Source organism: Pseudomonas sp. GW460-LB5 (genome assembly GCF_059423245.1).
The window spans coordinates 1-53,982 of the sequence record NZ_JBWKXT010000027.1; the positions used below are offsets into that span (position 1 = coordinate 1).

Consider the following 53,982-nt stretch of genomic DNA (forward strand, 5'->3'; position numbering starts at 1 on the left):
CCGGCAACCTCTAGGGCCTCAACCTGACAGGCCGTACGCTTAACGTACGATTTTTTCCGTTTTCTCTATCGTCCCCTACATGGAGGTGATCTCCTGCTGGTCCTATGCCCTAACGCATATATACGTTAGGGCTTGTCCAGCATCAAGTCGCCTCGCCGGCAGCGGCCAAGCGGGGGCAACTGACGCCCTTTCGGTTCTCAGTCGTCCCCGCCTGGCTGGGCATCAGAGTCGGGCGGCACTTCCACCAGCTCGCCGGCCTCAAGGAAACGTACGTCGCAATCCACACAGAGCAACCGCCCGCTCAGGCCTGGCTTACCCCATACGTTCAACTTGCAGCTCGGGCAGGTGTACTTGCGCTTGTTCTTCGGATCCTCAGCCGGCGTGGCCGGCTGAATCAGACCCGCGACAGTCAGCGCCGGTATGTCGATGGTCGGATCTTCGGGCTGGGGTAAAGGCTCCCCACCTGGCCCGTACAACTGCGTTGCGGACATTGGCACCCGCTGGGTGACGATATCGATCCAGGAAATCATGGCGCCGGTTGCGAGCAATTCGTCGCATGCCACATCGAAGGGACCGCCCTCGATGATGTAGTGCGTCATCTGCTGCCCGCACCGACGCCCGCCAGGTTCGCCCGTGTGCGAAGGCATCAGCCCGATGGCCTCCATTTTGTCGGCCCACTCACGGTTGTGATAGCCGCCGCGAGACTTCTTCCCGTAGCGATCCTGCCACTGATGCGCCTGTTCATGTACCAGCGTGGACAGCGTTTGCTTGATGCTGCGATGCGCGAAGTAGGCGCAGTTCAGCGCGATTTCATCGCTCTTACCCGAGCCATTCCGGCGCAGGAAGCGCGATGGCGAGTAATAGCCGAAAGTGTTGGCCTTGCGCTGCAGGGTGAAGATGCAGCCAGGCAGCTGGCCACCGTACAACCGATCATTGAACCAATCGTACGCTCCTTCGATTTCGTCATAGAGCAGCTGGCTTGGGGTTGCGGACATGCGGCCTCCATTTCTCGCACGCGAGAATCCCCCATGCTGATCACTCGGCGTCAGGGGGGGGTGAACGTTACAGACATTGTAACCTGTATCGTACGATACAGGTTTCATATCAAAAAAAGGGGGCAAGCCCCCTCACCGTCCCACTAAGTAGGCGACGTACACGATGGCGGCGCCAAGCGCCGCACCAATCAGTAGCAGAGCTACCGAGTACCCAACCGCCCGGCGCTCAGCCTGTGCAGTCACCAGGTTGGCCGCACTGCGGTTGATCTCATTCCCAATCCGGGCCGCCGCTTCGCGTCCTGCCTGCACCAGTGCGTTGCGCTGTTCTTCCATCATCGACTCGAAGTTCAGCTGCGTCTGCAGTAGGACTTTGCCTGCTGCATCGCGTACGGCTTCGGAAGTCTTCGCCGCCAGGTCGGCGTCGACCTGTTCCAGGCGCCGCACGATGGCATCAAAGTCTTCCATCATTTGCGCGACCATCGCTTCGCGTGCCGTGGTCGGGTCCTTGGCCATCCTTCACTTCCCCTTGCCGAACAGCGTGGCGTACACCTGGTCAAGGTTGCGCGCAGCCGACTTGGCCAGCCGCTGCGCGGAGATCATGCGCAGGGCGTGATCCTTTTCGCTTTCGTCCTTGGCATCACGCAGCTGTGCCCGGTAGTCCGTGGTGTCTTCCAGTACCTGTGTCACGTTCATTTTCAACGGGCGCAGGCGCTCGAAAATTTCGTTCGCGTACACCACAGCATCGCGCTTGAGGGTGAATTTCTTCTCGACTTCGTGAAACCCGAACAGCGCCGCGAACGTCTGCGGGATATCGTCGGCGTCATCGATCTGGACCTTGTTGAAGACGACCAGGATCTTCTTGGCCGGCACGCCGAGCGCGGCCAGGGTCTTGATGGTGTTGATGGTATCGACCTGCTGCTTTTTCTCCGGTACTGCCGGCACCAGGAAGTAATCGATATCTTCGTGGGAGCCGTCGTACTGGCCCATGAACTTGAAGAAGTCTTCAACGTTGGATGCGCCAACGTCGACCACTACCTTGTCCTCGGTCAGCAGGACCTCGGACAGTTCGCCAAACTGTTTGCCCTTGAGGCGTTCAATTTCGGCGGCGGTGTCCGACGCGCCGGCGTTGATGGTTTCAATGGCAAACCGCAGGCCACCGATACGGGGCCAGAGCAGGTTATCGGAGAGTGTGGTTTTACCGGAGTTGCCGGTGAAATTCACAGTGACGGTTCTCATGTGCGTTTCCTTCTGCTGCGCGCTGCGCTTTCATATCGATCCAAGTCCGAGGCGTTTTGATCGTCCCCGGGATTCATGAGCCTGCTCAACTCAGCCGGCCCCACATGGGGCCGTTCGTCCGCGTCATGGCTCGGTTCTGTATCGTACGATACACCTCCTTCTATTTCCGGCTCGATCTGCCGCGCTGGTTCGTCAATGTGTTGCGGTACCGGTGCTGGGTTGGCTGTCGTAGCCTGCTTACCGCGTTGGGCCTTTCGGTATCGATACAGGTAGCTCTTGAGCGTATCCATGCTCACCTCGATGCCTTGCTCCTTGAGCACATCCAGAATCGCTTGGCGCCGTACACCTGCCCTCAGCTGCTTCTCGATCACTGGCATGACCTGGCGTATTTTCGCTGCCTTTGTCACTGGCTCAACCGCCATCAGTGCCTTCTCAATATCCTTGCCTGCCATTTTGCACCCTACCTGCACCTACATTGCATTTACCCTGCATCCTACTCACCCCCTACCTGTAGTCAAGCTAAACCCTTCCTGCACTCAATCTACAGCCATACAGCACCCTTTCTGCCTACCCTTGTCCTCCGCTCGCTACGGCCTTCGGCCTAGGCACTAAAAACGCCCTTAACAAGAGCATCAATTTCGACCCTTAACAGGGTCAAAATCTCAATACACAACACGCACCTCCCTGGCGGGAGGTGGAAGCCGCGCTGCGCCTGAGCTTGCGGGGTATTGCGTTCATTTATGATGTGATACGCTTGTATTACAAAGTAGCTGTATAGACCTTTGAAATCAAGCATTACGTGTAATACATTTGCATTACAAGGAATCTGCGTTACCTTGGGTCATGTGAGACACCATTTTTCCAGGGGAATTTGAGGGAACAACGTGGGCAAAACAGTACCCATCCGCTTCAACACGGAGCAGCTGGCCAGGGTCGAAGAAGCCGCCGCGCTGGCAGGCTACAAGCACCTGTCGAGCTATATCCGCGACCGGGTTTTAACCCCGGACAAAGGGGGTAGGCAGGTAGATATGGACAGTTGGGCCGAGCAGCAGCGCTTGCTTGGCTTGCTGGAAAACATCACCCAGGAACAAGCCAGGAGCAGAACCATTCAGGCCATCACGGTCTATCTGCTGCAGCAAGGGACGACGAAGGGGACGATCAACAAGCTGCGTGCAGACCTGCAGCAGTTGATCAGCAACGAGGATGCGCTTGCGACCCTGTTACCCGACCTGGCCGAGGACATTGAGCGTCTATCAGGAGAGGACTGATGCACAAACAAGAGGTTGATTCAGCCGCCATGACGGCGGGCTTTGGTTTACCGATCGCTGGCTGGTTGGCCGGCACACAATTGGCCCAGCTGCCGCTGGCTCCTTTCCCGGCAGCATTCAAAGAGACTCTGCACAACGGTTGGCAGGAACCGATGGTGCTGGGCATGACCATCGCTGCGTCCGTCGCGGCTGCAGGGCTCTGCTACTACCTGTACGAGTATTGCGACGACGGGTTCCGAGGTGAACGTTTCCAGCAATGGCTGCGTGGCTCGCGGATCCGTAATTGGCATTTCGTGGAACGGAAAGTAAGTGCCCGCAATGCCAAGACCAACCGTGAACGCCGCAAAAAAGGGCAGGAAAAGGCCGAGCCAATCATGATCGGCAAGCTGCCCATGCCACTGCATCTGGAAGACCGCAACACCATGATCTGTGCATCCATCGGCGCCGGTAAGTCCGTGACGATGGAAGGCATGATCGCCTCGGCACTCCGGCGTAACGACCGCATGGCGGTGGTCGACCCGAACGGTACGTTTTACTCGAAATTCAGTTTCAAAGGCGATTACATCCTCAATCCCTTTGACGCTCGATCCGCAGGCTGGACGATCTTCAACGAGATCCGTGGCGTCCACGATTTCAACCGGATGGCCAAGTCGATTATTCCGCCACAGGTGGACCCCAGCGATGAGCAGTGGTGCGCGTACGCAAGGGACGTGCTGTCCGACACCATGCGCAAGCTGATGGAAACAGGCAACGCCAACCAGGACACGCTGGTGAACCTGCTGGTTCGTGAAGACGGCGACACCATCCGCGCATTCCTGGCCAACACCGACTCCGAAGGCTACTTCCGCGATAACGCGGAAAAGGCCATCGCCAGCATCCAGTTCATGATGAACAAGTACATCCGGCCCCTTCGCTACATGGGCAAAGGCGACTTTTCCATCTATCGCTGGGTAAATGATCCCGATGCCGGCAACCTGTTTATCACTTGGCGGGAAGACATGCGCGACACCATGCGCCCGCTGGTGGCCACCTGGATCGATACCATCTGCGCAACCATCCTCAGCTCCGAACCGATGACAGGTAAGCGCCTCTGGCTGTTCCTCGATGAACTGCAGTCGCTGGGCAAGCTGGAAAGCTTTGTTCCTGCAGCGACCAAGGGGCGGAAACACGGCCTGCGCATGGTCGGCAGCCTGCAGGACTGGTCCCAGCTCAACGCCAGCTATGGCCGCGACGATGCCGAAACCCTGCTTTCGTGCTTCCGTAACTACGTCATCCTGGCAGCGGCAAACGCCAAGAACGCCGATATGGCCAAGGAGATCTTGGGCAACCAAGAGGTCAAGCGCTTCCGTAAGTCGTGGACCGCAGGGCGCATGACGCGGGCCGAGGAAATCAAGCTTGAACCGGTCGTGATGGATTCGGAGATCTCGAACCTCAATGACCTTGAAGCCTACGTCAAGTTTGCCGAGGACTTCCCCATCACCAAGATCAAAACGCCTTACGTCGATTACAAGGAACGGGCGCCGGCAATCGTCATTGGCCAAGCTGCTTGACGGGGTAAACGATGTTCAACGTGACGCTCATCAAGGGTGACAACCAGTACGCGGCGGCGGGGTACTTCTCCAATGCCGATGACTACTACGCCAAGGAGGCCCCAGGCGAGTGGCAAGGTATCGGTGCCGAGCTGCTAGGCCTGGAAGGTGCCATCGACCAGAAGGAGCTGGCCCGCCTTTTCGACGGCAAGCTGCCCAACGGCGAACGGATGGCCAAGACCTTTGACAAGGAAACAGGCACACGGCGTATGGGCCTGGACCTCACGTTCTCCGCGCCGAAGTCTGTTTCCATGCAGGCGCTGATCGCCGGCGACAAGGATGTGATGGCCGCGCATGACCGCGCCGTTACCAAGAGCATGGAGGAAGTCGAGCGCCTGGCTCAAACCCGCTTGAAGGTGAACGGGAAAACCATGCTTGAGCGCTCCGGCAATCTGGTCATCGGGAAGTTTCGTCATGAAATGAGCCGGGCCAAGGATCCGCAGATGCACACGCATGCCGTGGTCATGAACATGACCAGGCGCTCCGATGGCAAATGGCGAGCCTTGCGCAACGACGATATCTACAAGATCCAGCCGCAGGTCGATGCCATGTATAAGGGCATCTTGGCCCAGGAGCTGCGTGCGCTGGGGTATGAGATCCGCGTCTTGGACAACCAGGGCAACTTCGAACTGGCTCACATATCGCGAGATCAGATTGAGGCCTTTTCCAGCCGGTCAAAGGTCATCGAGGACGCGCTGGCCAAGGACGGAAAAACCCGTGCCGACGCCACGCCGCTCGAAAAGCAGATCATTGCGATGGCCACCCGGCCCCGCAAGGACGAACGCGACCGACACCTGGTCAAAGAATACTGGGTCACCAAAGCCCGCGAATTGGGCATTGATTTTGGCGCTCGCAGCCATCTGGATAACCGCGAATATGCGCCGCGAAATGGTGGCCCAGCTGAATACAGCCTGCCGGAAGGCATTACACCTGGCCAGGCCGTCGTTCAGTACGCCATCAACCATTTGACCGAACGTGAGCAGGTCGTGGGAGAAAACGACCTTCGCACCGTCGCCTTGCGCCGTGCTGTCGGCCTCGCGACACCGGATCAGGTCAACGACGAAATCAGGCGCCTGGTCAAACAGGGAACGCTGATCGAGTCACCGCCAACCTATCGCATGCCCAACGGTGATCTCGACTCGCCGGTACTATCGCCTGCAGGGTGGCGTGCGCACCTGCAGGAACTGAAAGGCTGGAGCGAGAAAGAAGCGCGCCAGTATGTCGACAAGGCAATCAAGCGCGGCTCTTTGGAACCCGCTGAAAAGCGCTATACCACCCAAAAGGCGTTGAAGCGCGAGAAAGCCATCCTGGCAATCGAGAGGACGGGGCGTGGCCAGGTCACACCGCTGATGACCAAAGAGCAGGTGGCCAAGGCGCTGGAAGGCTCCACGCTGTCCCCTGGCCAATTCCAGGCCGTTGAAGTGATCGTCAGCACCAACAACCGGTTTGTAGGTATCCAAGGTGATGCCGGTACCGGGAAAACCTATTCCGTGGACCGCGCCGTCAAACTGATCGATTCGGTAAACGCCGCGATGGCCACCAACCATCCCCAGGACATTACTGGCTATCGCGTGGTAGCACTGGCCCCCTACGGTAACCAGGTGACAGCGCTGAAAAATGAGGGCTTGGATGCGCATACGCTGGCCAGCTTCTTCCACACCAAAAACAAGGGCCTGGATGCCAAGACTATCGTCATTCTCGATGAGGCCGGCGTGGTCGGCGCACGGCAGATGGAACGGCTCATGCGCGAGATCGAGCAATCTGGTGCCCGCCTGATCCAGCTGGGCGACACCAAGCAAACCGAGGCTATCGAAGCGGGCAAGCCGTTTGCGCAATTGCAGCAAAGCGGCATGCAGACGGCGCGCATCAAAGAGATCCAGCGGCAGAAGGATCCCGAACTGAAACGGGCTGTGCAGCACGCGGCCGAGGGCCAGCCCACCAAGTCGCTCGACCACCTGAAACACGTTGAGGAATTGCGCACGGCCAGCGACCGCCATCAAGCCATTGTGCGTGACTACATGGCGCTCACTCCCGACCAGCGCAAGGAAGTGCTGATCGTTGCCGGCACCAACAAGGACCGGAAGGAGATCAACACGATGGCCCGCCAGGCCCTCGGGCTGTTCGGGAAGGGCAAGGAATTTGAGACGCTGAACCGGGTGGACTCGACCGATGCGGAGCGTCGGTACGCGCCCAGCTACAAGCAAGGCATGATCATTCAGCCCGAGAAAGACTATAAGCGCGCCGGGCTGGTCAGGGGCGAATTGTACGTGGTCGACCAGGCGCTGCCTGGCAACGTGCTGGTGGTCAAGGACCGCAGCGGTAACCGCTTTGAGTTCAACCCGCGACAGGCCACCAAGCTCAGCGTGTACAAGCTGGAAAAGCCGGAGCTCGCCGTCGGCGATCTCATCCGAATCAACCGGCAAGACCCCAAGCTTGATCTCACCAACGGCGACCGCATGCGCGTTGTCAGCATTGAGGGTGGGGTGGTGCAGTTGGCATCACTCAAGGAGGTCAATGGTCAGCCGGAGCGGACTGTCAGCCTGCCGACCAACAAGCCGCTGCACCTGGAGCACGCCTATTCGGCAACGGTCCACAGCGCTCAGGGCTTGACCAATGATCGAGTCATGATCTCGCTGAACACCAAAAGCCGCACGACTTCGCAGAACCTTTGGTACGTGGCGATCAGTCGTGCAAGGCATGAGGCCAGGGTCTACGCAGACTCCATCAAAGGCTTGCCTGCAGCCATCGCCAAGCGCTACGACAAGACAACGGCGTTGTCACTGCAGCAGGAACGCGAGCGGCAACGGCGCGATTCGATCCAGCCGCGGACTGTTGCGGACGGGCGCGCTCTGGAGCGCAAGCAGCGCACCGGACTGGATGGCCCCAGCAGCGGCAACGCCAGGATCTGATCATTCAACCCCGCGCTCAGCGGGGTTTTTCTGAGGCGTATCTGAGCGTGGTCGGTAGGTCATGATTCCCAGCTTACGCCGCCGCTTGAGTACCGCATTCGGACTTCTGCCGGCGAGCTGGCCAATGGCAACATCGCTCAGCACGCCGAGAAGCGGGTCGAATGCTTCAAGCGGCCTGCCCTGTTGCTCTCGGTGCGAGGGTATTCCGAGTGCCGACCGCCTGGACGTAATGGTCTGCTTCGCAACGCCGGCAAGCTGGGCCACATGCTCATCAGTGAACATCCCCAGTATCGAGTCGAAGGCCTGCAGGTGGCTTTCGATGCCAAGACGACGGCGCCGGCCCGCCACCTGCACATGGCTTACACCAGCAGCTGCCGCGATCCGCGAATCTGACCAATGTCCTAGCAGCGGCTCGAACGGTCGAAGAAGGTCATCGACCTGGTGCTGCGTCATGGCTGAACCTCGGGCAAAAAAAAGGAGCCTACTGGCTCCTTTGATTTTTTTCACTATCACGGCTCTGGCCCAAACATTCCGCCCAATGCGACCCTCGATAAAAAGCTGCGCGCCATCACCTCTGTTGGCCGCTGCCCTAAAGCACCCGGCACACCGTACGGATTGTCCATCCAGGTAACGTTATCCGCAGCGTCGTAGTGCAGATAGTGGTTTTCAACATCAACCGATTCGCCACGCAAAAGCGCTTCGACCATTTCACGGGGGCTTGGCATATCCAGCTCATGCCAAGCTTCGCGGGCGATGCACTCCCTTGCATGGGCTTGGCGCTCGATCTGCCGATTTCTCCGGGCGCTCTCCGCTTCTTCGGCCTCCCAGTTCGCCAATTCGACCGCGTACTCTTTCAGGTACTGCTCTGAGAGTTCAGGCGCATCAGCGAACAACAGGGGGGGCTGCTCGCCATAGCGGCGAGGTAGGCAGGCCTGATAGACCTCAGCATCCGCGAGGACCATGGCCATCAGCAGTGCCTGTTGCCGATGTTCCTCAGCCTCGGTTTCAAAGCCACCGATAGCTTGCAAGCAGCGCATTTGCATCCAGTGGAACCGGGCTTCCAAGGCGTATTGGAAACTGTAATTCATACTGCCTCCTGCGAAAGAAACTGCCCCTCAGATGAGGGGCAGCGGTTTGTCACGGTTCAGCGTTAGAAACCCTTGCCCCCGAACCCTTTGGGTTGATGCGACGGCGTCTTGCGTTCGTGCTGCAGCTGGCGTTCCTGCACGATGCCAACCCCCGAGAACGGGTAGCGAATCGACAGATCCTTGCCCTGGTGCAATAGGCCAGCCTTGGCGCTGCTCAAGGCGGCTCGCTCATGGGCAATATGGATGGTTTTCTGGCCATCACTCACGGCCTGGATCACCTGGTTGTGGTGGAATGCGACGATCTTGCCGTCATAGGTCTTGCCCTGCTCAGCGGCCTTGATAGCCGGCATATCCATCGGCTTGGCCATCGCCATCGCTTCACCGGGTTTACCCGAGGCTGCGCCGGATTGTTCAGCCTTGCGCAGCTCCAGGGCGTCCTTGAACGCGCCTTTGAAGTCAGCGGCGCCTGGCATGTTGTCGAACGGCAGATCCTTGTAATACTGCGTGCCCTCCTTGCCCACCTGCGCGAACACACGGGCGGCTTGCCCGCCCTGCTGCACGGTCATCACCGATTTATCGGACAGCTCCGCCTTGAACCAGGCTGCGCCCGCCTGCTTTGCGTCGGTGAACGTCTCCGGTTCCCTGCCCTTTTGGAACAGCTGGTAAGTGGTGGTCTGATCAGTTTGCTTGTCCATGTGCGTGTCCCTCTCAGTAGCTTGGTTTGAATGCTTGGCCCTTCTCCCACCGGCTCTGCCAGTGGGCTAGGTACTGTTCAGCGAGTTCGGCGTCATTCCAGACAACCAGAGCGTTCTCACTGTTGTTCCTGGCAGCTGCAGCGGTGTAGTTGTAGCTGCCGGTTTCGACGGCCTTGCCATCGATCACCATGAACTTGTCATGGTGGATGGCGTAAGCCTTGACGGTACGGGTTGGGATGGCTGCGCGGGCCAGTAGGGTCAGCGCGTGATTGCCCGCACGGGCTGCGCCACCTTGCAGGTTGCCTTGGTGATCGGCCACCACCGCTACATCGACGCCGCGTTGTTTGGCGGCGATCAGCGCTTTTGTCACTTCGGGGCTGGTCAGCATGTAAGCGGACAGACGGATCGAGCTTTTGGCCGCGCCAATGGTGCGCAGCACCAGGTCTTGCGCTGACCCCTCCGGGGAAAAGCCGACTTCGATACGGCGCGCGCCCTCGATTTCGACAGGAGCGGCAGAAGTCTCCGGCTGTTGAGCCGGAGCCTGATTCGCCATCGACAGAGGGGAAGCCATGGCAATTGCCATGGCCAATGCTACGGCTGAGAACTTAGAAGCCACGTTGCACGCTCCCCCACTTGTCATTGGCCGACTTGGCGCTGCTCTGGTCTTCAACGCACTGCGCCACAAAGTCGCCACGGGCCTCGGCAGTCCGCGACGGGCTGAACTTGCCGTGCTTGGTACGGATGATGCTGAAATACTTGGTGACGTACTTGTTGCAGTCTCCATCACGGGTCATACCAAGGAGGCACAGGGTGGCACCACAGGCATCGGAATCGCTTTTCGAGCCGTAGCTGTAGTCAGTCGGCGGCTGCGGCAGGTCAGACGCATGTGCCACGCCGGCGAAGGCTAGTGCGGCGAAGACAGTCAAGAAGGCTTTGCGCATAAGAACTCCTTTTCTCGCGTGCGAGAAATCAGTTGATGATCTGGACAAATGACGGGGTGGCCTGCTGCTGTTCCGCAACAGGCTGCGCCTCGGCTTGTTCAAAGTGTTGCGGCGCTGGCTGATCGAAACGCTTGAATTCCCGCTTCGGAACATCGGCCTCGGCATCGGTATTGAGGTGGACCTGGATCTGCGGCTTGCTGGCCGTCTCAGTCTTCGCGGTAGCGACAGCCTGGCCATTGTCGTCAGTGAAGGTCAGCCATGGGCCTTCCTGCTGCTCAGAGGCCCTGCGAGCGCGCTGAGGCGCTTTTCGGGCGGGAGCGCTAGCCGCCACCACCGCAATCGGCTCAGCGCCTTCCGCACCCTCTACAGCCGGCACAATGGGATCCTCGGCAGTGGGGTTCAGGGCCCGGTGGACCACTTTCTCGACGTACGACATTTCACCCGGCCGATCTGGGCGGAATCCGCGCAGCTCGTTGCCGCTGTAGTACATGGAAAACGCCTTCAACAATGCCTCTTGCTTGTCGCTGCTGGTGGTAAGCGCCTGCTTGTAATACTCGACCAGCAGATTGCTGATGGCCTGGAGGTTGCGGCATGGCTCGAATACGTCCTCATAGCTCAGGCCACGGGCTCGCATGTTGGTGACCAACAGCTGGCCAAGGCCCATTGCGTAGCGCTTGCCGTCGCGCTCCAACTGCTCGGCAGTGGCGATGGCTTCGCTCAAGGACTGCGGTTGCCGCTGCAGGTGGGTGCCAACCACGCCGATTGCGTAAGGGTTGAAGGTCGACTCGTTGCCGATCAACGCCTTGAGCGTGGACGGGTGAACGGTCGGCGCGCACTTGGCGGCGAGTTCGGAAAACCGGGCCGGCTGCGCATCCTCGGCATGGACCATGGCAGACGCGCAGACACTGGCCAGCAGCGCCAGGGTGAACTTAGGCAGCTTTCGCATATTGAACCTCCGTGATGATGCGTCGGCCATCGAAGCCGTATTCCCACTGGATAACGACATCGATCAGATGCCGGGAGAACTCGATCAGCTGGTTTTTGCTCATATCGGCACCGCCACGCGATGCCATGGATGCCAGCCGGTCGAACATGAGATCCGGCGAGTCGGCGTGGATGGAACTCATCGTGCCGCTGTGGCCGGTGTTCATCAGTTCGAGGAAGGGGAACGCCTCGCCGCCACGCAGCTCGCCCATGATTGCCCGATCAGGGGTCAGGCGAAGAATCGATTCCAGGTGATCAAATGGCGTGACACGGGCCTTGCCCTGACTACCTCGCGAATAGAGCAGGTGCACCACATTTTTGCCGGCTGGGCGCAGTTCGCGGGTATCTTCGATGGTGATGATCCGCTCGTTGCTTTCCACGTGCTGCAACAGCTCGTTGAGGAATGTTGTCTTGCCGGCGTTCGTACCGGCACAAACCATGATGTTCTTGCGCGCTTTGACGATGCCCTTGAAGAACTCTTTCCAACGCTTGGCCCGAAACAGCTCAACCAGGTGATCATCGCTGTACTGGCCATGGTCACGCGGCTGGTTGATGAAGTCGAAGGCACCGGAAGCTTCGTATTGATCGAGGGTGATTTGCTTCCGGCCTGGCTTACGGACAACCACGATACCGCCGATTTCCTGCTCAACAGCCGGGGCCAGGACGATCTGGACGCGGTAGTCACCGCGCTGGTTGTCCGGCACGTTGTCGTCCAGATTGATTGGGATACGCCCCGACAGGAGTGGCGTATAGGCGCTTACTTCCTGGCTGGTGTGGGCAGCAATCAGGCTGGCCAGCGACTTGATCAGGGGGAGCGTTACACCTTGAACCGCAACCGGGCGCATGAACCGGCTACTGCGGTAGCCGGCAAATACGTTGTCTGGTCCATTGATAGCGATCTCCGTCACTTCCGGGTCATCCAGCAGGCCAACCAGCGGACCCAGCTTTTGGCGAAAGGATGCAATCTCAGACATAGCCCGTCCTCAGTTGATGAAGGTGACGCCGCCGCTTTCGGCGCGCTCGGCCTGCTTGGTGAAGACCTTGGAGAAGTCCAGGTCGCGCTGCAGGTAGATCACGACACGCGAGCCGTGCGGCACGGTCACGGTCGGTTGGATATTGGCGTAGCGGCCCAGGATGTTTTGGGCGGAATCGGCAGCAGCCTCCTGCACTTCGCTGCGGTAGCGCGACGATGAATTTTCCTGATCGCCCGAGGAAACGCCGGAGTTGGAAGCACCGGCACCGATGATCGATACCGCCGCCGCGACACCGAAAATCTGAGCCCAGTGATTGTCGACCACACCACCCTGGCCAGCGGTCCCCAGCTGGTCGGTGCCTGCGCTGTTGAGGGGAATTTCCATGGGTGGCAGTCCATCCCTGCGAGGGATGCGCACGAAGTTCCAGATGGTGAACAGACGCTCTTGGCCAGGCATCAAGCTGGCGTTATAGCTACCACACACCGAGGATCCCCACGGGATCATCACGCGCCGGCCTTCGGCGGCATACACGTCCTGCGCAATCGACGCGCAGATCTGGCCGGGCAGCTGGCTTTGTGCGCGTGGCTGCAACGTCGCTTCGATGACCGCACCCTGCAACACCTTGTACTGCAGGTTCTTCATCACGCGGGCCTCGGTGAACGGTACGCTGTCGCTGTAGGTCGAGGCGGCGAACGCATCGTTGGCGTTCATGTGGCCTTGCGAAGCACGACCACCGCCCAGCAGAGAATCGCTGCCGGCCTGCTGGCCGTCGTCGCCCTGCCCTGCACCTTGCTCAAACCCTTCATCCTTGGCGGTGGCGAAAATGGCCGACCGTTGCCGCGCAGCCAGCATTTTCTGGCGCTCCAGTTCGGCTTGCATTTCCAGCTGCTGGCGGCGGCGTTCTTCATCGCTCATGCCGGCATCTTGTTGCTGCTGACGGTCTACGACCGAACGCGGCGTGTCAGCCGGCGCGCCTGGCTCGTTGCTCACAGGTGCCACTTTTGCCGCCTCGCGCCGTGGGGGCGGATCCATCACCTTGCGCGGACTGGCCGCGACCAGTTCTTCCTTCTTCAAGGTGTCCTGGCTTTCTGCTTCGTCATCGCCGTGGGTGACCATGTAGGCGAAGCCGCACGCAACCACAGCGGCAATGGCAATCGCGATACCGCTGCGCTTGTTGTTGCCCGCCTTGCCCTTGAGCATGGAGTTGGATTCGTTCCACTCGCGCAGTTCTTCGTCGCGGGTTTTTTCTTGAGGTTGGGTCGGTTCAGTGGCCATGCTTATGCCCCCCCGCCGTCACGGGCACCACGGGTAACGGTGCGCTTGTAGGGATTGGCCAGGTTCTCGACGCAGATATGAGCGTTGCCGCTGCGCACGACGAACATGCTGGCCAGGCGCTTGACGACCCAATACTCACCTTCCCGGTGAGCATCGACCATGGCCTCGGTGCCATCGGGCAGCACGCGGTAGAACTGCGGCAGATCCGTGCCTTTCTTCATCAGGAACTTGGTGAACTGGCCGTCATCCATTACCGCCTGCAGGCCGATGGCTTCCTTGTCACCCGCATAGCCGTAGTTGATGTTTGGCGATGCCGGCGTGCCCGAGCTGGTGACCGGGGCACTGCCGGCAGGCGTTTCACCTTCGGGGTTATACGAGGTGATGCGTGCGTTCGGGTAGACGAACCGGACCAGGTACGACTGACCCGACTTGGCTTTGGTGCTGTTCAGCTGGAAGTAGTAGGTACGCTTGGAGGTGATCACCGTCATGTTGGTGTCGGCGTTGTCTTCAACCGGTTTGAGGAAAACGCGGTTGCGGAAGGGCATGCTCTGCCAGGCGATGGTGTCGCCCAGGGCCACGACCTTGACCATTTCATCGGCTTCGAATTCGATGGAGGTCTGATAGCCGTAAGTGCCAACCAACTCATAGACTTGGTTCGGATCATAGGGCACTTGCTTGACCCGATTATCACTGGAAAGAGCCTTCGGCAACTTTGCCGCATGCGTGCTGAATGCACAGAGCGACAAACTCAAGGCAATAGCGGTCGGCAAAACAAACTGTTTTTTCATGTTAGTTTCCTTGTCTGTTCAGCGAGTTACTGGCGGCTCAGTTCTTCGCTTTTGCGATATACAGTCGACAGAGTACCGAAGGGGTTTTCCCATCGTTCCCCGAGAGCGCGGGGCACCAAGGTATGGGCTACCTTGACCGTCGAGAGATAACGGCGCTCGGTAGGTTCCTTGTCACCCCACTTGTGCGTAATCGCTTTGAACGCGACTTGATATTCATCGCCAACTTTGTTCATCCGGTATGGCTGGGCTTCAATCCAGTCATTTTCGCCAAGCGTTACATAGGGGTTCTGCAAGTTTTCCGGGCTGATAAGTTCTTCATACTCCCGTGCAACTTGTTGGGTCTGATAGGTGTGGCAAGTATCAGACAGCTGCTGTTTACGCTTGGGGTCAAACGTCTCGCAGGCGCGGATCATGTCGAACATGACGTTTTCGATGATCGCCTGCTCCTGGTCGACGTTATCGTTGGTGATGACTCGCTGTTTCAGCACCTCCCCGTCTACCCCCAGCACCGTCACGACCGGGATGTAGGTCTTCGAGTTGGCCAGGCTGGCCACTGCGAAGCCAAGACCGAGGATTACAGCAGCCTGAACCCCCTGGAAGAACAGCGAGCGGTTGCGCTCCTGGCGAGTTTTGTTGCCTTCGACTTCACGCTTGCGGCGTGCTTTCTCAGTCTTGTTGAAATCTTTGTCCATTATCGACGTACTCCAATCGAACGCAGCGCCATCAGTACCAGCGAGGATCCGCCTACAGTCGCACCGGATGACAAGGCCGCAGCCCAACCGCGCACCTGCAGCATGCAGATGATCATTACACCCTCGACAATCACCAGCTGGCCCCACTGCTGGGCAGTAATAAGGGCCGCATCGGTAATTGTCGCCGTTGCGGCAACTTCCTTGATTGCGTCACCGAATACGGAATAGCCGAACCGAACGACCGCAATTGAAAGGATGTAGATCAATGAGAAGTTGAGCATCTTGCTAAACCAGTTCATTGCCCACTGTCGTACCGCGTCAAAGAATATGAAGCCAACCAGCACCGGCATGATCGACATGATGATCGCGGCGCCAAACTTGGCGATCAGCATGTTGAGGACTGCTGCGATGAACAGGATGCAGTTCAGTACAAACAAACCGGTTCCCATCAGGATCATCGCCGCTTGCCGCCAGCTCACATTCATCAGCGTGCTGGCAACTTTACCGATATCGACATACAGCGCATCGAGCATGGAGTTGGTACTTACGCCACCACTCATGATCTTTGCCGCGATACCCTCGGTCCAACCACCCCAGGCTTGGTACAGGATCGTCCCGCCTTTCGACCAGTTCAGACAGGTGAACACCAAAGCGGTCAACATGGCCCGCTTGACGATATCCCAAGTCTTCACCGCCACATGGCCGTTGTACATCTGCAGGCCCAAGGCGACCCAGTAGCCAACCGCCAGAGTCCAAACCAGCGGTTCGACCATGCTGGCCAGGTTGGGGAAAACTTGACTCACGAACGAAGTGGTAACTTCGTCAGTCGCCCCAACCAGGCCCTGTAACGTCAGCTGCGCCATGGATTCCCGGCCCCGTATACGGTCTTGAAGTGGGAGATCACTTCGGGCGACCGGAAGTCCTCAGCGCTCAAGGCAGCTCCGGTTTGGGCCTTGATCTCCTGCGCGGTTTTGTCGATGCAGCCCTGGACCAGACCGCCGTTGTACGACGGGTTTTGCATGTAGATCTCGGCAAAGCAGGTGCCAGGGAACCAGCCGGCTACATCGTCCTTGGTTGCTTTCAGCAAAGGGTTGCCGGTTTGCACCTCGACTACCGGCGCCGCTTCGTCATCCGGCGCGGAGCTGAAATTGATGTTGGTGACGTTGACATAGATGATCGACGCCACCGCGAAGCCGGCCACGCCCACGCAGATGATGTTGGTCAGGGTGAAGAACTTACGCATTGCGGGACTCCTTGTGCTGGATGACGAATGGGGTGAATTCACAGGCGCACGGCGACTTGTCGATGGCGCCGCTGTTGGTCACGCAGCCCGAGGCGGCGGACACCAGCACCAAGACCAGCAGGAACTTGCCGAGCTTGTAGGTCAGCCAGAGCGGCCCCCATGCTGGGAAGGTGATCACCTTGAGGATCAGCCAGAGCGCTTTCATAGGGTTTCTCCTTTCTCGCACGCGAGAATCAGTTTTCGTCTTTCCAGCGGAAGAATTGTTCGTTCTGTGCCGTCGCTTGGTTTTCCTGGTTGGCCAGGTTCGCCTGCAGGTTCATGTTCAGGGCCTGCAGCTTCGACTGGGCCGAGGTCAACATGCCGTTTTCGGTGGCGATGCGGTTTTGCAGGTCAGCTGCATCCTTGGCGTTGGAAGTCAGATCAACTTGCTGGGACAGCGTGGCCAGGTTGTTCAGGTGGACCTGTACTTCGCTGTACAGCGCATCACCTGCGGACAGCGCAGCTACAACCGAGTTGGAACTGAGCTGGTAGTCCTTGGCACGGTTACTGTCAGGCGCGGTAAACAGCTCCTGCGGCAAGGTGTTGATCAACTGCTCGTAGTAGCTCTGCTTGCTGCCGTAGGCGCCCGAGTTCTGGCGGGACACCACTTCTTGCCAAGATCCTGGAACGATCGATGCCGAGTTGATGGATTCATTCAAGCCAATGGCGCCACGGCCATAGCTACCCTGCAGGTTGTTCAGAATGTTGGTCTGCGCCTCATACTGGTCTTTCAGCGTTTTGTACTGCTCTTGGAGCTGTCGAAGGTTCTGGGCAAGGGCCGCCCAAGTCCCCGCGTCACCAGTGGGTACACCAGTGAATGCGTGGGTTTGACCTGCGATAGCCATCGATACAGCGACCGCCAAACCGAGTTTCTTGATAGTTGTCATCATCGAACCGCCTTCAAGTTGTGGGTGTTTTTGGCCTTGGCTTCCTGCATGAACACAGGCACCCAGACCGCTGGATCGTCAGTGCCAAGGCGCTCGATGATCTGATCCATCAGGGCGACACCAACGTCATTCGAGGACAGGACCGGGATAAAGTCGGACAGGTCCTCATCAGGGTTATCCGACGAGAGATCAAAGCAGGCCCGCACCGATTCCCGGCCACGACGGATCAGGAACTTGTGTTCTTTCGGGTTGAGCTTGCGCAGCCATTCCCGCTCGGCCACCGTCAGGTTTTCATGGTCTTCATCTTTCACCTGGTCGCTGGCCAGGTAGATCTTGGTGACGGTCTGCTTATCGATGGAGTCCGTTTCGCTGCGGAAATACTTGGCATCGGGCGTCACGAAGATAATCAGGCCGTTCTTACGGCGGATCTGCATGATGAAGTTGTCGATCTTCTTGCGCCAAAACTCGTTCTTGACCAGGTTCTGGCCTTCTTCCAGCACCAAAATGAAGGGGCGACCATTCATAGCCTGCTCGATCCGATGCAGCGGGTAGCTCATCACGACGGGCAGCTCAGGACGGGCTTCGCCACCCTTGAGCAGTTCCATCATTTCAAAGCAGTAGTGCCGCGCCTGGCTAAAGTCGATGGAATCCTCGGCATTGTCGAACACACCGGCATTCGCGCCGATAACGCCTTTGGCGCCATGCCAGATGGCCATAACGTCGGCCAGATCCCCCTGGCCGTAGGTCCAGACCACATTGCGCAGACGGCGATCAGCGAACGGCAGACCGTAGTTCTCCTCCACTGCTGCCTTGAAGCGGGTAATGTCTTCGGCACTGGTCGGCGTCGAGGCGTAGCACTCGCGCATCTGCACTTGCCAGTCCACCAGGTACGCACGGTTTTCCGGCGTATCGGGCAGCTTGAGCGGGTTCCAGCGCATGTTGCTGTGCGGGGAGAGCGTGGTGTGGACGCCGCCCATAGCCTTCATGAACACCTTGGCCCCAAAGCGGTTATCGAACCAGAACACCAGCGGCAGAGCCTTGTCTGCCTCGGAAACCAGCAGCGTCAAGAGCGTGGTTTTACCCATGCCGGTATCAGCCGCCATGCCCAAGTGGCCCGCTACCATGCCTTCCATTTCACGGTGGAAATTGAAGTTGTATTGCGTGAAGCTCTCCGTCTCAAAGGCGGTGATCGCAGGCCCCCACAGGTTGCCGTCACGACGGCCCCGGGCGTAGTTGTGCAAGGACGCAAAGCCGGCGAAGTTGCTGGACTTGATCTTGCCGCGTCGACCGATCAGCGCTTCTTTCTGGCCCGGCAGTTGCGACCAGAAGAAGGTTTCCAGGGCGAACCATTCACGTACTGGTTTGACCAGCATTTCAACGAAGCAACCTTCCACCAGACCAACCGCATGATCCAGGCGCTTGCGGTTGATCTCCCGGTTTGCCTCGGTAGTCATCGGCAGCGATGGCACATGCACGAAAATGGTCAGGTGATGCGCGCCATTGACCGCATTGCCGCGGCGCAAGTCGCTGATCCCTTGTTTCAGTTCCTTCTGGTCGTCCTCGGAAATGTTGTGCTTGTCGTCGACGGTCATGCGGCGGGTTTCATCCAGCATCCCCTGCTCGGCCTCGATCCGGTTCTGGAACGTGAACGACTGGGTGATGATGAACTCAACCGGCTGCTGCAGGAACTTGTCGAGCATCCGCGACGGCGTACGGCGAGGCCACTCCCCCATGCTCAGCATCGCGCCGATTTTCGACTCGGTGCTGCCACGGATCTCGCACATATTGGCCAGTACACGGAAATTCAGCCGTGCGTATGGCAGCGATTCGCGGATCAGCAGGTCCGACACCGGCACCTTTCGATCCTCAAGGTTGATCAGGTAGTTGAAGAAGCTGCTCAGTTCGCAGAATTCCTCACCCAGGAAGTCATGTACCAGGTCGGCTGGATAGATCTCATGGTCACCCACGTTCGCCTTGAAATCGTGCCATTGGAGCTGGAAGCGTTTCACCGCGTCGAACGCCGTTTCACGGTCAATCCTGCCCATGCGCGGCTCAGGCAGACGTTGAACACGCAGACGGCGCGTGCCGTAGTCAGCCAGGCTACGCAGCACCAGGTTGGATGCCTTGTAAAGCGAATCAGCCATTGCATCGAGCGATTCGGCTTCGTTCTTGGTCGCCTCGGTTCCGGTCATCATCGCGATGGCGCGGTCCATCAAGCCCGGCATGCCAGCGCGAAAACGCCTTCTCACCAGCGAAATGTAGATATCGTTGATGTAGAACCCACGGCTTTCGTAGCGGGCGCGCAGCCGCTTGTTGAACTGCTGGGAGAACCAGGTTCCACCCATGCCGTCTGGAAAGTCGGTCACCTTGCGGCGTACGAACGTGACGTAAACGGTCAGGTCACTGCTTGCGATGGTGCGGAACACGGTGTTGCGCTGCTGCTCGAAGCGCTTGATCTGCTCGGCTGAAAGCGAGTCGAACAAGAGGCCGTCCACCTTGATGACCTGCACCAGCGCTTCCTCGCTGGTAACAACGGTTTCGTCATCGTAATGAACGTCGTAAGGCACCATGGCGCTCACCAGCATTTCATCATCATCCAAGGCCGCAGCCTCGGGATGCTGAACACCGAGCGAAAGATCCATGTTTCGCGTCAGTTTCTTGAATGCTTTATCAACGAGGCGCATAACTGCGATACCCCCAAAGTTTGCGTAACCGTGATGCTTTCAGATTACTTGCTGCCTGTAGCACGCCGAACAGATATACGTCTTTACTGCATATCCAATACGAAATGACAAACAACACTGGGATAAGCCCCAACGGGTACAGTGATCGAATCAACAGTGCTAACAGCACAGGTGCTATCAGACTTATAAGAATGCTCGACAGTGTGAATGGTCCGACCATTGAAGGTCGGGCCATTGCCAATACGAGCACTTCACCTTCTTCAAGGTCGTCGTACTCGGCCATCGCTTACCTCACTTCAGTGCGGTTTGCGCACCGGTTTTGATGGTATCGACCAGGTTGGGCGAGAAGAACACCAGGAACACACCAGCGACGGCCCAGCCGAATTGCCCCCACGACATACGGCCCGACTTGGCCTGGAAGCCGCAGAATGCGATGGCTGCGATGCCCAGGTAGTAGCCGATATCGAAGATGAGGAAGGACACGACGTCCTTGGCCAGGTTTTTCAGGCCGCTGAAATCCATTGCCGCGTTGGCGATTTCAGGGAGAATTGCGAAGGAAATGAACGACCCCAACACTGCGAATTTGGTGGCCTTGGCCATCCAGTCATCGCGCATCATTGCTTTGTGCGATGGAGTCTTTTGCGAGAGAACTTGTTTCAGAGTTGCGTTGGCTTTGTCCTTGAGCCAAGTGCGCCAGGTTTGTTTGTCGTTAGTACCTACGTTTTGTCCAGAGTTGCGAGCAGAGAGTTGCATACCATTGCCTCTTTGATCATGACGGGGGACCCCCGTACGTTACGGTTATTGCCTTATTAGGATTGTTAGGGCAGGTATCCTTTATGAAGTCGATAGCAGTATCGGCATTCTTGAATAATCTGGTTTTCCCTAACGAGGTTACTACGGTGAAGCGTTGTCCAGTCGATGGACTCTCAATGATTAATTCCCATCTTCGACCGTCGCTTTCCTGGCGTTCATTTAGAAACACCCGGTAATCCGGCTGGGCGACGGCGAAGACCGCCAGATCTTTCTTTTCTAGGCTCTGCATCTCTTCCCCTGGGCAGCTCTTGGCTAAATACAGGGGCGATACTGGAGTCCTACTCGATTTTGTTCTAGATCCCACCTCGCATTTCTTCCCTCTTTCGAGTTTTGATCCATGAAATCCGTGTTTCGTGATTTAAGATAGGCTTTTCATTTCACGAAATCAAGGTTTCATTTCCAGAAATATCGGATCCATCACATTCGGCGACGAACGGCCAAGCCCCTGGCTGATGCCTGGTAAGGGTGTGATTTGATTAACACTTTGATTTGAAAGGGAAATATCCATATTTCTGCATCTGCAATGCTTAGGTCGCCGGCTCCGTGCCGGGTAACAAGGTGTGTCAGTGGCGATACACCACGCGCAGAAGACAGCAGAAAAGGACGTTTGCTCAAATTGCCCGACAAGCGGTCGGAGCCCGCGATTTAGAAGGGATGCGGGCGAGCAGCCGGGAGCCGCCCCTGCTGCCCGCCCTGGCCAACAGGGACGATGCGCAAGGAAACCAGCCCGCACGACACATGATGACGTGGTGCGCAGTGTAGCAAGCCAAGGACAGGGATTCTCGCGTGCGAGAAATTTCCAAGCGGATCCTGTGAGCCAAATCAATTCCCGCATGCGAGAATTTCTAGTAAACCCTTTTTAGGGGTTGACTGTGGGGTTTACTGATGTAAGCATGATTCCACATTCAACCAACCGCTCCATTGGAGACAACAGGAAGGTCACCATGAAACGCACAGCCGTTGCGAACCAAAAGGGTGGCGTGGGCAAAACCACCTTGGAAGCCCACCTGGCCTGCTATGCAGCCGAGCAAGGTAAACGGGTGCTAGTCCTTGACCTGGACGAAAGCGACCTGTCGCAATTCTTCCCCCCCATCGAGGATGGCGACGATACGCCCTACCTCATGGCCAGTCAGCTGTTCACTGATGAACACGCCGGCTTCGTGCCGCGCCAGGTAGCGCCCAACATCTGGCTGATCGAGGCCGACGTAGCGCTGCTGGATGTGGACGATATGGAACTGGACGTTGTGACCAACCTTGCAAAGGCTCTGGACCGCTTCAATGACGAGTTCGACCTTTGCTTGATCGATACGCCGCCCAACCTGCAGCGCCGCATGATCGCCGCCCTGGCTGCATCAGATTCGGTTGTAACGCCCTTCAACATCAGTGCCTTCACCCTCGCGCGCATGCCTAAGCTGATGGCCACCATCGAAACCGTGCAGGATCAATACAACCCTGATCTGCGGTTTCTCGGTTTCCTGCCAAACCTGATCAATAGCCGCTCAACCGAAGAACTGGAAATCCTGCCGAGCCTTCGCGAGGAACACGGCGACGCCATGTTCAACGAACAAATCACCCACCGCCCCTGCATCAACAAATCTCTGGCAGCAGGCAATCCTGTGTGGCGTAAAGCTCGCAGCGGGAGTCAGCGGGATGCGGGTAAGGAAATGAAACGGGCCTGCGCGGCTGTACTCAGCAAGGTCTTTTCGGATGAGGATTAAGCCATGACGGAGAAGAAAAACTCATTTGGGCGGGCACTCGCCACCACCGCCAAGAAACTGTCCGATTTTCAGAAGCGCCCTGCCAATGAGGGCGGGCTCATTGAAAAGATCAGCCCTGGTGAAATCCAGTGCGTGAAGCAGATTCGGAGCCAAGATAACCCTGGTTTTTCTGAGGAATCGCTTCGGGAGCTGGCCGATGACATTCTGGCAAACGGCCAGATCGAACCCTGCGTATTGCGACCACACCCTAACCCTGAGTCTGGTTTCAAATACCTGATGGTTGCCGGCGAACGTCGCTACCGAGCTTGCATCATCGCCGGTGTTTTGGTCGAGGCAACCGTTAAAGATCTAACAGATGCACAGGCCAAGCGCATTCAGCGTTCTGAGAACGTTCATAGCGAAAACCTGACCCAGCTGGAGCTTGCCCTGGCCTTGCAGGAAGACAAGGAGCGGTTGGGCACGTTGGAGAAGGTTGCAGAGGAATGGTCGAAAGGCCTCAACTGGGTAGCTGAACGACTCGCCTACCTGGTCAACGTCACCAAAGATGGCGCAGGCCGTGAAGCAGTCGCCCGTGGCATCACTGCGGATATCTCGACGGTCAACGATATCAGCCGCCTCGACAAACTGGATCCGCAAGCCGCTGCAGATCTACTGGAGCGCGCTGAGGGCAATGAAGATCTGAACCTCCGCCAGGAGGTCCGCACCACATTGCGCAACACCAAAGCCCTCCGCGTTCATAACGGTGGATCCAAGAAAGGATCGGACAAAGGCGCTCCGACGAACTCGACCCAGCAAACCCTGCTCGATGATCAGTTGGGAAAACTGCGCGAGGCCAACACTGTGCTGTCGGCACAGGTTGAAACGCTCACCTCGGAAAACACCTACCTCAAAGCCGAGTTGGAGAAAGCCCGTGCGCAGCTGGCCGAGCACTGGAAAAGCCCTGAATGACCGCCCGGCATCCTGACCAGGACCTGCGGATACCGCGAGAGGAATTCGAGCGGATCCGCACCAAGTCGAAAATGCACTCACGCAGCCTCGACGTAGCCTTCGAGATCCTGGTCGAAGGCAAGGGCCTTGTCGCGGTCGCCAATGCGCACGGTCTTACCAAGCAGCGCGCCTTGGCTATACGCGACAAGATCTATTCCAGCTACCTGACACAGACCCCGGAGGGCTGGCGGTGCGCGCAGATCTGCGCACCAGCCGAAATGATCGATCGCTTCGTGCTGGAGGCCGACGCCGAGCGGCTGCGGTACTGGCAGACCCATTCCATGACCACCAAGGACGTTGACCCATGACAACCTCAACCGACAAAGACCTCGCCCAGCTTCTGCAGCCACTGCAGGAAAGCTTGGCGGGGATCAACCGTTCGCTACGGACGCTTGCCGATATCAGGCTGCTGGAAACCTTTGGCCCTGAGCCACACGACCGGAAGCACTGGACGGCGAAGTTGAAGCAAGCCCATCAAGAGGATGACCAGGCCCTGTTTGACCTTCATCAGGCTGGCGATATGGGCCGCTACCCAGGCGGCTATGACCAGCTGGTGAAGGATCACGGCGAGGACGAAGCCAAGAAGCTGTCCGAACCTGTTATCCGTGCGCTTGAACACCGCAAAGTCACCTCGGCGGAGCTGGATGAACTGGAAGCCGCCCAACCTGTACTGGCGCGGTTGTACCGGGAATTTTCCAAGCTGCAGGGCTGATCAGTCGCACCGGTCCCTGGAGTGACGAATTTGTTCCGCGCCGGTCCCTGGAGTGACGAATTGAAACCCCAACTACAGCGGTAATGGGGAACCTGCACTAATGCGTTGATTTGAATTCGTCACTTCGGGGACCGGGCAGGCGTCTGTCACAAATGGGTATACCTGAAATGTTACGTGTGCGCATTGGGCGGGATACTCAGCCACCTGATATAAAAAACGCCCATACTGATACAGTTAGTTGAATACACCCAAACTGATACGGTGGGTCATCAGGTGGTCCCACCATTCAGATCAGGAGCAACCTATGGTCGAGTTACAAACCTCCACCCTCAAAATTCTCAACCGTCTGTTCTCGATGCTGGTTGTTTACCCAGCGGTTGGGATTTTCCTACTTCTAGCGTTGGGATCAGGTTTCTCATTCACAGGTGCGGCCCGGTGGATCACCGATATGCAATACGAGGCGCAGCAGCTCGGGCAGGCCAGCCAAGAAGGGCACTTGCTCACAAAGCGTTGTTACGAGAGCAAACCAGCCACTGGGGAAATTCCTCAGCTTTCCGCCTGCGCTACCTGGAAAGTTGAAGAGGTAGCTGTCGACGCTGCAGCACAGGAAGCTGGCCAGTCGCTACGGAATCAGTATGTGATGTTCATGATCATTGGCTTCTGCTACTTGCTGGCACGCGACTTCCTACCGCCTGTATTGCGTCGGTTGAAGTGGTTCAACAACCAGATGGAATCGTAATGTTCATCCGGGCTTACCTGCGGGCTTCAACTGACGATCAAGATGCCAGCCGCGCCCGCGACCAACTGGAAACCTTCGTTACGAGCTTCGGCCTGGCCATCGCCGCCAGCTACATGGAGAACGCCAGCGGTTCGCACGCCAACCGGCCCGAACTCATCCGCTTGCTGAATGACGCCAAGCGAGGCGATGTGTTGCTGGTGGAGAGTATTGATCGACTATCGCGCATGGGTGATCAGGATTGGCGGGAACTCAAGGGCGCGATTGATCAGCGAGGCCTGCGTATCGTCGCTATCGATCTGCCTACCAGTCATCAGGGCATGACCTTGCCCACCAACGATGAATTCACCGACCGGATGCTGTCGGCCATCAACTACATGATGATCGATATGATGGCGGCAATTGCCCGCAAGGATTATCAGCAGCGTCGGGAGCGGCAGAGCCAGGGCATCGTCAAAGCGAAAGCAGCTGGTGTGTACAAGGGCAGGCCAGTGGACGAGGAACTGCGAAAGCGGGTGCGTGAGCTACTGGGGGCGAACCTTGGGATCCGCGCCACTGCCAGGCATGCGAACTGTTCAACCACAACCGTGATGCGTATTCGCGATGAGCTATCTGTCGAGCCGGGCGGGAATGGGTGACTAGCGCAGGCGCAGCCGGAGTCTGTCACCCATTCACGGCTGGCCGCCGCCGGCAGGCGACTTTGAGGGCCTAACAGCCAACGCAAATGTAGCGGGGAATTAGAGATCATAAGAACCAGGACTTGCCGACCCTTGTATTTCGCGGCCTCCAGGCCACTACCCCGCTCACATTGTGCACCAACCTCAGATCATGATCCGTGAGCGACCATCGCTCACTATCTATGACCTACCCCTAGCTCATCATCCGTGAGCTAGGTTAGCTCACCCTATGAGCTACCCCCCTCCATGAGCTAACCCTAGCTCATGCGTGAGAGTTATCGCACAAAACTTGAGAGATAACGTGCAAGGATGCACTACCCATAGCTCACCAAATGAGCTAGGGTATGTGTCACCTTGAACGATATCTAACAAATCTGCACGATATCGATCACGCAATGACACCGAAGGAGGCTCAATGGCCAGTGACAATAACGAGATCCGCGCTTATGCGCAGCCGGCTCAGCGCGGAACGTGGGTTCAGACTGAACGGGCCGGGCATGAGCAATGGGCCGCGCTCACCGCACAGGCTCCGCGAGCTGCCCAATTGATGCACATCCTAGTGCAACACATGGACAAGCAAGGTGCGCTGATTATCAGCCAAGCCACGCTGGCCAAGTTGATGAAGACTTCCGTTGCAACCACAAAACGCGCTATCGCCATTCTGACGCAACACAACTGGATCCAGACCATCAGTGTCGGTGGGCAGCGTGGCGGGACCCTTGCCTATGTGGTGAACAGCCGCATTGCATGGGCGGACAAACGCGACAATCTGCAGTACGCCCTGTTCAACGCTCGGGTACTGGTATCGACCGAGGACCAGGCCGATTTGGGCGATGCCAAGCTCAAGCAACTGCCGACATTGGAAGACGGCGATATCCAGCTACCTGCAGGACCAGGTATGGATCCGCCCGCGCAAGAGGCGCTGGAAGGAATGTTGCCGGATATGCCGTCCATTCCTCACGGTAATTGACGCAGAAGTCCCAAGGAGGGCATATGTGGAAAATCACAACCAGTAGTGAGGATCTTGGAATAGGGCAATTCGGCGGCAGCGTGCGGATGAATGATCCGGCGCTTTGGCCGGTAATACCGGACACGCAAATCCCCCTCACCCCGCTCTGCACGCTCACCGAAGCATTGTTGCCCGTACGATTCTTGCCCCCAGGCATGGCCATGACAGTGTTCATTGCCCCTAACCGCAAGGCGAACGGTTTCAATTTATCGACCATGCGCCGGTACACGGTCCATCAGCAGTCAGAGCTGCAAGCCGCACGGGAGAGCGGCTATTCAAGAGTGCTCCTGCACGGTCTCACTGACCAGGAGTTGTCCCCACCGGAGTCGGCTTTCATTCTCGACCGCACATTCATCCGCAAGGAGGAATTTACCGAGGAAGAAGAAGATGCAGATTTGGAGGATGACGATTTCGGCCTAGAGATCAGCAAATTGTCGGGGCGTCCTGCGTTCTTACAGGATCCTATTTACGAGCCAAGTTTCCGTTATACGTGGCTGCTGCAGCTCAATAGCTTTGAGCTTGAGGGCATAGGACCGCGTTACGAGGGCATCTTTGAGAACGGTCTTGGCCACCTCATTCTGGATAAACAGGCCCGTAAAGCACAGCAAGGTGCCGAAGCGGGATATTTTTTCATTCAATTCACCTAACTCGCAGGGAAAGCCTAAATGCCTAAGCCCACAAACATGAGCTTTGAAGAACAAGAGCTACACGCAAAGGCCCAGTGCCACGACTGGAACACCGACTACCCACACGGTGCCTTGGTCAGCTACGAAGAATTGATCGGCCAAGGGGAAACACACCGCGCCGAAACGCGAGGTAAGGCGTGGGTCATGTGTGGACAGGCTGTGATCTTTGTCGACGGCCTTTCAGGGGCTATGTCCCTCGATCATTGCACTGTGATCGAGGCTCTGGAGGCGAAGCCGGTTCAGGTGGCAGGAGAGACTGAATATGTCGGATGAACGCTATGCGCGACTGCAGCAAGCTCTTATCGATTCCGCCAAGCAGCACCTGGTCGAGTTGACCGGCGCGTTAGCGTTGCCTATCGGCGCGGACCGGAACGAGGGGGTTTCGTCGGCGTGGTGGCAATTGACTGGGCTCACTCAACTGGTCCACTTCAACAGCGGTCTGGACGAGGCGACCATTCAGGAGCTGCGGGCCATTGATCAGCTGGCGATCCAGGCCACTACCAAGCCGGTCGACCAGGCGCTGGTGGCCAGTGAAGCAGATGGCGAGATTGCGGCCGCATTGGCTGATCCCACTGCCTCCCACTGGTTTAAGCACAGTCTGCAGCAGGCATTGCCGCGTGATCCAGTGGACGCGGTCAATGACGCTGAATGGCTTTTCGAGCTGTTGAACAAGCGCTGCGTGGCCCGGCTGCAGGACGTAGCGGAGGCGCCGCCGATGAACATGGAGTTCCGCAAAGCAGATGGCAGCACCATGCAGATCGATATTACCCAGGCTTCGCCTGTTATCGAGCTGGGCGGCTTCAAAGCTTGACTGGACCCCAGAAAGACGAAACCCGCAGCACGGCAATGCTTGCGGGTTTCTAGGTTTTTGCGAAGGAGCAAAAAGCCACGCGCTTATTGTACATCGAGCGCAGGAGATTTCACAGCGACACGGAGGAAGCAGCTATGGCTGATCAACGGTATGCGGTAAGCATCGGGTTTGGGGAGAACGTTAACCAGTATTCCGAGGCCTATCAGACCCAGCCGGGATATGCGGTGCAGTGGAAAGGTGTGCTGCAGAAGGCTCACCGCGTAGGCCTGGTCCGCTGCCTGTGCCCGGGAAAGGGCACTCGACGCTTGGCCGTACGGCACAGGTCGGACAGTGATTCGTTCCACCTCTCGCGCTATCCCCATACCGGCGCCGAGCATGCCCTGGATTGCCTGTACTACTCGCCCGACCCCGACAAGTCGGGATTAGGCGGCTACAGCAAAGGCGTGGTCGAAGAAACCAAGGACGGTGACCTCAAGGTCAAGCTCACCCTGTCGCTGCGCAAGAAGGATCCTGCAGACGTTCAGCCGATGGAGGGCACCTCCCCTACCCCTTCGGGTGGCAAGCCAACGAAGCCGGCCATGACATTGGGTGGCCTGTTGCACTTGCTCTGGAGCGAGGCCGGGCTCAATCAGTGGATGCCTGGCATGGCGGGCAAGCGTAGCCTCGGCCTGATTCACAGCCGCCTCCAGCAAGCTGCCGACCGCATGCTCGCTTCGCGTATGCGCATCGGTGATGCACTGGTGATCGCTTCAAGTTCAGCGGATGGCCAGCAGGCCAACGCCAACAGTCAGAAGGTGGCCAGCGCAATCAGGAACAACCGTCGCCTAATCGTCATCGCTCCGCTTGCCGCGTACTCGGAAGAACGCGAGCAGACTATGAGCCGCTACATCACCATCACCGGCTACCACGGAGTACCGCGGCTGTTTACGGATAAGGACACCTGGCAGCGCATCGCCAGGAGTTACGCAGCTGAGTTGCGCGGGTGGCGGGAAGGACGCCGCGTAGTCGCCATCGTCCAGACGGATCAACCCACCGCGCCCGGCAAAGCTCAGGCGCTCAACGTCGCGCTGATGGTCGTCAGTGAGGAATGGATACCCGTTGAATCCGGCTATGAGGCCAAGATCGAGGCGCTGTTGCGCGAGCAAGGACGGCGGTTCATCAAGCCGATGCGCTTCGATGCTGGGCAAGAGCAGGTATTTCCCGATTTCTGGCTGATGGACGTAGGGGCCGGCAGAGAGCTGCCGATGGAAGTCTATGGCCGTCAGGATCCGAAGTACCTGGCACGCAAACAGGCAAAATGTGCTTACTACACCCAGCACTATGGACCTACGGGTTGGTGGTCATGGGATGCCAGCGCGGATCCGCGAGGCATGAATATCCCCGCGTTTCCACCAATTCGACACCCCTAAGCAAGAGTAAAAACTATGGAAAGAACATCAGCGGCAAAGCTCGTTAACGCGGCCAGTTTGGTTGCTATGTTGGCAGTGGGCTGGCAGGCGGTACGGTTCATCATGGGCGACATTGGCAACCCAATTTCTCCGGTGTACGAGTTTGTCACTCAGTCGATGCGCGAAATGTCTGGATTGCCGCCAAAGGCCCCTGCTAGCGAACTGTCTGGGGGGCCGCTTTCATGGCTGATCGGCGGATATCAATCGATCATGGTGTGGGGCCTTGGCTTGGTCTTTTGGCTGTTCTCTGCGTTTATCGTGGGCGAATTGGGCAAAGCCATTGCACGAGTTGTACAGGTCGGATGGCAGCAGTACCGGGTGGAGCAGCGGGAGGCCCAACAAGCCGCCCGGATCGCCGCCGAGCGTCAGGCCGTTAAAGATCGCCGGCGCGAACTGCGCCGAAAGGCGCTGCAGGCGGTGGAACCACGTCGCGGGGCATCCGGCACCCTGCTATTCATCCTCGGTGTATTGGTTGGCTCTTTCTTCCTTTGATCCGTGCGCGTGCTGAAAGGAGGCCGGTAATTGACAGTTGATTGGGAGCTGTACGACTGCAAGCTAGGCCAGCTCAAGGATGTGGAGCTGGCCCGCTTGATCGGCACCACTCCGCACCGGATCCGCCGACGCCGTGAGCAGCTGGGAATCGCGCCTTGGTCAGTCGGCCAGCAGATCGAACCCTATAAGCACCTATTGGGCTACACCACCGACAGCGCCATTGCCGCCCAGTGTGGTGTCAGCAGCAAGAGCGTCAAAGCCTATCGCGAGTCGTTGGGAATCTTGCCTGTGTTTCGCCCTGCCCCACGCAAGCAAGCGCTGCCGTTGAGCCATGAATTGCGGCCCTACAAGCCGCTCTTTGGTTTTGTGAGTGACCAGGAGATAGCTCAGCTGGCGAGTGTCGATCTTTCCGTCGTGCAGGGAATCCGCGAGGCACTGGGTTTTGAGCCTGTGCTGCCAGTGCTAGGCAGCACCACCCCGCAGCAGATCGCTGATTATCACGGCCCTTTGCTGGGCTACGAATCGCTGCTTAGCACTATGACTCCGACCGAGATCAGCCGGCACGCAGGTGTGCCCTACTTAGTGGTTGTACAACGCTGTGAGGCTTTGGGAATACAGCCGTTTAAGCGTGTTTCCGTGGCGTCCCGCTATGACCATTTGCTGGGAAAGGTGCCGGATGCGTTGGTGGCCAGGCTTGCCGGCGTATCGCGAGCGAGCATCGGCGTCCGTCGCCAGCGGCTTGGTATAGCTGCCGCCCCACGGTGATTCTCGCACGCGAGAACTACCGGCATTGCACCTTCCACAGCTGGTCCCAGCTGGTCATGTAACTGGGGCTCAGCAGTGCACGGCGCATGCCCCAGTCAGGGGTCAGTGGCACCGCTGCAGTTCGCAGGCAGTCATGCCCCCATCGCCGGTTGATCTTGTCCATCGTGGCCATGAGCGCATCGGAGCGCTCAGGCTGGCTCGGGCTGAACAAATCTTGCGTGTACTCCCCGCGCTTGCGCAGGTCCAACAGCAGCACCTCGGCTTTGCTGTACGCAAACCCTGGCCGGTAGATCTGCTCTGCAGCCTGCAGGGCGTATTTTGTCAGCTGGCGTACATCATCTGTTGGATAGGCCGGTATGCACGTGGCGGCGTTGGCGTACTTCGGACCATCCCCGTGAAACGAGGTCTGAATGCCGACGCGCATGGCACCGCACAGCGAGCGCTGCAGGCGCAGCTTCTCAGCTGCGCGGTGAATGTAAGTCGCCAACGCTTCCTGCAGGCCCTGGAGCGTGTGGACACGCTGGCCGAACATTTTGCTGGAGCAGATCGATTGCTTGGGCGCCACGGTCTGCTCCAGGTCCATGCAGGATTCACCCTGCAGCTCCCGTATCGTACGTTCCAGTACGACGCTGTATTTGCGGCCCATTGCCCGCGCATCCGCTTGCGACAGCTCCCATGCCGTAGTGATCCCGTCGCGGGCCAGGTTGTCACGCATGCGACTGCCGATGCCCCATACCTCATCGACCGGCATTCGCCGGAGCAGCCATTCGACTGCCTCCGGCTTGCGGAGGTCGACCACCCCCCCTGTCTTATCCCGCCATACCTTCGAGGCGTGCTGCGCTGCCTTCGCCAATGTTTTCGTGTGACCTATGCCGACACCAACCGGAAGCGCTGTCCACTGCAGTACGCGGGCTTGTATAGCACGGCCTACATCGATGATCGGTTCGGGCAGGCCATCGAGCTTCACGAACAGTTCATCGATGGAATATCGCTCCCACTCAGGAACCAGGGAGGCGATGGCCACCCCTACGCGGTGGCTCAATTCCCCGTACAAGGTGTAGTTGCTGCTGAACACCGCCACGCCGTTTTGCTCCAGGAAGTTCCGCACCTTGAAGTAGGGGTCGCCCATCTTCAAGCCGAGGGCTTTGGCCTCGTTCGTACGGGCCACGATGCAACCATCCGAATTCGAAAGAACGACGACAGGGCGCTGCCTCAATTCAGGCCGGAAGATGCGTTCGCAGCTGCAGTAGAACGAGTTGTTCCGGTGCTTGCGAAGCGCTACATCCCTGCCATAGTAAAAACAACCTCTTAGCTTCTGAAGGCACTCAGCTGTGAAGAAGCGGAGGTTGTTTGATGGCAGCCCACCCTTCTAGGTGCGGTGAGTAGCGGAGAGCGGAGTGGGATGGAGCTGGTTTGGGCGACAGAAGACTTGGTGATTGCAGGGCAACCCTATGCGGGGTTTCCCATACTCCTTTGGGACTCAATGGAGAGTTGCGTCCCGGCAAACCTGTTCTTTCGTCACTACCTGCTCCGCGGGGCGATCGGGTCTAAGCGATCCTGGCCTAGTACCGGACGTGCACTGTATGACTTCTTCTGCTTCCTTCAGTCCCATGAGCTTGACTGGCGCGACGTGGATCGTGGCGAGGCCAAGAGCCTTGTGGCTGCCTACCGTAATTACTGCTTGGTAACTTGCAAGCTGGCACGAAACACCACTCGCCAGCGTCTGACTTACGTCTGCAAATTCTACGAATTCGCTCTTAAGGAACGATGGGTGAAGCGTCTGCCTTTCGCCTATGAAGAACGTAACGTGAAACGCGACGTTGGATTGCTTGCGCACGTCGATGCCAGTGGCGGGAAAGTCATGGCCAATGATGTGATGCTACGAACCCACAAGGTACTGCCTGGGTTCCTGAGCATGGCCGAGATCAGATCACTTCTAGCAGTAACAGAGAACCCGCATCATCGCATGATGATGCGCCTAGCACTGCATACGGGTCTTCGTCGCGAAGAAATCGCTGCATTCCCTTTAGCTTATGTCTTCGATCCTGACCAGGCGGGACAAAACGAGCGCAACGTCCGCATTAAGCTGAACCCGTTCGACGGCAGCGGCATGGTAACGAAAGGAAGCAAACAGAGAAGCATTTTTGTCAGCCGACAGTTTATGTCCGAACTTTTTCGATATGTAACCAAGATGCGAGGGGAGCGAGCTTCTCTGAGCAAGGACGCACAACAGACGTTATTTCTCAACAAGGCAGGTGAGCCTTATGGCGAAGAGGGCAAGAGCCTTAATCGGATCATCAGCGAGGCCGGGAAACGGGCTGGCATCAAGGTTAATACGCACATGCTACGGCATACATACGCCACCCATACCCTGCTGAGCCTTCAGCGTAACCGTGCAAGCGGGCTAGACCCACTGGTGTTCGTACAACGGCAACTTGGTCACACTTCGATTCAAACGACCATGGTGTATCTGCATCTCGTTAATGAAATGGCCGATGAGGCGGTCCTGGCCTATGACGATGAGTTGAACGGCCTGGTGGACGGCTAAATGAGCAAACGCAAGGTTTTCATTAAGACAGACCTTACTGCCCCTCAAGTAGAACACAGTCACGATACTGCAGGAAATGTGGTCATTCTGCCTGAAGTTATTCCACCTCCGATCACTATCGTCCATTTCGGACGGAACCCTACAAACTTCCGCAATTTCGACTTCGCTCGATGGTATGGTTTAGGGATCGACTCCATCACATATGCCTGCCACCGCCAGATTGAACGTTTCCTCAACCAGCTGGACGGCGACTACTCGGCCGCCACCGTCACTGCCTACTGCAGAGGGGGTATTCGCTATTTCCTAGACTATTGCCTACTGCGGGCGGTAGCTTTTCGGCGTGACTTGAGCCTGGTCGATGTGAACCGGGATCTGATCGATGGCTTTCTTGGCCACCTTGCCGGTTCAGGTGTGGCGAGCACAGGTCAGCGTTCTCGCTATGCCCAAGTTAAACCTGTACTACTTGCCTTGGGGCGGCGCCGTCTCATTAGTCTGGTTGAGCATGGTGACACTGCCACCTTCCCGCGTAACCCCTTCCCCAACAACAGTCGCAAGGTTAAGGGGGAGACGCCACTGTCTAAACGTGAGCGGCAAGGATTCACAGAGGCACTGCGGCAGGCAATCAAGCCACTTTGGGCCGAAGCTCCATTTGTCACCGCCGAGCTACTGGCGTTCGCCCTATTAGTTGTGGCACTCCACACTGGGCGAAATGCTACACCATTGCTGGAAATGGGCCGCGATTGTTTGCACCCGCACCCTAAGGACGACAACGTATTTTTGGTCCTGTGGAAACGACGTAGCCACAGCACCAGTAGGGTCGTGCTGAGTGCGTCGGACGCCGAGCATACACTTGAGTCCACACCTGTCGTAAGAACTAGCGTAGAGCGACTGATCCGTCGAGTGATGGCACTCACGGAGCCGCTGGATCGAGAAGCCCCGGACAACCTGAGAGGACATGTGTGGCTGTATCGCGCTCGGAGAGGCAGAGGGTACGGTGAAGTTACGGTGTTGAATTCAGCAATGGTAGCTCGCGCTGCAAACCGCCTGGTAGCCAGATACAGTTTATTTGGCCGCGACGGAAAGCCACTGCGCATCAACGTTTCACGGCTGCGAAAAACCTTCGCAGACGGAATATTCGAGCTATCTGAGGGCAATTTGGCTATCACCGCAGCAGCTCTTGGGAATACATTGCGAGTGGCGGATCGAAACTATTTGGCTCCCAGCGAGCATACTTGTCGCCAATGGCGGTTCATGGGCGAGGTTCTGGTTCAGGAGTTGCTCAGCCAAAGTATTGGTGCAACGTATAAAGATACCCCTATGGGGCGATGCGGCGACCCAATAAACGGCCAGTTTGCCCCTAAGCGGGAAGGCGCGACCTGCATGAATTTCATGAACTGCCTGCGCTGTACGCACTACGCGATTACATCGGAAGATCTCCATAAACTGTTTAGCTTCTATTTCCGCGTACTCGCCGAGCGATCGCGTATGAACAAACACCGCTGGGCGAGAGAGTTCGCACACATACCCCGCTTAATCGAGAGCTATATCGTGGCCGAGGGGCTACGGCGAGGCCTTTTCAAGCTTGAGGTTGTGGAGGCCGCCCGGGAGCGTGCCCGCACTCAGCCGCACCCTTTTTGGTCTGTTGATCTGATCGACAGCTTAGAGGTATTCGCTTGAACGACACCATCCAAGCTCCACACCCTTGGGCACTCCTTGCCTCCCAGCCGAGTGATGTTCATGGCCTTACTGATACTGAACGTGACGCCTTAATCATCAGTGCCGCCAAGGTCGACGGGCAGTGGGTCATCCTAAGTCGTTATGGCGATAGCAACTGGAAGCTCGACGGATTTACCAGCAATGTGCCGGCAAACAGGAGACGTATTGACTTCAAGACGGTTCCTCAGGCTTTTCGAGCGGTGCTGAAGGCGATCTTGTACCGGTACTTGAGGCGTGGTCGTCTCGGTTCGGTGCGGCCTAAGGGAGGAATGCTGCGACAGTTTTTCTCTTCCGTTATGCCGTTCCTACGCCATTTGGAGACGTTGAAGCTTGACCACCTTGGAGCGGTAACACCTTTGGTCTGCGCGACTTATATCACCGCTTGCAAGTCATACCGGCAATCAAGTCGATCGGACAGACCGTTGTCGCAGAATGGGTTGTGTAACCGCTTGCAGGCTGTCGAAGCGCTTCATGAGCTTAGTCAGTTCACTGACGACCCGATGCCACAACATCCGTGGCCAGAAACTTCCGCAATGACGATGACGGGCCTTAACGGTAGCGGTGCCCACCGCTTGCAAGCCGGTAAGACGCCGCTGATTCCGGATGATGTGTTCTGCAGCTTATTCGAACATGCCTATGGGCATGTCGAACGTGGCCATCAATTGCTTGACCTGCGAGATGCACTTATTGCCCTGGAAACCGATCAAAGGGAAATTTGCTTCACAACCATCGTTGGGCGCAAAAACCGCCACCTAAACACCACTGGTTGGGTGGGAGGCCTAAGGGCATTCAACAAGGCGCTGAGCGACCTGCGCACAGCTTGTTACATCGTCTTGGCCAGCACTTCTGGTTGTCGACACCACGAGCTAGCCAACCTGCAGATAGGTGCGCACCACCACACACGTGACGATGAGGGTACCGTCTATCATTGGATGCGATCGAGGTCGGACAAGACCGATGTCGGAACTCATAATTGGATGATTCCGGAAGTAGGCGTGCGTACGCTGCGCTTAATGGAGCGTTGGAGTGCACCCTATCAAGCCTTGATCGGAGCCGAAATTCTGCGGCGGCGTCGAAGTGATCCGCACGATCCTCAGATTGCCGAGGCGCAAAGCCAGCGCCATGTGCTTTTCCTCGGCATGAACTCGAAAGAAGGCAACCAGGTTCGCGCCCTATCCACTATGTCCTTAGGAACAAGCCTCAAAGCATTCGCCAAAGATTGCGGGCTGACCTGGAATCTCGCCACCCACCAGTTTCGTCGCAAATTCGCCAACTATGCTGCTCACAGTCGCTTTGGAGATTTGCGCTACCTCAAGGAGCATTATGCGCATTGGTCTATGGACATGACCTTAGGCTACGCCATGGACGATAGCTGGGGGCAGCAGCTGGACCTTGAGCTGTACGACGATGTCCAGGCAGAGCTGGATCAGATCAAGGTCGATGTAGTTGATGAGTGGCTAGGTGACAGCTCCCTAGCCGGCGGTTACGGACGTGCACTTAAACGGTGGCAGCGGGAGCCGCAGAATCTGCTGATCTTCAAAGATCGCTCCTCAATGCTGAAGTCTATTGCTGAGAGCACCGCGATACGGAGTAACGGTCATGCCTGGTGCACGGCGGATAATGACGCATGCATGGGAAACACCATAGAACGCACCCGCTGCGGCAACTGCAATAATGCCGTTATTGGACGTAATCATACGGGCATCTATCAGCGACTTTATGATGATCTAAAAGAGGTGCTGAACTGCCAAGACATTGGCGAGGGAGGCCGTCAGCGTGTTGAGCGCGACCTAAATCGCTGCCGCGAGGTACTGGCCCAGTTGGGCATTGACCCTGAGAACTTGATCCCATGAAACCAAAGGTTAAGGCACCCGTACACAAGCCGGCGGAGATTAGAGAGAGAGATCTGAAGCTAGCTCTGTACCGGATCCAGAAAGGTCGCGCCCACACTGGAGAGACCAAGATAACTATCGCTGCTGTAGCCCGGGAAGCGGGTGTATCGACGGCGTTGATCCATAACCACTACCCAGCAATCGCCGAGTCAATTCGCGAGGCCCAGGGGCGCTCCAGTCGCTCAATGCGTGATGTGAAGCACCAGGACTTGATTGCCGAACGCAAGAAGTCAGCAGCCTACCGCCAAGAAATCGAAACACTGCTGATCAAGGTAGCTGCACTAGCGTCCTTGAACGAAGTGCTATTGGCCGAAAATGTCGTGCTCAAGGCTAAAGCTAGTGACCGTAAAGTAGTCGACCTGTCGACAAACAAACCTCTTGTGTAGTCCGACCTGTCGAAGACCAGCGTTTTGCATTCAATGCGTTAGCAGAAAATTCGCAGAATTAGTTAGGTTCGCTAAACGTCTGTCTTGTAGAAGATTTTCCGCTTGTAACGGTTAAGAAGGCGCCGGATTGCACGACATCCACCAGCCCAAAAATCGGTCGAGGGTCTCTAGAACACATGTTTGGTCAAGTCCCAGGTCACCACGCCAAACACATCGACCGATCCGTATTCATCGGGGGTGATGGTCTTGTAGGCAGGGTTGGCCGACTCCAGAAGCCAACCATCACCTGGCGCCTTGGCCAGCCGCTTAACGAGGGGCTGGTTATCGACATACGCCAGCACGATCTGGCCAGAGCATGGGGTGATTGAGCGATCAACGATCAGCACCCCGCCGTCGAAGATCCCCGCGTCACGCATGCTCTCGCCTTCCACGCGCACGATGAAGACGTGCGCAGCTCGGATGTTCAACAACTCATCCAGGGAGATCGGTGGCTCGTAATAGTCCGCAGCGGGGCTTGGAAACCCGCCTGCAGCTGATCCGGCGAGGACAGCGAGTACCTGGCGGGAGTCTCGGAGTGGCTGGATTGACACGACGTTCATGGGGCACCGATTAATACTGTTTGCATATACAGTAATGCACGCCGTACGGCACGGCTAGAGCCGCCTGGACAAAAGGAGGATCTTTCCGCTTGCCGGATGATCCACAGCTTATCGAGTGCCATTGAGGCGCGTGCGTTATGGCCGTCAAGAAAAGCCAGCTCCCTGCCCGTATCCAGCCGCAATTGGTGGCCTTGCTCACGCGGCCTCCAGTCGGGGAATGGGCCTACGAGATAAAATTCGACGGGTACCGGATGTTCGCCCGCATCGATGCCGGCGTGGGCCTGTTCACGAAAAACGGCTACGACTGGACAGCTCGGATGCCACGACTTGCCCAGGACCTGCGGTCACTACCGATCAGGGGCGCTTGGCTCGATGGCGAGGTAATCGTGCAGGACGTGGAGGACCGGCCAGCGTTTCAGGCCCTGCAGGAAGCGTTCGCCACCGGGCGCACCGACCACCTGGTCTACTTCGCCTTCGACCTCTTGTTCATCGACAACGTGGACCTCCGCTCGCGCCCGGTCGAGGAAAGGCGAATGCTGTTGCGTGTCCTGCTGGAGCAGGTCGACCTGGACCAGGTGCGCTTTTCCGATACCCTCGATGCAGACCCGGCCAGTCTGCTGGCCAGCGCTTGCGCGCTCGGCATCGAGGGCATCGTCGGCAAACGGCGGGGCAGCGCCTACGCCGGCGAGCGCGACGGTTCATGGATTAAACTCAAGTGCGTGCAGCGACAAGAGTTCATCATCTTGGGCTTCACTCGCAGCTCAGCAGGCATCGGATCACTGCTGATCGGCCTGCACAACGACGCCGGCCAGCTGCAGTACGCTGGTCGTGTCAGATCCGGCTTCACAGGCCGCGAGCTGGATAGGCTCAAGGAACGGTTACGCCCATTGGTGCGGACTACGCCGGCAATGGAGGCGCCGCCAAAACTCAGCGGCGCCGTGGTGTGGCTAGAGCCAGTGCTTGTGTGCGAAGTGAAATTCGCTGAATTGACACCTGCAGGCAAGGTGCGCCATGCCGTTTACATTGCGCTACGCGAGGATAAGCCCGCCTTCGCAATCAGCCTGGAAAGCGATACCGACCCTGTGTGACCCACGGCCCATGTGAGCTGGGAGGCGAGCGTGTATGAGGTGCATATCGATGCCGAGTCATGCGTCATCCAATGCGAGATCCTGGATGTGATCGAGGCCGAACCTAACCCAGGCATCTGGACTAGCGACTGGGATGCCCAAGGCTACCGCGAGCTGGAATTCCGAGTGGTATCAGGTGTGGCGTACGACACAGAAGGGCATCCCAGTGATCTCGGGCGCAACGGCTGCGCCGAGCTGGTGGACCGGTACGCGGAGTTCATCGAGGACGAGCTTTGGATGCAGCTGGACGCCGAACGGGGTGGGTAGGGGCAAAAGAAAACCCGCGTTGGCCGAAGCCGCAGCGGGTTTTCTTCGTCAGTCAGGTGTTAGCCGTTCCAACTATCGCGAATCGCCTCTACCAGGAGCTTTGCGAGCACCTGAATAGAGAGATTCTTTAGGAAATTTTTCATCTCCAAAGACCTCGATTAGGGCCTCTGTCTCTATCAATGCTTTTCCGGAACACATGGCAGTGACAAGAGCATGGTCAGATGATCTTTGCGAGACGCGGGCGGGGCTGGTGTTAACCGGGGATCAAATCCGCGCGGGTTCCTACGCCCGCGTCCCTGGCAGTGAATCTTTAGACGGGAAGCACCCCACCCGGCTCACACTTCACAACTGACTGCCGGCGATCTTACCGGCTCCGCTGTCGCTGTGCCATCACAAAACGGGTTGACTTACATTTCAATGGGCGAAAAAAAACCGCCCTAGGAGGGCGGTTTTCTTCGGCATCGCGGTTAGGAGCCGCTTTGCCAGGTCTCGCAAAGATCATCTGACTGGGTTCATCATTGCAAGAGTTGACAGGTATGGCAACTATTTTTTGAGTAATGGACCAGTAAACGCTGGGGGAAACGAGCCAGCTCGCCATGGGCGTGCCCCCTTCGGGGGGCGGCTGTCGTGAACCAAGCCCTGGCCAAAAGCACGCCAGGTCTTGGCCCTTCGGGCTTCCATCCTCACGCCTCCGGCCTTCGGCCTGCGCGCTCCGCTTGCCGGTCGTTCCAGGCAACCACTGCGGCTAGCTCAGCAGCCATCGGCAGGAAGCGGACGCCCCAATGGCCTATCCGCCACCAGGCCTTGCCTGCAAGGGGCTTTCGCGGCATATCCTTGTTCGCTGCGCTCTCTGCGGTATTCCACGACCCCTTGCACGCGGCCTGGCTCTGGATAGTCCGGGCTTACCGCGTCCTACCGAAGGCTGCCGAGCAGATCCACCCAGCGGTGGTGTGCTTGCATTCCCAAAGAGCAAGGCGGCATCCGCTGCGCGGCTGCTGCTTTGAAAAGCGTTTGTTTCCCGCGCCCAAACACTCGGCATTAAAGCAGATTGGCAAGAGCGCCTGCGGTCAAGCGCTCGTTGGCATTTCGCCTGTTATAGGGAGCTATACATTTCGTATAGCCCGGTTACAGCGCCCCAAAGGCCGATGGCCAAAGTCAGTGCCGCATACAAGAGTAAGCGCTTGTGTTTGTCTGTGTACCCGGCGCTGTATCGGTTCTGAGGAAGGGTATTCCAATAGACGTACCCTTGAATCCCCTTTGGCAGAACAACCAGAAATGCGAAGCCCTTGAAGCTCCATTCAGCCTCTGGTAACCAGGGGCTGCCTGCCAGCCAGTAGGCGCAGGCAATCCACAGAATCCATCCCCAGGCGAAAAGCGCCTTGCTTTGATTAGTGGCCATGACCTTTTCCATATCAACCTCGCTTGTCCGAGCGACCTTCCTTCCAGGTCATGCCGTAAAAAATGGCGATTCCCAAAATGGCGCCGATAGGGCCTGCGCGTTCAGCCCATTCGATTGGAAGGGCTGTAGGGAAGGCCAGTTTTAAGCCGATCACAAATATGGTGAGTACGATCCACCCTAAGCCTGCTGCAACGGGTGTGAGCAAAATGCGTTTGACGATCAGATCCGTGTTCATAGCAACTCCATTTTGATGCGGTTAACAGTTGTTCGGCGCCCTGGTCACTAGTGCGCCGGCTCGATGTGCTTGCGGGTTGTGAGATCCAAGCCGACGGCACGCATCACGGCCAGCAAGGTTTTCAAGGTTGGATTGCCCTTGTCCGAGAACGAACGGTAAAGATGTTCGCGGGAAAGCCCGGACTCGTTGGCCAGAGCGGTCATTCCCTTGGCGCGAGCTACGACACCCAGGCATTTTGCGATATAGGCTGCATCGCCCGTTTCGAATGCGTCTTCCATGAATACTGCGATGGACTCCGCATCGGTCAGCGCATCAGCAGGGTCATAGTCGTAAAATTGCTCTTTCATTCATCGTCACTCCACTGGCTTGCCAAGGTTTTAGCGGTTTCGATATCCCGTGCTTGGCTGCTCTTGTCTCCACCACACAACAACAGGACCAGCTGGTTACCGCGTTGCTGGAAATACACGCGGTATCCGGGGCCGTGGTGGATACGCAGTTCGCTGATCCCTTGGCCCACTGGCTGAACGTCTCCAAGCAAACCATGCGCAACGCGGAAGACTCGCGCAGCGATGATGGCTTTGGCCTGCTTGTCTCGCAGCTTGCGTTCCCAGTTCCTGTACGTGGCGGTTTGCTTAATCGTCTTCATGGGTTTAATTGTAGCTTATAAATCACGCTTTGGGCAAGGTTCTCGCATGCGAGAAAGTCAATTTCTAGTAAATATAATATTGACCATAAGTTGACGCAAGGGGTTATTTTTGGGATACTGAATCCGTCGAAGCAATCCCGCCTCGACAGCCCGGATTCAGCGGCGGCAACCGCTCCGGGCAAACTGCGAAGGAGTACGAAGAATGTCTATTTTCAAAGAGTTGGCGCTACCCACTACGCTGGACGATCTGCTAGCTGCCCGCGAAGAAGCGCTGCGCCTGATGGCAGACGCACGCCGCACACTTGAAATGGCCAAGGAGGTTCTAGCACCTCATGGTCGTCATCTGATGCCTCATGCCGCGCAGATCAGGGAGGACCAGGATCGGGTGCGCCGCGAGCTGGATACCTCCCTTTGGCGTCGTGCGTTCGATATGACCGGATTTAAACAGCTCATGGACGCCGAGGCCGTAGCGGAGTTTGAGAAAAGCCTTTGCCCATCCCCGCCTGAATTCACCGCGTCGACCATCAGCGCGACGTTCATTGACTTGCGGATAAACGCCGAATCGATGTTCCAACGGGGTGTTTTCAACGTGTTCCGGTATCTCTCCGACGACTACCGCACCAACGCCAAAGAGCCGTTCCGCATCGGCCCGAAAGTGATCATGGAAGGCATGGTCGAACCTTCGTTCAGAAGTGGACTCTGCATCCGCTACGGTTCGTGGGCCAAGGACAAGCTCAATGACCTTGATCGGGTATTTCAGACGCTCGATGGCAAGCCCTTCCAGTCGCACGCATTGACCTCAGCTATGGACGCTGCCTTTCAGGCTGGAGAAGTGTTCGAGAATGAGAACTACCGGGCCAAGGCGTTCAAGAAAGGCACACTGCACCTGGAGTTCCTGCGCCTGGATCTGCTGGACAAGGTGAATGAGCAGATTGCCGAATATTACGCCGGCAACGTCCTGCCAGACGCCCGCGCAGCGTAGTAAACAAACGTCACTATCAGTCAAATTAGATTTGACTGATGGTTGACTTATTCGGGGTCCTTTGCGATACTAACCACGTCGAAGCAATACCGCCTCGACAGCCTGGGTCCAGCGGCGGCAACCGCTCCGGGCACACTGCGAAGGAGTTTCCATGAGCGCCTATATCCTGAATCGGTTCCACATCTCCGCCATCCTCATGTTCAGCTGCACCGGCAAGCCGGATGCCACCACCTACCAGATCCTCGCCGATAAAGGCCAGCAGCTGCTCGACGAAAACATCCGCTCCGTACGCACGCGCTACCCAGGCGAAACGTTCAAGGCCGAGCTGTTCGGCCTGGATGAAACCGTGCGCAAGCCCACCCCCCTCGAAGTCCTCAAGCTCATCCAGTGCCTGGAATATCAGTCCAATCAAAACCCCGACTACTACGCGACCCAGGCATTCCGCACGTTGCATGAAATTCGCCGCATAGCCCAGTCCAAGCTGCCGGGCTGGGATCAGGCGAGTTGGGATCTGGTCTGATGGCCGCTAGTGCCCAGCAAGTAGCGCCGCCCATGTGGCGCTACTCCCTGCGCTGGTGCCTACCTCACTTGCCATGCCCCGGTGACTTTGAACTGCTGGTGATCGAGGCGCCGGCAGGGCAGAAGCTCCCCGAGGAAATGCGCAAGGCGTGGGAGGCCCGGCCCGAAGGGTACGGCGTCTGTCTCGACTTCCCCGCCTCGCAGGCGGTCAAGCGCTGGAGCGCCGAGGCAAAAGGCAAGGTGAGGCGCAAAAACCTGGAGCGCCGGATCGAAAAGCAGGCCCCGCTGTTCGCGGACGAGCTGATAGCCCGCGAACTGGCCCAGCGCCCCACCTATTTCGAAGGCAAGTAACCCAAAGCCGGTACAAGCGGCGGCAACCGCGCCGGCACAGCGAAGAAGATTCCCCCATGACTACATACCGTGTCGTTTGGTCCGTTGATATCGACGTTGACGGCGATCATCGAGCAGCCGCAGAGGCTTGCGCGCGCCACTACTTCCAGCCGCGAATTGCTGATGGCGATCCCGACATTGCATGCGTGTTTGAGGTGACGGGACCGAACAACAAACCCGCCTTGGTCGATCTGGTGCCGAGCTTGTGCGATCTCATTGGTGACGACACCGAGTAACCGCCACCCCAACAGTGCCCGGATCCAGCGGCGGCAACCGCTCCGGGCACTGGCGAAGGAGTACGCATGAACGCGATCAGCCGCGGCTGCCCATCGGGCGGCGCCCACCCTGTTTTATCACTTGCCCAGGTCGAGGCCCTGCGCGCTGCGCTGTCAGGCCGCCTGCTGGCCGTCTGTTTCGGATCTGGCGTGGATTCCACGGCCATGCTGGTAGCCTTGCACGCGGCAGGGCTGCGCCCGGATATCATCACCTTTGCCGACACCGGCGCGGAGAAACCCGAAACGCTGGCACACATCGAGGCGATGGATTCCGTGCTGCGTGCGTGGGGCTGGCCAACCGTCAGCGTGTGCCGGAAGAAACCGAAGCCCACCACCGGCTACCAGGATTTGTACGGCAACTGCATGGCCAACGAAACGTTGCCCAGCCTGGCCTTTGGCATGAAATCCTGTTCGGTGAAATGGAAACAGGTTCCCCAGGATCAGTTTCTTATGGGCGCACGTTCTGGCCCGAATGCCAGGCCTCCACACCCTGTATGGGAGCATGCCAAGGCGACAGGGCAGCGCATTGTCAAACTGATTGGCTACGACTGCGGCAAAGCTGATCTGCGCCGCTCCAAAGCGCTCAAGCCTGCGGACACGAACTTCGATTATGTCTATCCGTTGCAGCTGGTGCGCTGGACTCGCCGAGATTGTGTGCGGGCAATCACCCAGGTCCTTGGCGCCGACCTGGTGCCGATCAAATCAGCCTGTTTCTTCTGCCCTGCCTCGAAGCACTGGGAATTGTACTGGCTCGCCGCGAACCACCCCGAGCTGCTGGAGCGCGCCCTGTTGCTTGAGCGCAACGCGCTCACCGGAAAGCACAGCCGATTCGACGCGGTGCAGTTCGGCGCATCGTGGGAACACCTGGTGCGAAATGCCGATGGCTTTCCCAGCACGACGACGACCGTAGGGCTTGGGCGCAGCTTCGCTTGGAACCAGTGGGCCAGGGTCAATGACGTTGTAGACGAGCAGTTCAACGTCAGGCGAACCGCTGCCGATCGAGCGCGCTTTGCGGCCTTGTCCGACAGCTTGCGTGATCCAGACAATGCCCTGGACTCGCGTACGCCAGGGATTCCCGTGGTTGATATCACCGACTCCGAGCAGTTAGAACTATGGTAAATTGTTAGTCAAAATAGATTTGACCATAAGTTGACATTACCAAAGACCTTTGCGATACTGGGAACCGTCGAAGCAATCCTGCTTCGACAGCCTGGAACCAGCGGCGGCAACCGCTCCGGGCACTTGCGAAGGAGTTACAAACATGGCTATCGAATCTCACCTGTTCTATTTCAGCTCAGCCGCGCAGCTGCGCGACTTCTCCGGCTTCACCGTCGAGCCGTCCCACCAAGCCCGCCCAGGGCAAGAACCTTCCACCGTCACCATGTACACGGTTGTCGCTCAGCGCTCCGGTATCGGTCAGCGCGAAGTCATCGCAGAGTTCCCGCTGGAACTGCACGCCGAGATTTTCCGCGACATGGCCGAGGCGACAGCCCGAGCCATCTGACCACAGCCCCGCCCGGACCGTGGGTCCGGGCATTCGTGACGGATGACGAACATGCTTACCAAGTATGTGCTCAAGCACTTTCATTTCTGCTGCGGGCTTGGCGGCGGTGCCAAGGGTTTCAACCAAAACAAAGAGGTGGTCGGTCACCTGCAGGCGGATTGGCGCTGCATTGGCGGTGTCGATGTGGACGCCGGCGCGCTGCGTGATTTCCACCGCATCGCCGGCGTGCCCGGCACCCAAATGGACCTGTTCACCCGCGAGCAGTACACCGCGTTTCATGGCAAGGAGCCGCCTGCCGACTGGAGGGAGGCCACCCCGGCCGATATCCGCCGCGCTGCCGGCTGGCAGGATCCTGATGTGGTGTTTATCAGCAGCCCCTGCAAAGGCGCCTCTGGCCTGCTGTCCGAGGCCTTGAGCCTCACCCCCAAGTACCAGGCCCTCAATGAATTGACGCTGCGCTGCGTGTGGCTCATGTGCGAAGCCTGGCAGCACAACCCGCCCGGCCTGATCGTGTTCGAGAACGTGCCGCGCTTGGCCACCCGTGGCCGGCACCTGCTCGATCAGATCCTCCAGGTGCTGAACTTCTTCGGCTACGCCGTGAGCGAGACAACCCACGACTGCGGAGAACTGGGTGGCTTGGCCCAAAGCCGCAAGCGCTTTCTGCTGGTGGCCCGGCACGTTGAAAAGGTGCCGCCTTTCCTTTACGAGCCCGAGAAAAAATCCCTGCAATCGGTCGGTGCTGTTCTTGGACGCATGCCGCTGCCTGGCGATATCGAGCGCGCCGGCCCGATGCACCGCGTTCCGGCGCTGCAATGGAAAACATGGGTTCGGCTTGCCCTGGTCGAAGCTGGCAAGGATTGGCGCAGCCTCGATCAGTTGGCCATCGAGGACGGCTACCTGCGCGACTTTGTGATTGTGCCGGAAGCCTTCTCCGGCTATCTCGGCGTACGGAGCTGGGGTGACTCGGTAGGCACCGTGGCGGGGCAGACCGGCCCAACCAACGGCGCGTTCTCCGTCGCGGATCCGCGCAGCCCGGCTCAAGCGGCGCAGTACCAGCAATATGGCGTACGGCGCTGGGAAGACGCGAGCGGCGCAATCATCGGCATCAAGTCGCCAGGGCAGGGCACGTTCAGCGTGGCCGATCCGCGTGGCGCAGCTGGTGGCCACGGCAAATACAACGTCACCCGCTGGGAAGGCTCAGCGCGGACTGTCATCGCTGGCAGCACGACGGGGCAGGGGGCTTTCGCAGTACAGGATCCGCGCCCAGGCCTGCGGCGCGTGAAAGGTGATGCGTATCTGACTGGTGGCCATTACGGCGTGGTGCCATGGGAGGGCTTGGCCGGCGCAGTTTCCGCCAGTGCGCGCCTGGACAATGGCCGGTGGAGCGTGGCCGATCCGCGTATGCCAGCCGCCAATGATCGGTTGACCTGCGTGATTCGCAGTCTCGACGGGACCTGGCACCGCCCGTTCACCACCCTTGAAATGGCAGCGCTGCAAAGCCTGGTCGACCCCGAGGAAATGCTAGAGCTGGACGGGTTGAGCGACCAAGCGTGGCGCGAGCGGATCGGCAACGCTGTGCCGCCAAAAGCCGCCGAGGCTATCGCCGGCGTTATGGCCCGTACCCTTCTGCTGGCCAAGCAAGGCGAAACCTTCTTGCTCAGCCATATGCCGGTATGGGTGCGGCCCGTCGCAGTCGGCCTTTCTCTGGCCAGCGATCTCGACAAAGCAGCATGACAAAATCAAGCGCCCCTCCCGGGGCGCCTCACTAGGCCCGGACATACGGCGGCAACCGTCCCCGGGAAAACCACGCGAAGGAGATTCACCATGTTCCGCGATCTCACGATGAGCAAAGCCCAACGTTCCAGCCAAGCCCTGCATACCGCTGCGCGGTTGGCAGAGCACAACAAGAAGTGGTATTCAGCCGCCGAGCTGTACGAAGCCGCTGCATCCTTGTGGCCAGGCAAAGGCATCAGTCTGATGCGCCGTGCTGAACAGTGCCGCTCTCTGGTTGTCGATGCCAGCGATGAAATGGATTTCGAGGATTGAGCCATGGACGCAAAAACGGAACAGGAACTGACCGCGTATCTCGATGTGCTGCTTTGGCTGGAAATTGCCTCGGTTGCCGAAATCGAGAGGGCGCTATCGACAGCCACAACGGTTGAACGTGAGGACCTGGAGCTGGGTATTCAGAGCCTCATGGACTCCGACCGTCCTGCCCTGGCGAACTACTTCCCGCACCTGGTCAGCCGGCCCACCTCGCTTTCGGAAGTCCGGCTCAAATTCAAAGCGGTGGGCCAGGCGATGGATCTACTAGAAGACTCGACACGCCGGCGTGTGACGGATTCGACCTATCCGCTGATGGGCTATGGCGCAGTAGCCGCTGCGATTGCCAAGCTGCAGTACCTGAACAAGATCACGCCGTCGCAACGTGAGTTGCTACTGAGCGAGCTGGCCAGCCTCAAAGGTGGCGGCATGCGGCTGGACAATTGAGGGGGTAGATATGAATCGTTTAGATAAACGCCGGAGCCGTTGGCCCGTAATTCTCTGCGTGGCTGGAGGCGTTCTTATTTTCGTTGTGGAAATGTTCTCATCATGGCACATGACTCAACGTCGTATTGAGAGAAAGAACCAGGAGAAGGCGCGCTATCAGCAAGAGCATTATCCAGCGGTTTCATCGACACCTGAGAGTCCACGCATCAAGGTGTATGTCCCCCAAGGTGTTTCGCCGAATACGGCACGTGTCATTGAAGAAGCCGCTGCGCCATGAGCCCTGTGCGTGCCCCCTTCGGGGGGCGGCTGTCGTGAACCAAGCCCTGGCCAAAAGCACGCCAGGTCTTGGCCCTTCGGGCTTCCATCCTCACGCCTCCGGCCTTCGGCCTGCGCGCTCCGCTTGCCGGTCGTTCCAGGCAACCACTGCGGCTAGCTCAGCAACCATCGGTAGGAAGCGGACGCCCCAATGGCCTATCCGCCACCAGGCCTTGCCTGCAAGGGGCTTTCGCGGCATATCCTTGTTCGCTGCGCTCTCTGCGGTATTCCACGACCCCTTGCACGCGGCCTGGCTCTGGATAGTCCGGGCTTACCGCGTCCTACCGAAGGCTGCCGAGCAGATCCACCCAGCGGTGGTGTGCTTCCATTCCCAAAGAGCAAGGCGGCATCCGCTGCGCGGCTGCTGCTTTGAAAAGCGTTAGTTCCCGCGCCCAAACACTCGGCATTAAAGCAGCTCGGCAGAGCAGTCAAGCGTACGACGCAATTAAAAGCGGTATTTTCTCGCGTGCGAGAATTTCGATAAATGGTCCATTTAGATTTGACCAATAGTTGACTTTGGCGAAGCCCTTTGCGATACTAACTCTGTCGAAGCAATTCCGCCTCGACGGCCTGGATCAAGCGGCGGCAACCGCTCCAGGTAAACCGCGAAGGAGCTACCCATGACTATCACCGCGCAAGCCCCAACTTTTGGCAACTGGCTCACCCCAGGCGACTTTCTGAACTTCGCCAAAAAGATTTGGGCACCGGTCACTGAATCGAACATCGAGGCGATGGAGCGCAAGGTAGACGACCTCTATGGCGCGGCATGCAAGCGCTATCCCACCTATGACACCATGGTGCACAACGCCTTCTGTGCAAGCATGGATTCGGCGTTTGGCACCGATGAGCAAGCCGAGGGAGTGGCAGAAGTCTTTGCGTACGCCCGCGATGCGTATGGCTATATGTCGGCCAGTGAACGCGAGGCGCAGCGCCAGGAAGACGCCGATAACGGCATTTGCAGTCATGGCCTGGACAGCATGACCTGCCCTTGCGGTTGCTTCGAGAACGACTAACCCAGACGGAAAAGGAGATTCATCATGGCCCGTGGCGTAAACAAAGTAATCCTGGTCGGTACTTGCGGCCAGGATCCAGAAGTCCGCTACCTTCCCAACGGCAACGCTGTGACCAACCTCAGCCTGGCCACCAGTGAGCAGTGGACCGACAAGCAGACCGGCCAGAAGGTCGAGCGCACCGAATGGCACCGTGTGTCGCTGTTCGGCAAGGTGGCCGAGATCGCCGGCGAATACCTACGCAAAGGCTCGCAATGCTACATCGAAGGCAAGCTGCAGACCCGCGAGTGGGAGAAGGATGGTATCAAGCGTTACACCACCGAAATCATTGTCGACATGCAAGGCACGATGCAGCTGCTAGGCGGTCGCCCGCAGAACCAACAACAAGGCGGTGATCCGTACAACCAGGGCGGCAGCAACCAGCAACCCCGCCAACAAGCCCCGCGTCAACAGCGCCCGCAGCAGCGGCCTGCACCTCAGCAGCCTGCACCTCAGCCGGCAGCGGACTTTGACAGCTTCGATGACGACATACCGTTCATGGATCCGTACCGCTTCAGCTGGCACCTTCAGTAATCCGATGCCGGCCAGTCCGAGCGTAACCAGCCCAGCGCTAAGCTGGGCTTTGTAAATACGGAGTTTGAATGAAAAACCTATCGTGCTTGATAGCCGCAATTGGTCTTGGCCTCAGCTACCAGGCCGCATCTGCAAACGATGCGGCTGGCAAGATCACTCTCAATACGCTGGCCGTCATGAAAGGCGCGACCATGAACACGACCGACTGGGATTATGTCGACGGGAAATCAAGTGTCTATGTGACACTGACCTCAACAGAGGACATTTCCCTGGTGCCCGTGAAATACCATGGGATTGTGAATGCAAAAATGAAAAACGCTCACCTTGAGCAAATAGACCGCGACAACGTCCAGGACGCGTGTCATGCAGTCTTTCATTTCAACGACTGGGCGACTGGCAAGATGTATAAAATGGATGGCCGTAACGTGATGTGTGAAGAAGCACAGAGCAATCCGGGGGGTGAGTAAATGCGTTTACTTGCCTTCATTCACGCGCTGATTTTGTTGGGGGCCATGTTCATGGTCGGTCGCTCCGACTATGCGAAAGATTACGGATATCTCGCGCTAGGGCTCGCGATAATCGGCATGGTGATTTCAGCACGTAGCCAAACCTGGCTTGGTAAAGCGGTTAGCCTTTGGGCAATCGTGATAGGGGTGGCAGCGGTCGCGGGTTGGCAATGGTCAGCCTTAGCTTAAAGAGGCCCGGCAAATCAGCCGGGCTTTTTGTCGACAGGCGGTCAAATTAGATTTGACTGATAGTTGACTTATGTTCAGCCCTTTGCGATACTAACCCTGTCGAAGCAATCCCGCCTCGACAGCCTGGAACCAGCGGCGGCAACCGCTCCAGGCAAATCGCGAAGGAGATACAAAAATGCGTCTATCCAGCAACTTCCGTAACCCTTGCATGGTCCGCAGCGACAGCCCACTGAGCAACGACGAGATCGCCCGTGTTGCTCCCTCGATCTTTGCCGAGGAAGCGCACGAAAGCCGCTCCGATCGCTACCGCTACATTCCCACCGTCGACGTACTCGAAGCGCTGCGCAGTGAAGGGTTCATGCCGTTCATGGCCTGCCAAACCCGCGTGCGCAACACCGACAAGCGCGAACACACCAAGCACATGATCCGCCTGCGTCACGCCAATACCATCGTGGCCAAGGAAGCCAACGAAATCATCCTGCTGAACAGCCACGACGGCACCAGCAGCTACCAGATGATGGGCGGTTGCTTCCGTTTCGTATGCGCCAATGGCCTGGTGCTGGGCGAGGCCGCGATGGACCAGAAAGTGCGCCACAGCGGTCGCCAGGATGTTATCGGGGATGTGATCGAGGGCGCGTATGAAGTCCTGAATCAGTTCGAGCTGATCGAGGATCAGCGCGAAACCATGAAAAGCATCCAGCTGGGCAACGACCTGCAGCACGCTTTCGCCGAGGCAGCACTTGCCTACCGCTATGACCCAGCGGACGGCCCAGCGCCGGTAACTGCAAGCCAGCTGCTGGCACCGCGTCGCCGCGAAGACGCCACCAATGACCTTTGGTCGACCTTCAACCGCGTACAGGAAAACACCATCAAAGGAGGGCTGCGAGGCCGCAACAAACAAGGGCGCCGTACCAGCACCCGTGCCGTCTCCGGCATTGACCAGGACGTGAAGCTCAATCGCGCCCTGTGGGTTCTGGCCCAGCACCTGCGCCAAGCCGCCTAACAGCCCCAGGCCGGGCGCCCAGTGCGCCCGGTCTGCACCATGCAAGGAGATCGCAGCCATGCAAAAAGTTTTCTATGTACCCGGCCAAACCGCAATCATCGACTATGCCCGCGAAATCGGCCCGAATGCCTGGGCCGCGCGCGGAACCTGGCTCATGCTGCCAGAGATCCAGGTAAGACACCCCGGCGCTGTGCTGGGGGATGAAGTGGGTTTTCTGAAAGCTCAGGAAGCCGCCCACGGCACCCAGCCGGCGCGCATTACCGAAACCCGGTATGACTTCGCGCTTAGCCGCGCTCAGGTGCTCGACTATCACGCCGGCGAGGCCGGCGATTCGTTCATACTGCAGGCCCCCGAGATTGGCGACCTGGTGCGCGTGTACGCCCGTTCACGCGGTCAATACTGGTCGTTCCTTGCACTGCCAACGATCACGCATTGCGAGATCTGGCAACGCATCAGCGAGGCTGGGGGGCCGCGGCTGATTGAACACTGACCCTAGGAGCTGATGAATGCAGCCGATGTACACCAAAGAAGAATGGAAGAAGGTTGCGCCCCTCTTTGCTTCCAAACGCCTGGCTATCTCGACCGTCGAGATAGCCAAGGCTGTTCTAGTCGATGGCCAGCGCATCACGGATGTGGCGGAGGCAAGGGGGATGAGCAAGCAGACAGCACACGCAGCGGTTAAGCGCGTGCGAAAGATCCTAGAGGACCACGGCGCCGGCGAGCTGGTACCCGTCTTGGTGTGGCTGCCCCCTGATCTGGCGGAGCAGGTACGGGAAATGGCTAAGCCATACCCGCAACCGGCGCCGCAAAAACCGAAGTAAACGACAAAAGGAAATTGGTATGAAAACCATCGTGGGTTTGTTTTGGTCGGTGATGGCCGGCTTTGCAATGGCTTGCGCTGTCATCGGTTTCGCCCAGCTATTGGGAGCCGGTGCGGATTCGCTTGGATTCACAGTTTGGACGTTCCGCTATTACGCACTATCCCTTTGCGTAAGCGGCGCTCTGCTGGTGTTCTCAAAACCAGTTCGCCAACATTCGAAGCTGATGTTTGCTTACCTTGTGGCCGTGATACTGGTCTTGGCTGTTGGCTTTCAAGCGTATGCGGAGCCTGCCACCTCGACCATGGATCTTGCTGCTAACGCTCAGGCCATGGCGATATTCCTGGCCAAGCTGGTCATGTATGTCGTACCTGGTGGAGTGACTGCTTTCTACGCATTTATTGCCTACGAATCTTTGCCTTTCCGGGGCGCCAAGCCGACCGGGAACGATGCCTAAATCCGCCGCGAGGGCTGGCAAGCCAGCCCTTCTATGACGTCACAAGGAGAGACAAATGTCGTCGTCAGATGATCTCATTTTCCCCGTAGGATGGCCTCACTCGGTTTCTATTCACAACGTCACCCTGGTAGGTGGCCAACTCAGCGATGACGGGGCAACGCCCCAACTGATCGTTGAGTACCAGGGCAAACAGCATGTTCTGCGTGCTACTCGCTCAGTGAACGAAAGTGACATAGGCAAAATGGGCTATGTGCTGCCATCAAAATTTCTGTCTGCAGCTGAACACGGCGCCATGATTTTCAGGGCCTACCAGGATCAGAGTCTACGCCGCGTGTACGAACTGGACACCACGAACGATGAATTTCAAATGGTGCCGCTGAATCATGGGAAGTGGCCCCATCATCGAGCGCACTCGCAATGCGGATGGCGTTGCGATAGTCGGCCTACCGGTTTTCTCGCTCCTGCAGGGCTTGTCCCAGGGGCCAACGGCGAATTTGTGCCTGATGAAACGGAAGTCGTTTCTGTACGCATTCCACCCGAATTCGAGTGGGAAGCACGCCGGCATCAGATGAAGCCTGCCGATCTGCTCGAAAGCTTCATTGGCGACCTGGCCGGCATTCAGAACTACGGAAGCAATCCTCGGGCTGATCGCTTCGGTAGCAACGGCAGCGATGAACGCATGCTAGCCGAACACTGGCTAGAGCGAGCGCATGGCATGAATGCCATAGACCCCGACCAGCTGAACCAACAGGATGATGAAGCCAAGGAATGGGATGCGCAGCAGGACGAATGGTCCGATATGCTGGGCGAGTACGCTGATCGAGGCGGCGATCCCCAGCAGTTGCTGAAAGCCGTTGACGGTGTGCTGGCCAAACTGGACGAGTTGGGTCCTGATTTCGTGCTGGATCTGCAGGCCGAGGTTGAAGCGGCTCCAACGCTGCCCAAACTCACCGAGCTGAATCCCTCCCAGCTGGCCTACCTTGAGAAGTGGCTGG

67 protein-coding genes and 1 pseudogene (1 of these 68 only partly in view) are annotated in these 53,982 nt (G+C 58.0%); 41 read left to right on the forward strand and 27 right to left on the reverse strand.

The window, feature by feature from the left end; genetic code table 11:
• Window positions 1-197 precede the first annotated feature (197 nt).
• The 4 genes from AC07XM_RS16980 to AC07XM_RS16995 form a co-directional block, all read right to left on the reverse strand.
• Entirely contained in the window at window positions 198-995 is a 798-nt protein-coding gene (locus AC07XM_RS16980) for a SprT-like domain-containing protein (protein WP_048388313.1), read from the reverse strand.
• 132 nt (window positions 996-1,127) lie between these two features.
• Window positions 1,128-1,508, reverse strand: a complete 381-nt coding sequence (locus AC07XM_RS16985) for a hypothetical protein (RefSeq protein ID WP_086239786.1) — start codon at window positions 1,506-1,508, stop codon at window positions 1,128-1,130.
• Between the two features lie 3 nt (window positions 1,509-1,511).
• Window positions 1,512-2,231 carry a StbB family protein gene (gene stbB, locus AC07XM_RS16990; RefSeq protein WP_102667766.1) on the reverse strand — a complete coding sequence of 240 codons (720 nt, stop codon included), beginning with the start codon at window positions 2,229-2,231 and terminating at the stop codon, window positions 1,512-1,514.
• The gene (locus AC07XM_RS16995) at window positions 2,228-2,683 is read right to left on the reverse strand and encodes a TraD protein (protein WP_102667765.1); all 456 of its coding nucleotides are present in this window, start codon (window positions 2,681-2,683) and stop codon (window positions 2,228-2,230) included. Before AC07XM_RS16995 ends, stbB begins: the two co-directional genes overlap by 4 nt.
• 432 nt (window positions 2,684-3,115) lie before the next feature.
• Here AC07XM_RS16995 and AC07XM_RS17000 point away from each other — a divergent pair, with 432 nt between their 5' ends.
• From AC07XM_RS17000 to mobF, 3 genes are all read left to right on the forward strand, one after another.
• Window positions 3,116-3,499: a hypothetical protein gene (locus AC07XM_RS17000; protein WP_102667763.1), complete on the forward strand. Its 384-nt coding sequence runs from the start codon at window positions 3,116-3,118 to the stop codon at window positions 3,497-3,499.
• 80 nt (window positions 3,500-3,579) lie between these two features.
• Window positions 3,580-5,049 (forward strand): type IV secretion system DNA-binding domain-containing protein, encoded by a 1,470-nt coding sequence (locus tag AC07XM_RS17005; RefSeq protein WP_256587421.1) that lies wholly within the window; start codon window positions 3,580-3,582, stop codon window positions 5,047-5,049.
• Between the two features lie 11 nt (window positions 5,050-5,060).
• The gene (mobF, locus tag AC07XM_RS17010) at window positions 5,061-7,997 is read left to right on the forward strand and encodes a MobF family relaxase (RefSeq protein ID WP_102667761.1); all 2,937 of its coding nucleotides are present in this window, start codon (window positions 5,061-5,063) and stop codon (window positions 7,995-7,997) included.
• On the opposite strand, the gene AC07XM_RS17015 is transcribed toward mobF, so the two are convergent.
• The 17 genes from AC07XM_RS17015 to AC07XM_RS17095 form a co-directional block, all read right to left on the reverse strand.
• A complete protein-coding gene (locus tag AC07XM_RS17015; RefSeq protein ID WP_103406154.1) occupies window positions 7,998-8,504 on the reverse strand; it encodes a hypothetical protein in 507 nt (168 codons plus the stop codon).
• Between the two features lie 2 nt (window positions 8,505-8,506).
• A complete protein-coding gene (locus AC07XM_RS17020) occupies window positions 8,507-9,085 on the reverse strand; it encodes a hypothetical protein (protein ID WP_102667759.1) in 579 nt (192 codons plus the stop codon).
• A 62-nt stretch (window positions 9,086-9,147) separates the two neighbouring features.
• Complete coding sequence (locus AC07XM_RS17025) at window positions 9,148-9,780, reverse strand: KfrB domain-containing protein (protein ID WP_102667758.1); 633 nt, start codon at window positions 9,778-9,780, stop codon at window positions 9,148-9,150.
• A gap of 13 nt (window positions 9,781-9,793) precedes the next feature.
• Window positions 9,794-10,396, reverse strand: coding sequence for a phospholipase D family nuclease (locus AC07XM_RS17030; protein ID WP_371919279.1), 603 nt, complete (start codon window positions 10,394-10,396; stop codon window positions 9,794-9,796).
• The gene (locus AC07XM_RS17035) at window positions 10,386-10,721 is read right to left on the reverse strand and encodes a TrbM/KikA/MpfK family conjugal transfer protein (RefSeq protein ID WP_102667756.1); all 336 of its coding nucleotides are present in this window, start codon (window positions 10,719-10,721) and stop codon (window positions 10,386-10,388) included. Before AC07XM_RS17035 ends, AC07XM_RS17030 begins: the two co-directional genes overlap by 11 nt.
• Window positions 10,722-10,749: 28 nt before the next feature.
• On the reverse strand, window positions 10,750-11,667 hold the full coding sequence (locus AC07XM_RS17040; RefSeq protein ID WP_102667755.1) for a lytic transglycosylase domain-containing protein: 918 nt from the start codon (window positions 11,665-11,667) through the stop codon (window positions 10,750-10,752).
• A complete protein-coding gene (gene virB11, locus AC07XM_RS17045; RefSeq protein ID WP_102667754.1) occupies window positions 11,651-12,679 on the reverse strand; it encodes a P-type DNA transfer ATPase VirB11 in 1,029 nt (342 codons plus the stop codon). Before virB11 ends, AC07XM_RS17040 begins: the two co-directional genes overlap by 17 nt.
• 9 nt (window positions 12,680-12,688) lie before the next feature.
• Window positions 12,689-13,954 carry a TraB/TrbI/VirB10 family type IV secretion system protein gene (locus tag AC07XM_RS17050; protein ID WP_102667753.1) on the reverse strand — a complete coding sequence of 422 codons (1,266 nt, stop codon included), beginning with the start codon at window positions 13,952-13,954 and terminating at the stop codon, window positions 12,689-12,691.
• A gap of 2 nt (window positions 13,955-13,956) precedes the next feature.
• Complete coding sequence (locus AC07XM_RS17055; RefSeq protein ID WP_102667752.1) at window positions 13,957-14,742, reverse strand: TrbG/VirB9 family P-type conjugative transfer protein; 786 nt, start codon at window positions 14,740-14,742, stop codon at window positions 13,957-13,959.
• Window positions 14,743-14,768: 26 nt separating this feature from the next.
• Window positions 14,769-15,434, reverse strand: a complete 666-nt coding sequence (locus AC07XM_RS17060; protein WP_102667751.1) for a VirB8 family type IV secretion system protein — start codon at window positions 15,432-15,434, stop codon at window positions 14,769-14,771.
• Complete coding sequence (locus AC07XM_RS17065; protein WP_102667750.1) at window positions 15,434-16,297, reverse strand: TrbL/VirB6 family protein; 864 nt, start codon at window positions 16,295-16,297, stop codon at window positions 15,434-15,436. Before AC07XM_RS17065 ends, AC07XM_RS17060 begins: the two co-directional genes overlap by 1 nt.
• Entirely contained in the window at window positions 16,285-16,677 is a 393-nt protein-coding gene (locus AC07XM_RS17070) for a hypothetical protein (RefSeq protein WP_102667749.1), read from the reverse strand. Before AC07XM_RS17070 ends, AC07XM_RS17065 begins: the two co-directional genes overlap by 13 nt.
• Window positions 16,670-16,882 (reverse strand): hypothetical protein, encoded by a 213-nt coding sequence (locus AC07XM_RS17075; protein WP_102667748.1) that lies wholly within the window; start codon window positions 16,880-16,882, stop codon window positions 16,670-16,672. The genes AC07XM_RS17070 and AC07XM_RS17075 overlap by 8 nt, the downstream gene beginning before the upstream one ends.
• Before the next feature lie 28 nt (window positions 16,883-16,910).
• The gene (locus tag AC07XM_RS17080; protein WP_256590371.1) at window positions 16,911-17,606 is read right to left on the reverse strand and encodes a TrbJ/VirB5 family protein; all 696 of its coding nucleotides are present in this window, start codon (window positions 17,604-17,606) and stop codon (window positions 16,911-16,913) included.
• Entirely contained in the window at window positions 17,603-20,245 is a 2,643-nt protein-coding gene (locus tag AC07XM_RS17085; RefSeq protein WP_102667746.1) for a VirB4 family type IV secretion/conjugal transfer ATPase, read from the reverse strand. Before AC07XM_RS17085 ends, AC07XM_RS17080 begins: the two co-directional genes overlap by 4 nt.
• Before the next feature lie 28 nt (window positions 20,246-20,273).
• Complete coding sequence (locus tag AC07XM_RS17090) at window positions 20,274-20,570, reverse strand: VirB3 family type IV secretion system protein (RefSeq protein ID WP_011005967.1); 297 nt, start codon at window positions 20,568-20,570, stop codon at window positions 20,274-20,276.
• An 8-nt stretch (window positions 20,571-20,578) separates the two neighbouring features.
• Window positions 20,579-20,905: a TrbC/VirB2 family protein gene (locus AC07XM_RS17095; protein WP_158248158.1), complete on the reverse strand. Its 327-nt coding sequence runs from the start codon at window positions 20,903-20,905 to the stop codon at window positions 20,579-20,581.
• Window positions 20,906-21,972: 1,067 nt separating this feature from the next.
• Between AC07XM_RS17095 and AC07XM_RS17100 the strand changes: the two genes are divergently transcribed.
• The 13 genes from AC07XM_RS17100 (at window position 21,973) to AC07XM_RS17160 (ending at window position 31,141) form a co-directional block, all read left to right on the forward strand.
• Entirely contained in the window at window positions 21,973-22,818 is an 846-nt protein-coding gene (locus tag AC07XM_RS17100; protein WP_256590372.1) for a ParA family protein, read from the forward strand.
• A gap of 3 nt (window positions 22,819-22,821) precedes the next feature.
• A complete protein-coding gene (locus tag AC07XM_RS17105; RefSeq protein ID WP_102667744.1) occupies window positions 22,822-23,766 on the forward strand; it encodes a ParB/RepB/Spo0J family partition protein in 945 nt (314 codons plus the stop codon).
• A complete protein-coding gene (locus tag AC07XM_RS17110; protein ID WP_011005972.1) occupies window positions 23,763-24,113 on the forward strand; it encodes a TrfB-related DNA-binding protein in 351 nt (116 codons plus the stop codon). The genes AC07XM_RS17105 and AC07XM_RS17110 overlap by 4 nt, the downstream gene beginning before the upstream one ends.
• Entirely contained in the window at window positions 24,110-24,517 is a 408-nt protein-coding gene (locus AC07XM_RS17115) for a hypothetical protein (protein WP_102667743.1), read from the forward strand. The genes AC07XM_RS17110 and AC07XM_RS17115 overlap by 4 nt, the downstream gene beginning before the upstream one ends.
• Before the next feature lie 304 nt (window positions 24,518-24,821).
• Entirely contained in the window at window positions 24,822-25,256 is a 435-nt protein-coding gene (locus tag AC07XM_RS17120) for a hypothetical protein (protein WP_102667742.1), read from the forward strand.
• Complete coding sequence (locus AC07XM_RS17125; RefSeq protein ID WP_102667741.1) at window positions 25,256-25,891, forward strand: recombinase family protein; 636 nt, start codon at window positions 25,256-25,258, stop codon at window positions 25,889-25,891. The genes AC07XM_RS17120 and AC07XM_RS17125 overlap by 1 nt, the downstream gene beginning before the upstream one ends.
• Window positions 25,892-26,345: 454 nt before the next feature.
• Window positions 26,346-26,900, forward strand: coding sequence for a helix-turn-helix domain-containing protein (locus AC07XM_RS17130; RefSeq protein ID WP_102667740.1), 555 nt, complete (start codon window positions 26,346-26,348; stop codon window positions 26,898-26,900).
• A 23-nt stretch (window positions 26,901-26,923) separates the two neighbouring features.
• Complete coding sequence (locus AC07XM_RS17135) at window positions 26,924-27,586, forward strand: hypothetical protein (RefSeq protein ID WP_102667739.1); 663 nt, start codon at window positions 26,924-26,926, stop codon at window positions 27,584-27,586.
• Between the two features lie 18 nt (window positions 27,587-27,604).
• A complete protein-coding gene (locus AC07XM_RS17140; RefSeq protein WP_102667738.1) occupies window positions 27,605-27,898 on the forward strand; it encodes a hypothetical protein in 294 nt (97 codons plus the stop codon).
• Window positions 27,888-28,436: a hypothetical protein gene (locus AC07XM_RS17145; protein ID WP_102667737.1), complete on the forward strand. Its 549-nt coding sequence runs from the start codon at window positions 27,888-27,890 to the stop codon at window positions 28,434-28,436. The genes AC07XM_RS17140 and AC07XM_RS17145 overlap by 11 nt, the downstream gene beginning before the upstream one ends.
• 134 nt (window positions 28,437-28,570) lie before the next feature.
• Entirely contained in the window at window positions 28,571-29,845 is a 1,275-nt protein-coding gene (locus tag AC07XM_RS17150) for a DUF1173 family protein (protein ID WP_102689289.1), read from the forward strand.
• Between the two features lie 15 nt (window positions 29,846-29,860).
• A complete protein-coding gene (locus AC07XM_RS17155) occupies window positions 29,861-30,376 on the forward strand; it encodes a hypothetical protein (protein ID WP_102667735.1) in 516 nt (171 codons plus the stop codon).
• A 30-nt stretch (window positions 30,377-30,406) separates the two neighbouring features.
• Complete coding sequence (locus AC07XM_RS17160) at window positions 30,407-31,141, forward strand: hypothetical protein (RefSeq protein WP_256587419.1); 735 nt, start codon at window positions 30,407-30,409, stop codon at window positions 31,139-31,141.
• Window positions 31,142-31,157: 16 nt separating this feature from the next.
• Here AC07XM_RS17160 and AC07XM_RS17165 read toward each other — a convergent pair.
• A pseudogene (locus AC07XM_RS17165) lies at window positions 31,158-32,399 on the reverse strand (Y-family DNA polymerase); the annotation flags it as partial.
• Between the two features lie 513 nt (window positions 32,400-32,912).
• On the opposite strand from AC07XM_RS17165, the gene AC07XM_RS17170 reads away from it, so the two are divergent.
• Genes AC07XM_RS17170 through AC07XM_RS17185 form a run of 4 tightly spaced genes read left to right on the forward strand, consistent with a single transcriptional unit; the run spans window position 32,913 to window position 37,683 of the window.
• Window positions 32,913-33,689: a tyrosine-type recombinase/integrase gene (locus tag AC07XM_RS17170; RefSeq protein WP_224372408.1), complete on the forward strand. Its 777-nt coding sequence runs from the start codon at window positions 32,913-32,915 to the stop codon at window positions 33,687-33,689.
• Window positions 33,690-35,366, forward strand: coding sequence for a hypothetical protein (locus AC07XM_RS17175; RefSeq protein WP_102689292.1), 1,677 nt, complete (start codon window positions 33,690-33,692; stop codon window positions 35,364-35,366). It abuts the gene before it with no gap.
• Window positions 35,363-37,258, forward strand: coding sequence for a site-specific integrase (locus AC07XM_RS17180; protein ID WP_102689293.1), 1,896 nt, complete (start codon window positions 35,363-35,365; stop codon window positions 37,256-37,258). Before AC07XM_RS17175 ends, AC07XM_RS17180 begins: the two co-directional genes overlap by 4 nt.
• Complete coding sequence (locus tag AC07XM_RS17185; protein WP_102689294.1) at window positions 37,255-37,683, forward strand: TetR family transcriptional regulator; 429 nt, start codon at window positions 37,255-37,257, stop codon at window positions 37,681-37,683. Before AC07XM_RS17180 ends, AC07XM_RS17185 begins: the two co-directional genes overlap by 4 nt.
• Window positions 37,684-37,850: 167 nt before the next feature.
• Here AC07XM_RS17185 and AC07XM_RS17190 read toward each other — a convergent pair whose 3' ends face one another.
• A complete protein-coding gene (locus AC07XM_RS17190; RefSeq protein WP_102667791.1) occupies window positions 37,851-38,282 on the reverse strand; it encodes a LexA family protein in 432 nt (143 codons plus the stop codon).
• A 137-nt stretch (window positions 38,283-38,419) separates the two neighbouring features.
• On the opposite strand from AC07XM_RS17190, the gene ligD reads away from it, so the two are divergent.
• Window positions 38,420-39,370: a non-homologous end-joining DNA ligase gene (ligD, locus tag AC07XM_RS17195; RefSeq protein WP_102667792.1), complete on the forward strand. Its 951-nt coding sequence runs from the start codon at window positions 38,420-38,422 to the stop codon at window positions 39,368-39,370.
• Between the two features lie 30 nt (window positions 39,371-39,400).
• On the forward strand, window positions 39,401-39,676 hold the full coding sequence (locus tag AC07XM_RS17200) for a hypothetical protein (RefSeq protein ID WP_146018905.1): 276 nt from the start codon (window positions 39,401-39,403) through the stop codon (window positions 39,674-39,676).
• Window positions 39,677-40,769: 1,093 nt separating this feature from the next.
• Here AC07XM_RS17200 and AC07XM_RS17205 read toward each other — a convergent pair.
• Genes AC07XM_RS17205 through AC07XM_RS17220 form a run of 4 tightly spaced genes read right to left on the reverse strand, consistent with a single transcriptional unit; the run spans window position 40,770 to window position 41,956 of the window.
• Window positions 40,770-41,075 carry a hypothetical protein gene (locus AC07XM_RS17205; RefSeq protein ID WP_172455931.1) on the reverse strand — a complete coding sequence of 102 codons (306 nt, stop codon included), beginning with the start codon at window positions 41,073-41,075 and terminating at the stop codon, window positions 40,770-40,772.
• 13 nt (window positions 41,076-41,088) lie between these two features.
• Window positions 41,089-41,310, reverse strand: coding sequence for a hypothetical protein (locus AC07XM_RS17210; RefSeq protein WP_102667794.1), 222 nt, complete (start codon window positions 41,308-41,310; stop codon window positions 41,089-41,091).
• Between the two features lie 47 nt (window positions 41,311-41,357).
• Entirely contained in the window at window positions 41,358-41,657 is a 300-nt protein-coding gene (locus tag AC07XM_RS17215; protein WP_102667795.1) for an addiction module antidote protein, read from the reverse strand.
• Window positions 41,654-41,956 carry a type II toxin-antitoxin system RelE/ParE family toxin gene (locus AC07XM_RS17220; RefSeq protein WP_011005862.1) on the reverse strand — a complete coding sequence of 101 codons (303 nt, stop codon included), beginning with the start codon at window positions 41,954-41,956 and terminating at the stop codon, window positions 41,654-41,656. Before AC07XM_RS17220 ends, AC07XM_RS17215 begins: the two co-directional genes overlap by 4 nt.
• Window positions 41,957-42,158: 202 nt before the next feature.
• Between AC07XM_RS17220 and AC07XM_RS17225 the strand changes: the two genes are divergently transcribed.
• The 19 genes from AC07XM_RS17225 to AC07XM_RS17315 form a co-directional block, all read left to right on the forward strand.
• A complete protein-coding gene (locus AC07XM_RS17225) occupies window positions 42,159-42,938 on the forward strand; it encodes a DUF4942 domain-containing protein (protein ID WP_102667796.1) in 780 nt (259 codons plus the stop codon).
• A 151-nt stretch (window positions 42,939-43,089) separates the two neighbouring features.
• Entirely contained in the window at window positions 43,090-43,458 is a 369-nt protein-coding gene (locus AC07XM_RS17230) for a hypothetical protein (RefSeq protein ID WP_011005864.1), read from the forward strand.
• Window positions 43,458-43,808, forward strand: a complete 351-nt coding sequence (locus tag AC07XM_RS17235; protein WP_256587424.1) for a theronine dehydrogenase — start codon at window positions 43,458-43,460, stop codon at window positions 43,806-43,808. The genes AC07XM_RS17230 and AC07XM_RS17235 overlap by 1 nt, the downstream gene beginning before the upstream one ends.
• 56 nt (window positions 43,809-43,864) lie before the next feature.
• Window positions 43,865-44,083, forward strand: a complete 219-nt coding sequence (locus AC07XM_RS17240) for a hypothetical protein (protein WP_102667797.1) — start codon at window positions 43,865-43,867, stop codon at window positions 44,081-44,083.
• Window positions 44,084-44,149: 66 nt separating this feature from the next.
• Entirely contained in the window at window positions 44,150-45,241 is a 1,092-nt protein-coding gene (locus AC07XM_RS17245) for an adenine nucleotide alpha hydrolase family protein (protein WP_207268619.1), read from the forward strand.
• A 142-nt stretch (window positions 45,242-45,383) separates the two neighbouring features.
• Entirely contained in the window at window positions 45,384-45,626 is a 243-nt protein-coding gene (locus AC07XM_RS17250) for a hypothetical protein (RefSeq protein WP_011005868.1), read from the forward strand.
• A gap of 51 nt (window positions 45,627-45,677) precedes the next feature.
• A complete protein-coding gene (locus tag AC07XM_RS17255; RefSeq protein WP_102667798.1) occupies window positions 45,678-47,360 on the forward strand; it encodes a DNA cytosine methyltransferase in 1,683 nt (560 codons plus the stop codon).
• Between the two features lie 90 nt (window positions 47,361-47,450).
• Complete coding sequence (locus AC07XM_RS17260; protein WP_102667799.1) at window positions 47,451-47,672, forward strand: hypothetical protein; 222 nt, start codon at window positions 47,451-47,453, stop codon at window positions 47,670-47,672.
• A gap of 3 nt (window positions 47,673-47,675) precedes the next feature.
• The gene (locus tag AC07XM_RS17265) at window positions 47,676-48,116 is read left to right on the forward strand and encodes a hypothetical protein (RefSeq protein WP_102667800.1); all 441 of its coding nucleotides are present in this window, start codon (window positions 47,676-47,678) and stop codon (window positions 48,114-48,116) included.
• A 10-nt stretch (window positions 48,117-48,126) separates the two neighbouring features.
• Window positions 48,127-48,393, forward strand: coding sequence for a hypothetical protein (locus AC07XM_RS17270; protein WP_146018906.1), 267 nt, complete (start codon window positions 48,127-48,129; stop codon window positions 48,391-48,393).
• Window positions 48,394-49,051: 658 nt separating this feature from the next.
• A complete protein-coding gene (locus tag AC07XM_RS17275) occupies window positions 49,052-49,444 on the forward strand; it encodes a hypothetical protein (protein ID WP_102667801.1) in 393 nt (130 codons plus the stop codon).
• Window positions 49,445-49,468: 24 nt separating this feature from the next.
• A complete protein-coding gene (locus tag AC07XM_RS17280) occupies window positions 49,469-50,014 on the forward strand; it encodes a single-stranded DNA-binding protein (protein WP_102667802.1) in 546 nt (181 codons plus the stop codon).
• Between the two features lie 68 nt (window positions 50,015-50,082).
• Complete coding sequence (locus AC07XM_RS17285) at window positions 50,083-50,481, forward strand: hypothetical protein (protein ID WP_102667803.1); 399 nt, start codon at window positions 50,083-50,085, stop codon at window positions 50,479-50,481.
• Window positions 50,482-50,709, forward strand: coding sequence for a hypothetical protein (locus tag AC07XM_RS17290; RefSeq protein ID WP_102667804.1), 228 nt, complete (start codon window positions 50,482-50,484; stop codon window positions 50,707-50,709).
• 175 nt (window positions 50,710-50,884) lie between these two features.
• Window positions 50,885-51,712, forward strand: coding sequence for a DUF932 domain-containing protein (locus tag AC07XM_RS17295; RefSeq protein WP_102667805.1), 828 nt, complete (start codon window positions 50,885-50,887; stop codon window positions 51,710-51,712).
• Between the two features lie 58 nt (window positions 51,713-51,770).
• Window positions 51,771-52,202 carry a hypothetical protein gene (locus AC07XM_RS17300; RefSeq protein WP_102667806.1) on the forward strand — a complete coding sequence of 144 codons (432 nt, stop codon included), beginning with the start codon at window positions 51,771-51,773 and terminating at the stop codon, window positions 52,200-52,202.
• 16 nt (window positions 52,203-52,218) lie between these two features.
• On the forward strand, window positions 52,219-52,533 hold the full coding sequence (locus AC07XM_RS17305; protein WP_102667807.1) for a TrfB-related DNA-binding protein: 315 nt from the start codon (window positions 52,219-52,221) through the stop codon (window positions 52,531-52,533).
• Between the two features lie 19 nt (window positions 52,534-52,552).
• On the forward strand, window positions 52,553-52,987 hold the full coding sequence (locus AC07XM_RS17310) for a hypothetical protein (protein ID WP_102667808.1): 435 nt from the start codon (window positions 52,553-52,555) through the stop codon (window positions 52,985-52,987).
• A gap of 55 nt (window positions 52,988-53,042) precedes the next feature.
• Window positions 53,043-53,982 carry the 5' portion of a hypothetical protein gene (locus AC07XM_RS17315; protein ID WP_103406157.1) on the forward strand. It continues 80 nt past the right edge of the window, so the window shows 940 of its 1,020 coding nt (coding positions 1-940); the start codon lies at window positions 53,043-53,045; its stop codon lies beyond the right edge, outside the window.

Excerpts from the sequence above, each read along its gene's own strand:
- AC07XM_RS17275 (WP_102667801.1), top strand. The coding sequence starts at position 49,052 with ATGACTATCACCGCGCAAGCCCCAACTTTTGGCAACTGGCTCACCCCA.
- AC07XM_RS17020 (WP_102667759.1), bottom strand. The coding sequence starts at position 9,085 with ATGAATTACAGTTTCCAATACGCCTTGGAAGCCCGGTTCCACTGGATG.
- AC07XM_RS17210 (WP_102667794.1), bottom strand. The coding sequence starts at position 41,310 with ATGAACACGGATCTGATCGTCAAACGCATTTTGCTCACACCCGTTGCA.
- AC07XM_RS17055 (WP_102667752.1), bottom strand. The coding sequence starts at position 14,742 with ATGAAAAAACAGTTTGTTTTGCCGACCGCTATTGCCTTGAGTTTGTCG.
- AC07XM_RS17285 (WP_102667803.1), top strand. The coding sequence starts at position 50,083 with ATGAAAAACCTATCGTGCTTGATAGCCGCAATTGGTCTTGGCCTCAGC.
- AC07XM_RS17085 (WP_102667746.1), bottom strand. The coding sequence starts at position 20,245 with ATGGATCTTTCGCTCGGTGTTCAGCATCCCGAGGCTGCGGCCTTGGAT.
- AC07XM_RS17215 (WP_102667795.1), bottom strand. The coding sequence starts at position 41,657 with ATGAAAGAGCAATTTTACGACTATGACCCTGCTGATGCGCTGACCGAT.
- AC07XM_RS17035 (WP_102667756.1), bottom strand. The coding sequence starts at position 10,721 with ATGCGCAAAGCCTTCTTGACTGTCTTCGCCGCACTAGCCTTCGCCGGC.
- AC07XM_RS16980 (WP_048388313.1), bottom strand. The coding sequence starts at position 995 with ATGTCCGCAACCCCAAGCCAGCTGCTCTATGACGAAATCGAAGGAGCG.
- AC07XM_RS17065 (WP_102667750.1), bottom strand. The coding sequence starts at position 16,297 with ATGGCGCAGCTGACGTTACAGGGCCTGGTTGGGGCGACTGACGAAGTT.
- AC07XM_RS17190 (WP_102667791.1), bottom strand. The coding sequence starts at position 38,282 with ATGAACGTCGTGTCAATCCAGCCACTCCGAGACTCCCGCCAGGTACTC.
- AC07XM_RS17135 (WP_102667739.1), top strand. The coding sequence starts at position 26,924 with ATGTGGAAAATCACAACCAGTAGTGAGGATCTTGGAATAGGGCAATTC.
- AC07XM_RS17095 (WP_158248158.1), bottom strand. The coding sequence starts at position 20,905 with ATGATGCGCGATGACTGGATGGCCAAGGCCACCAAATTCGCAGTGTTG.
- AC07XM_RS17025 (WP_102667758.1), bottom strand. The coding sequence starts at position 9,780 with ATGGACAAGCAAACTGATCAGACCACCACTTACCAGCTGTTCCAAAAG.
- AC07XM_RS17090 (WP_011005967.1), bottom strand. The coding sequence starts at position 20,570 with ATGGCCGAGTACGACGACCTTGAAGAAGGTGAAGTGCTCGTATTGGCA.
- AC07XM_RS17050 (WP_102667753.1), bottom strand. The coding sequence starts at position 13,954 with ATGGCCACTGAACCGACCCAACCTCAAGAAAAAACCCGCGACGAAGAA.
- AC07XM_RS17125 (WP_102667741.1), top strand. The coding sequence starts at position 25,256 with ATGTTCATCCGGGCTTACCTGCGGGCTTCAACTGACGATCAAGATGCC.
- AC07XM_RS17265 (WP_102667800.1), top strand. The coding sequence starts at position 47,676 with ATGGACGCAAAAACGGAACAGGAACTGACCGCGTATCTCGATGTGCTG.
- AC07XM_RS17115 (WP_102667743.1), top strand. The coding sequence starts at position 24,110 with ATGACAACCTCAACCGACAAAGACCTCGCCCAGCTTCTGCAGCCACTG.
- AC07XM_RS16995 (WP_102667765.1), bottom strand. The coding sequence starts at position 2,683 with ATGGCAGGCAAGGATATTGAGAAGGCACTGATGGCGGTTGAGCCAGTG.
- AC07XM_RS17235 (WP_256587424.1), top strand. The coding sequence starts at position 43,458 with ATGGCCGCTAGTGCCCAGCAAGTAGCGCCGCCCATGTGGCGCTACTCC.
- AC07XM_RS17310 (WP_102667808.1), top strand. The coding sequence starts at position 52,553 with ATGAAAACCATCGTGGGTTTGTTTTGGTCGGTGATGGCCGGCTTTGCA.
- AC07XM_RS17140 (WP_102667738.1), top strand. The coding sequence starts at position 27,605 with ATGCCTAAGCCCACAAACATGAGCTTTGAAGAACAAGAGCTACACGCA.
- AC07XM_RS17150 (WP_102689289.1), top strand. The coding sequence starts at position 28,571 with ATGGCTGATCAACGGTATGCGGTAAGCATCGGGTTTGGGGAGAACGTT.
- AC07XM_RS17120 (WP_102667742.1), top strand. The coding sequence starts at position 24,822 with ATGGTCGAGTTACAAACCTCCACCCTCAAAATTCTCAACCGTCTGTTC.
- mobF (WP_102667761.1), top strand. The coding sequence starts at position 5,061 with ATGTTCAACGTGACGCTCATCAAGGGTGACAACCAGTACGCGGCGGCG.
- AC07XM_RS17300 (WP_102667806.1), top strand. The coding sequence starts at position 51,771 with ATGCAAAAAGTTTTCTATGTACCCGGCCAAACCGCAATCATCGACTAT.
- AC07XM_RS17075 (WP_102667748.1), bottom strand. The coding sequence starts at position 16,882 with ATGAAAGCGCTCTGGCTGATCCTCAAGGTGATCACCTTCCCAGCATGG.
- AC07XM_RS17175 (WP_102689292.1), top strand. The coding sequence starts at position 33,690 with ATGAGCAAACGCAAGGTTTTCATTAAGACAGACCTTACTGCCCCTCAA.
- AC07XM_RS17155 (WP_102667735.1), top strand. The coding sequence starts at position 29,861 with ATGGAAAGAACATCAGCGGCAAAGCTCGTTAACGCGGCCAGTTTGGTT.
- AC07XM_RS17260 (WP_102667799.1), top strand. The coding sequence starts at position 47,451 with ATGTTCCGCGATCTCACGATGAGCAAAGCCCAACGTTCCAGCCAAGCC.
- AC07XM_RS17205 (WP_172455931.1), bottom strand. The coding sequence starts at position 41,075 with ATGGCCACTAATCAAAGCAAGGCGCTTTTCGCCTGGGGATGGATTCTG.
- stbB (WP_102667766.1), bottom strand. The coding sequence starts at position 2,231 with ATGAGAACCGTCACTGTGAATTTCACCGGCAACTCCGGTAAAACCACA.
- AC07XM_RS17220 (WP_011005862.1), bottom strand. The coding sequence starts at position 41,956 with ATGAAGACGATTAAGCAAACCGCCACGTACAGGAACTGGGAACGCAAG.
- AC07XM_RS17245 (WP_207268619.1), top strand. The coding sequence starts at position 44,150 with ATGAACGCGATCAGCCGCGGCTGCCCATCGGGCGGCGCCCACCCTGTT.
- AC07XM_RS17070 (WP_102667749.1), bottom strand. The coding sequence starts at position 16,677 with ATGCGTAAGTTCTTCACCCTGACCAACATCATCTGCGTGGGCGTGGCC.
- ligD (WP_102667792.1), top strand. The coding sequence starts at position 38,420 with ATGGCCGTCAAGAAAAGCCAGCTCCCTGCCCGTATCCAGCCGCAATTG.
- AC07XM_RS17270 (WP_146018906.1), top strand. The coding sequence starts at position 48,127 with ATGAATCGTTTAGATAAACGCCGGAGCCGTTGGCCCGTAATTCTCTGC.
- AC07XM_RS17225 (WP_102667796.1), top strand. The coding sequence starts at position 42,159 with ATGTCTATTTTCAAAGAGTTGGCGCTACCCACTACGCTGGACGATCTG.
- AC07XM_RS16985 (WP_086239786.1), bottom strand. The coding sequence starts at position 1,508 with ATGGCCAAGGACCCGACCACGGCACGCGAAGCGATGGTCGCGCAAATG.
- AC07XM_RS17240 (WP_102667797.1), top strand. The coding sequence starts at position 43,865 with ATGACTACATACCGTGTCGTTTGGTCCGTTGATATCGACGTTGACGGC.
- AC07XM_RS17305 (WP_102667807.1), top strand. The coding sequence starts at position 52,219 with ATGCAGCCGATGTACACCAAAGAAGAATGGAAGAAGGTTGCGCCCCTC.
- AC07XM_RS17105 (WP_102667744.1), top strand. The coding sequence starts at position 22,822 with ATGACGGAGAAGAAAAACTCATTTGGGCGGGCACTCGCCACCACCGCC.
- AC07XM_RS17255 (WP_102667798.1), top strand. The coding sequence starts at position 45,678 with ATGCTTACCAAGTATGTGCTCAAGCACTTTCATTTCTGCTGCGGGCTT.
- AC07XM_RS17040 (WP_102667755.1), bottom strand. The coding sequence starts at position 11,667 with ATGCGAAAGCTGCCTAAGTTCACCCTGGCGCTGCTGGCCAGTGTCTGC.
- AC07XM_RS17080 (WP_256590371.1), bottom strand. The coding sequence starts at position 17,606 with ATGATGACAACTATCAAGAAACTCGGTTTGGCGGTCGCTGTATCGATG.
- AC07XM_RS17060 (WP_102667751.1), bottom strand. The coding sequence starts at position 15,434 with ATGGACAAAGATTTCAACAAGACTGAGAAAGCACGCCGCAAGCGTGAA.
- AC07XM_RS17110 (WP_011005972.1), top strand. The coding sequence starts at position 23,763 with ATGACCGCCCGGCATCCTGACCAGGACCTGCGGATACCGCGAGAGGAA.
- AC07XM_RS17295 (WP_102667805.1), top strand. The coding sequence starts at position 50,885 with ATGCGTCTATCCAGCAACTTCCGTAACCCTTGCATGGTCCGCAGCGAC.
- AC07XM_RS17145 (WP_102667737.1), top strand. The coding sequence starts at position 27,888 with ATGTCGGATGAACGCTATGCGCGACTGCAGCAAGCTCTTATCGATTCC.
- AC07XM_RS17250 (WP_011005868.1), top strand. The coding sequence starts at position 45,384 with ATGGCTATCGAATCTCACCTGTTCTATTTCAGCTCAGCCGCGCAGCTG.
- virB11 (WP_102667754.1), bottom strand. The coding sequence starts at position 12,679 with ATGTCTGAGATTGCATCCTTTCGCCAAAAGCTGGGTCCGCTGGTTGGC.
- AC07XM_RS17185 (WP_102689294.1), top strand. The coding sequence starts at position 37,255 with ATGAAACCAAAGGTTAAGGCACCCGTACACAAGCCGGCGGAGATTAGA.
- AC07XM_RS17280 (WP_102667802.1), top strand. The coding sequence starts at position 49,469 with ATGGCCCGTGGCGTAAACAAAGTAATCCTGGTCGGTACTTGCGGCCAG.
- AC07XM_RS17230 (WP_011005864.1), top strand. The coding sequence starts at position 43,090 with ATGAGCGCCTATATCCTGAATCGGTTCCACATCTCCGCCATCCTCATG.
- AC07XM_RS17130 (WP_102667740.1), top strand. The coding sequence starts at position 26,346 with ATGGCCAGTGACAATAACGAGATCCGCGCTTATGCGCAGCCGGCTCAG.
- AC07XM_RS17290 (WP_102667804.1), top strand. The coding sequence starts at position 50,482 with ATGCGTTTACTTGCCTTCATTCACGCGCTGATTTTGTTGGGGGCCATG.